Below are 55,712 nucleotides of genomic sequence, written 5' to 3'. Positions count from 1 at the left end.
GCTCGAGCAGGGTGGGGCGCGGTCCGATGCGGGCGGTCAGCCGCTCCAGCAGGGCCCAGACCAGCGCCGCCACCGGCGCGTCGTGGCTGTCGATCAGCAGACCGGTCGACGGATCCGCGTCGGGGCGGTGGCCGGCGACATGGATCTCCATCACCGCGTCGCCGTCGATCGCGTCGATCCATGCCACGGCGTCCAGGCCGAGGTTGCTGGCCGACACGAACACGTTGTTGACGTCGACCAGCAGGCCGCAGCCGCTGCGTCGGACCAGCTCGTGCAGGAAGTCGACCTCGCCCCACGCATGCTCCAGGCGCAGGTAGTGCGAGGGGTTCTCGATGGCGACCGGGCGCCGCAGCGCATCCTGCAGCCGCGACACGTTGGCCACGACGCGCCGCAGCGCTTCGGTCGTGCGTGGCACCGGCAGCAGGTCCGGCGCGTAGGCGCCGCCGGCGCGGCTCCAGGCCAGGTGCTCGGACACCAGCGCCGGCGCCACCCGGTCGACCAGCGCCGCCAGTCGCCGCAGGTGATCNCGGCGCCGCCCAGCGAGGCCGAGACGCCATGCAGCGACAGCGGGTGCGTGGCCCGCAAGGCCTCGAGCAGGGCCAGGCGCGGGCCGCCGGCGACGAGGTAGTTCTCGGGATGGACCTCGAACCAGAGCCCCGGATCGCGCGCGGCCAGCGCGTCCTCCGCGAACTCGGGCTTGAAGCCCAGGCCGGCGCCCAGCGCGCACGTCATGGCCGCCCGATCAGGACTTGGTGGTGGTCAGCGAGCCCATGCCCTTGGGCGTCTTGATCGTCGTGCAGGTGCCGGCGGGCACGTACTTCCAGGCATTGGCCTGGTAGTCCATCTTGGCGGTGCCGGCGCAGGTGGTGCCGGGGCCGGCGGCGCAGTCGTTCTTGCCGGCCATCGCCACGCCGTAGCAGCGCTCCTTCTCGGCGGCGGCGGGCTTGGCGTCTTGCGCCATCGCGGAAGCGGACAGGGTGGTCAGCGTGACCAGGGCGAGGCTCAGGGTGGTCGACTTCATGGGGGCACTCCTTGTGCGGTGGATCGGGGTTGTGGGTCGGACGCGGCGGCGATTCCGTCGCGTTCCGGCAGCTAGTTCGCGATGGAAGTGCTCCGGGTTACAGCGCCACGGGAAATTTCCCGGATTCTTTTTTTCGAGCGGTCTGTAACCTTCCAGGCCCATGACGCGAATAGACCCCGTGATCGCGACCGAGCATGAGCTGCACGAGCTGTTCCTGGCCGGGCTGGACGGGGACGCGGCGGCCTACCGCCACTTCCTCGAACGCCTGGGTGCCTTGCTGCGCGGGTACTTCCGGCGTCGGCTGCAGCAGCTGCCGGACGAGGTCGAGGACCTGGTCCAGGACACCTTGATGGCCGTGCATGCGCAGCGCCAGACCTATCGCCGCGGCGAGCCGCTGACCGCCTGGGTGCACGCGGTGGCCCGCTACAAGCTGGTGGACCTCTGGCGCCGGCGCGCGCGGCAGGAGGCCTTGAACGATCCGCTGGACGAGGACCTGGCCGTGTTCGCGACCGCCGACCACGAGGCCGGCGACACCCGTCGCGACCTCGGCCGGCTGCTGGATCGGCTGCCGACCAGCCAGCGCCTGCCCATCCTGCACACCAAGCTGGAAGGCCTGTCGGTGGAGGAGACCGCGCGCCTCACCGGCATGAGCGAATCGGCGGTGAAGGTCGGCGTGCATCGCGGCTTGAAGGCGCTGGCGCGCCTGTGGAAGGACATGACATGAAGACCGACGAGCTCATCGCGCTGCTGGCCCGGGATGCCGGCCCGGTGCCCACGGGCGTGGGGGAGCGGCGCTTCGCCGCGGCGCTGGCGCTGGGCATCCTGGCGTCCCTGGCCTGGGTGCAGGCCGCCTTCGGCCTGCGGGCCGACCTGCCGCTGCTGATGACGACCGCCGACTTCTGGCAGAAGGTCGCGATGCCGCTGGCGGTGGCGGTCACCGGGCTGGTCGTGGTCTTCCGGCTGGGCCATCCGGGCGCGCGGGTGCGCGGCTGGTGGCTGGGCGTGTGGCTGCCGGTGTCGCTGCTGTGGATCTGGGCTGCGGCCGTGCTGTGGATGGCCGAGCCGGCCGCGCGCATGCCGCTGGTGCTGGGCACCACCTGGCGCAGTTGCGTGTTCAACGTGACGGCGACCGCGCTGCCGATCGGCATCGCGCTGCTGTGGGCGCTGCGCGGCCTGGCGCCGACGCGGCCCACGTTGACGGGCGCGGCGGCTGGCTGGCTGGCCGGCGCGGTGGGCGCGTGCGTCTATTCGCTGCACTGCCCGGAGATGGCCGCGCCCTTCGTCGCCGTCTGGTACGTGCTGGGCATGGGGCTGTCGGCGGCGCTGGGGGCGCTCGCCGGGCGGCACTGGTTGAGATGGTGAGCCCGCACGCGGGCGCTCGGCGCGATGGCCGCCCGGTCGTCGCGTGGGCATCCCAAGCCGCAGTCGCGGCTATTCGTCGCGCCCGAACCGCGATTGCACGCGCCGATCGAGCGCGCCGGACGCGGCGGCCTTGAGCAGGCCGCGGAAGGTCGCGCAGGCGGCGTGGCTCTTGGCGGGGCAGACGGCCGCGTGCTTCAGCCCGCGGCTGATGGCGCGCAGCTGGCGGATCGTCGCGTCGATCTCGTCGGCCTTGGCGGCCAATAACTGACGGTCGATCACCGGGCCGGTGGGCGTCAGCATCGACTGGATCTCGTCCAGCGACAGCCCGCCCGCCTGACCGAGCGCGATCAGCGCCAGGTCGTCCAGCACCTTCGCCGGGAACTGGCGCCGCGCGCCGGCCGGTCCGAGCGACCGGATCAGCCCGCGCTGCTCGTAGTAGCGCAGCGTCGAGGACGCAATGCCGGTCCGTTTCGCGACCTGCGCGATGTCCATCGGACCGGGTGGGGATTGGCTCATGAGCGCTTGACTTGAAGTTGACTTCAACTTCTATCGTGCCGCCCATCGACGCCACACGTCAACCCGCCACCCCAACTGCCCGCGACTGCCCACGAGGCCCACGATGACAAGCCCGCCGCTGCCCCTCCTCCTTTCCCTGCCGCCGGGTGCCCTCGGCCACATCGCGCTGATCGGCATCGGTGCGACCGCCATCCTCGACCTCTGGCTGATGGCGCTGCGACGCGCCGGCGTGCCCACGCAGCCGATGGCCTGGATCGGACGCTGGGTCGGGCACATGGCGCGGGGGCGATTCGCTCACGCCTCGATCGGACAGGCGCCGGCCGTGCCGGGCGAAGCGGTCCTCGGATGGCTGGTGCACTACGCCGTCGGCATCGCCTTCGCGGCCTTGCTCGTGGTGATCGCCGGACCCGGCTGGCTCCTCGCGCCGAGCTGGGAGCCGGCGCTGGGCGTTGGCGTCGCCACGGTGCTGATGCCCTGGTTCGTCATGCAGCCCGCGATGGGCGCCGGTATCGCGGCGAGCCGCACCGCCGCGCCCTTCCAGAACCGGCTGCGCAGCCTGGCCAACCACCTCGTGTTCGGCATCGGCCTGCTGGTCAGCGCGCTGGCGCTGCAAGCGCTGCGATGAGCGGGCGTGGCCGCGCCGCTGCCCCGATGTCTGCCTGTCCGCCGTTTCTTCCCTCGAAAGGACTCCCATGAAAGCCACTGCCATCCCCACCGACCGACCGGTCCGGACGCCACGCCGCCTTGCGATCGTCTATCACAGCGCCCACGGGCACACGGAGCACATCGCGTCGCACATCCGGGCGGGCGCTCGCGACGTGCCCGACGTCGTGGCCGACCTGCTGAAGGCCGAGGACCTCACCGCGACGCCGGCCGACCTGATCGCCTACGACGGACTGGTGCTGGGCTCGCCGACCTCTCTGGGCGGCGTGGAGGCCGACAGCCTGGTCGCCGCGTCCGCCACGGCGGGCGTTTCCGCATGACGCCCGAGCGCCGCGCCGGCCTGCTGTTCGGCTTCATCCTGTCGGGGCTGATGTCGCTGCTCGTCTCGGCGGTGACCACGCTGCGCGCGGTGGGGCTGGTCGAGGGCGTCGGCGGTCTGTGGATGACGGGGTGGCTCAGCGCCTGGGTGATCGCGTTTCCCACCGTGCTGGTCGTCGCGCCGCTGACGAGGCGGCTGGTGGCACGGCTGATGGGGCGACGAATGGGATGAGGACTTCTCCTCCCCGCGCGCGGGAGGTCCGAGTCCGCTGCCGCGGTCCCGGCCGCGGTTCCCGCTACCTCACGGGATATACGACAACGGCAGCGCCGTCGTGAACTTCAGCTCCTCCATCGCGAAGCTGGAGCTGACGTCCGAGAGCTGCGTGTTGGCGATCAGCCGCTTGTAGACCTGGTCGTAGGCCGCGATGTCCGGCACGACCACGCGCAGCAGGTAATCGACGTCGCCGCTCATCCGGTAGAACTCGACGACCTCCGGGATCGCCTCGACCGCGGCGCGGAACTGCTCGAACCAGCCTTGCGAATGCATGCTGGTCCGCACCGACACGAACACCGTCACTCCGACGTTGACCTTCTTCGGATCGACCAGCATCACGTTGCGGGTGATCACGCCCGACTCCTTGAGCCGCTGCACCCGGCGCCAGCAGGGCGTCGTGGACAAGCCCACCTCCGCCGCCAGGTCGCTGACCTGGACCGTGGCGTCCCGCTGCAGCACATGCAGGATCTTGCGGTCAATGGAATCCAGTTTTGTCATTTCCGGCCGCCTTGGAATGCATTTGCTGAAAGCGATGAAGAACAGGTGGATTTTGCATGCGGATTCCACGGTGGCCTTCTGACAATCGTCGGCCATGGAAATCTATCTCGACGCCAACGCCACCACCCCCGTCCTGCCGCAGGCCCGCGAGGCCGCGCTCTCCGTGATGGCGGACGCGTTCGGGAACCCCAGCAGCATCCACGGCAGCGGCCTCAAGGCCCGCGCCCGGCTCGACGAGGTCCGCGCCACCGCGCGTCGGGTGCTGGGCGCGCCGGGCGGACGGCTGGTCTTCACCAGCGGCGCGACCGAAGGCATCCAGACCGCCGTCCTCTCCGCGCTGACCGCGCTGCGCCAGCGCCGCGACGCCGGCCAGGCGATCCCGCCGCAGCTGCTGTACGGCGCCACCGAGCACAAGGCCGTCCCCGAGGCGCTCAAGCACTGGAACGCGCTGCTCGGCCTGGGGTTGGAGGTCGTCGCGATCCCGGTGGGTCTGGACGGCCGCCATGACCTCGTCTGGCTGCGCGAGCAGGTGTCCGCCGCCGGCCTGGTCTGCACGATGGCGGCCAACAACGAGACCGGCGTCATCAGCGACCTCGACGGCATCGCCGAGGTGTTGCGCGGCAGCGGCGCGCTGTGGCTGGTCGACGGCGTGCAGGCGCTGGGCAAGCTGCCGCTGCAGCTCGGCGAGCGCGCCATCGACTACGCGCCGTTCTCCGGCCACAAGCTCTACGCGCCCAAGGGCATCGGCATGCTCTACGTCCGCGAAGGCGCGCCGTTCACGCCGCTGATGGCGGGCGGCGGCCAGGAGGGCGCGCTGCGCTCCGGCACCGAGAACATGGCCGGCATCGCCGCGCTGGGTGCGGTGCTGGACGCGCTCGAGCAGGGCGGCACCTTCGCCTCGCTCAGCCAGCTGATCGACCGCCGCCAGCGCCTGGCCGACGCGCTGCGCGACGCCTTCCCCGGCGTGGTGTTCAACGCGCCGTTCGACATCAGCCTGCCCACCACGCTGAACGTCTCCGTCCCGGGCCTGGGCGCGAAGCTGCTGCTCGACCTCTTCGACGCCGCCGGCCTGCGCGTCAGCGGCGGATCGGCCTGCGGCGCGTCCAAGGCCGCGCCGAGCTACGTGCTCCAGGCCATGGGCCTGCCGGCATGGCGCGCCGCGTCGGCGGTGCGCCTGTCCTTCGGCGCGGCCGATACCGACGCCACGCTGGAGGAAGCCTGCCGCCGCGTGCGCGCCTGCGGCGAGTCGCTGCGCGCCACCTGTCAGACGCCGTCGCCGAACGACAGCCCGCAGGCGCCGGACCTGCTGACGCGCTTCACCGTCGACGGCGCCTGCTGCTACGTCGTCGCCGATGTCGCCAGCCGCCGCTGCGTCGTCGTCGATCCGCTGCCGGAGCTGACCGGCACGCTGGCGCAATGGCTGCGATGTCGCGGCCTGTCGCTGGCGGCGGTGCTCGACACCCACAGCCATGGCGATCACGCCTCCTCGGCGCAGGCGCTGCGCGACGCGGTGCCGGAGTTGCTGTCCGAGGAGGCCTGGCCGGGCCGGGTCGATGCCCTGGGCTGGCCCGCGGGCGCCGAGGTGATCGCCCTGGGCGCCTACCGCCTGTCGCGCCTGGCGACCCCCGGCCACACCGAGGACTCGACCGCCTACCTCCTGCATGCCGGCGGCGACCTGGTCGCGACCTTCGTCGGCGACACGGTGATGCCGGGCGCGCTCGGCCGCAGCGATTTCGCGCAGAGCGCGCCGGCCGCCTTCGGGCCGTCGCTGAAGACGCTGGAGCGCAATGTCGGCCTGGACGGCCTGCTGCTGCCCGGCCATGACTACGACGACCGCTTCGCCACGACGCTGGCGGTCGAATGCGAGGCGCAGCCGCTGCTCGATGGCGTGCTCAAGGGCCGGCTCAGCGCCGAGGCCTTCGCGATCGGCAAGGGCGTGCTGGAGCACGACCTCGCGCCGACCCAGTACCAGACCATGGCGTGCGGCGCGCGCGTGGCCTGCGCGCGGTCGACGGAACGCGTCGAGCTGGACGTGGCCGGCCTGCAGGCGCTGCTGGGCGAGGGCGCTCATCCGAAGCCGGTGCTGGTCGACGTGCGCGAGGCCTACGAGGCGCGGCTGAGCCCGAACGAGGCGCTCGCGCCCGAGGCGGTGCCGCTGTCCGCGCTGATCAATGCGTTGCCGCGCTGGCGCGCCTTGCCGGCCGACACGCCGGTGGTCTTCTTCTGCCGCAGCGGCAATCGCAGCGCGCAGGCGGCGCGGGCGCTGCGCCGCCTCGGCCATGCGCAGTCCTGGAGCCTGGCCGGCGGCCTCGCCCTGTGGCCGGAAGCCGGTGCCTCGCTCGCGACCGGCGCGCGCGGCAATCCCAATGCCGGCACCACCAGCGGCGTCCCGATCGCCTTCGACGCGATCGCGATCTGAGCGGCCTCGCGCGCTCGCCCTCCTTGGGGCCATCCCTGGATTGACCGTCGGACGGAGTGCCTCTATGCTTGGTGCTTGAAAGCGCTTTCATAAGCGCGCAGCAAAAGGGCATTCCCATGACGGAGACAACGACGGGGCGCGCCAGCGCCTCGCTGCGATGGACGCTGTCCGCCAAAGGCGCGGACCTGGCGAGTTCGACGCGCCTGGCCGCGCAGCCCGACCTGGCGCTGCAGCCGGCGGCGCAGCTGATGGCCGATGCTGCGATCGCCGGCATGCCCAAGCTGGTGGTGAACAGCGCCAGGCGCTTCCAGCGCATCGAGGGCTTCGGCGGCGCGTTCACCGAAGCCGCCGCGACCACCTGGCAACAGCTGCCGCCCGCCGAGGCCAACGCGCTGCTGCAGGCCTACTTCGACGTCGGCGCCGGCCACGGCTACACCTTCAACCGGGTGCACATGAACAGCTGCGACTTCTCGCTGGGCAACTACGCCCATGCGGAGGTCCCCGGCGACGAGGCGCTGGCCCACTTCAGCATCGATCGCGACCGCCGCGCGCTGCTGCCGATGATCAAGGCCGCGATGAAGGTCGCCGCCCGGCCGATGAAGCTGCTGGTCTCGCCCTGGAGTCCGCCGGCGTGGATGAAGACCAATGGCGAGATGAACAACGGCGGCAAGCTGCTGGCCCGATACGCCCGGGCCTGGGCGCAGTGCTACGTGAAGTTCATCCAGGCCTACGAGGCCGAGGGCGTGCCCATCTGGGGCGTCTCGGTGCAGAACGAACCCGACGCGGTGCAGCGCTGGGATTCCTGCGTCTACAGCGCCGAGGAGGAACGCGACTTCGTCCGCGACCACCTCGGTCCGGCGTTGCACGCGGCCGGCCTGGCGCGCATCCGCATCGTGATCTGGGACCACAACCGCGACCAGATGGTGCAGCGCGCCGACGTCGTCTACTCGGACCCCGAGGCGGCGAAGTACGTCTGGGGCTGCGGTTTCCACTGGTATGTCGAGGACCACTTCGACCACGTCGGCCTGCTGCATGACGCCTATCCGGACAAGCAGCTGCTGTTCACCGAGGGCTGCCAGGAAGGCGGCCCGCACATCGGCTCCTGGGCGACCGGCGAGCGCTACGGGCGCAGCATCATCAACGACCTCAATCGCTGGACCGTGGGCTGGATCGACTGGAACCTGCTGCTGGACGAAACCGGCGGGCCCAACCACGTCGGCAACCTGTGCAGCGCGCCGATGCTGGCGGACCGGGAGCAGAACCGGCTGATGCCGCAGAGCGCCTACGACTATCTCGGCCACTTCAGCCGCTTCATCCGGCCCGGCGCGCATCGGGTGCTGTGCTCGGCCAGCAGCCAGGACCTGGAATGCACCGCCGCGCTCAACGAGGACGGCAGCATCGCCGTCGTCGTGATGAACCGCAGCGAGCGCGCGCACCAATTCACGCTGCGCATCGACGGCCAGGCCGGCGTCGCGGCGCTGCCGGCGCGCTGCATCGCGACCTACCTGCTGCCGCGCTGAGGCGGGGACGACCGCATGACCGTCGCCGATGTCACCGCCTCCGCCCGCGTCGAGGCGCTCTACCTGTACCCGGTGAAGTCCTGCGCCGGCGCGCGCGTGTCCGAGCTCCGCTTCGATGCCGACGGCCGCATCGAGGGCGATCGCGAATGGATCGTGGTCGACGCGCGTGGCGAGCTGGCCTGGCTGGGCTCGCATCCGAAGCTGGCGCTGCTCCAGCCGAGCCTGCTGCCGGATGCGCTGCTGCTGCGCGGCGGCGGGCAGCAGCCGCTGCGGCTGTCGCGCGAGCCCGAGGGCGACGCGACGCAGGCACTGATCTGGCATCCCGGCGAGCGACGCATGCTGGGCCACGCCGGACGCGACGCCGGCGCGCTCGCGGCCCAGTTCCTGCGCGACCTGACCGGCGAGGAGCTGCGGCTGGTGAAACTAGAGCGCGACGCGATGCTCGCCACCGCGCCGCATCCGCTGCATGCGGTGTCGACGGCCTCGGTGGTGGAGCTCAACGCGCATCTGGCGACGTTGGGACTGGGACCGGTGGACGTGCGCCGGCTGCGGCCCAACCTGGTGCTGGGCAACGGACCGGACGGGGGGATGCCCTTCATCGAGGAGCACCTCACGCAGATGGTCTGGCGCGACGGGGAGGGCGCCTGGCGACGCCTGGTCCATCGGATGCCGTGCGAGCGCTGCGTTGTGCCCAACGTCGATCCCGACACCGGCCAGGCGCAGGCCGGCATCGACACGGCGATCGCGGCGCTGAGCGCGCAGCGTTGGCCGGGACAGGCCTCGCGCTTCGGCGTCTACCTGCAGCCGCCGTCGGGCGGCTCGCTGGCAGAAGGCGCCAGCCTGACGATGGAGCTCGACTTTTGAGCGCCGGCCGCGGACTTTCCCGCCGCGGGCTGCTGGCGGCGATGACGGCGCCCGCCTGGACCGGCGTGCTGGTCGTGCCGGCGCGGGCGCAGCCGCGCGAGGTGCTGACAGTCGCCGCCTTTCCGCTGATGGACGAGATCGCCAGGGCGGCGATCCCGGCCTGGCAGGCGCTGCATCCGGACGTCGAGCTGCGCATCCTGATGCGGCAGTACAGCGACCACCACACGGCGATGACGACCGCCCTGTCGACCGCGGTCGGGCTACCCGACGTGATGGCGTTGGAGGCCAGCTTCGTCGGCCGCTTCGCCCAGGGCGGCGGCCTGGAGGACCTGCGGCAGCCGCCCTTCGGCATCGAGTCGGTGCGCGCGCGGCTGGTGCCGTATGCCTACGACCAGGCGATCGCGCGCAGCGGCGCGGTGGTGGCGATGCCGGCGGACATCGGCCCCGGGACCCTGCTGTATCGCAAGGACATCCTGGACCGCGCGGGACTGGCGCCGGAGGACCTCACGCGCAGCTGGGACGCCTACGTCGCTGCCGGCGAGCGCATCAAGGCGCGCACCGGCGCCTACCTGGTCGCCAACGTGCAGGAGATCAAGGACATCCTGGTGGCCGACGGCCTGCGGCCGGGCGAGGGCGTCTACTTCGACACCGAGTCGCGGGTGCTGGTGAACACGCCGCGCTTCGAGCGCGCCTTCGAGGTGTCCCTGCGCGCCCGCCAGAAGGGACTGGATGCGAAGGTGCAGGCCTGGTCCAACGACTGGGGGGCGGGCTTCAAGCAGGGGCGGCTGGCGACGGAGCTCTCGGGCGCGTGGCTGGTGGGGCAGCTCAATGCCTTCGTCGCGCCGGAGACCAAGGGCCTGTGGCGGGCGGCCTCCTTGCCGGGCGGCTCGCAGGTGCCCTACGGCGGCACGTTCTATGCAATCGCGCGCCGGTCGGCGCCGGCGCGCAAGCGCCTGGCCTGGCAGTTCATCCAGCTGATGACGCTGGACCCGGCGCGGCAGCTGCAGGCCTTCAAGGACTATGACGCCTTCCCCGCGCTGCGCGACGTGCACGACGATCCCTTCTTCAGCGAGCCGGTGGACTTCCTCGGCGGGCAGCGGGCGCGCCTGCTGTGGCGCGACGATGCCCTGCGCATCACCGCCTTGCCGGTCCACAAGCAGAACAAGTTCGCCGAGGAAGTGGTGCAGACCGAGCTGGACAAGGTGCTGCGCGGGCACAAGACGATCAAGGCGGCGCTCGCGGATGCCGAGCAGCTGCTGCTGCGGCGCGCGAAGCGCTGAAGGAAAGGGAGCTCTTTCATGAAGCAACGATTGACGCGGCGCTGGGCCGCCGTGCCGCTGTTGGCGGCCCTGACGATCGACGGCGGCGCGGCGTTGGCGCAGACCGCGACCGGCAAGGGCGGCGCGGCCTCCGGGCCGATCGCCCTGCCGGCCGGCTACACGCTGGTGTGGTCGGACGAGTTCGACCGGGACGGGCTGCCCGACCCGTCGAAGTGGGCCCACGACACCGGCATGAACCAGCAGGGCTGGCACAACCGCGAGCAGCAGTACTACGCCGGTCCGCGCCTGGAGAACGCGGCGGTGCGCGACGGCCGGCTGGTCATCACCGCGCGCAAGGAGGCGCTGTCGTCGCGGCCCGACTGGGGCGGCCAGCAATACAGCTCGACGCGGCTGATCACGAAAGGCAAGGCCGAGTGGACCTACGGCTTCTTCGAGATCCGCGCCCGGCTGCCCTGCGGCCGCGGCACCTGGCCGGCGATCTGGACCCTGGGTAGCCAGGGCGACTGGCCGGCCGCCGGGGAGCTCGACATCCTCGAGCACATGGGCCAGAAGCCGGACTGGGTCTTCAGCACGGTCCACACGAGCTCCGGGCACGGCGGGCATGGCGTCGGCGACGGCCGCAAGCTCGCGACCGCCTGCGGCCAGTTCCACGATTACCAGATGCTGTGGACGCCCCGGGAGATCCGCTTCGGCATTGACGGCCAGGTGCATGCCGCCTATCTCAACCTCGGCCAGGGCCCGGCGCAATGGCCGTTCGACAAGCCGCAGTTCCTGATCCTCAACCTCGCCATCGGCGGCGACCTGGGCGGGGAGATCGACGACGCGATCTTCCCGGTCAGCTACGAGGTGGCCCACGTGCGGGTGTATCAGCAGGCGCGCTGAACGCAGGCCGCCGCCGGCGGTCGCGGGACCAGGCGCGGATCGATGGTCTACTTCCGGCTTGGCCGGAGACCGCAAGACGGTCTTCATGACCTGGTCCGTCGACACGTCCGTCGACCGCCCATCGACCTGCTTCGAGAGCCCCACTTGTCCCGCAGTACCCAAGGCGCCACGCTGCTCGGCCTGATCGCCATCCTGTTCTGGAGCACCTCCGTCGGCGTCACGCGCAGCACGATCGAGTTCCTCGGCCGGACCGGCGCGCCGGCGGTGATGTTCACCCTGTCCGCCTTGCTCCTGCTGCCCACGCGCAGCNGCGCTGCGCGAGTTGCCGCGGCGCTACCTGTGGCTGGGCGCCGCGCTGTTCGTCGGTTATGAGCTGTGCTTCGTGCTCGCGCTCGGTTTCGCGCGGACGCGGCACGAGGCCATCGAGGTCGGCATGGTGAATTACCTCTGGCCCAGCCTCACCGTGCTGTGTTCCGCGATCGCCGGCGGGCAGCGGCTGAATGCGCTGATGCTGGGCGGCCTGGCGCTGGCCTTCACCGGGGTCGTCACCGCGTCCTCGCCGCCCGAGGGGCTGTCGCTGGCGCGCTTCTTCCACAACGCCGCGTCGAATCCGCTGGCCTATGGCCTGGCCTTCGTCGGCGCGATCGTGTGGGCGCTCTACAGCACCTGCACCCGCTACATGGCCGAGGGCCGGAACGCGCTGTGGTTCTTCATGGCGCTGAGCGCCGCCGGCTTCTGGGTGGTGCACGCGCTCAACCCGGAGCGAGCGCCGATGCAGGCGTCGATGCATGTCGTCATCCAGGTCGCGCTGGCCAGCACCGCGGTGACGCTGGCCTATACCTTCTGGAACCTCGGCGTGCTGCGCGGCAACATCCACCTGCTGGGGCTGGCGGCGAACGGCACGCCGGTGATGTCGGCGCTGTTCGCGTCGCTGTTGCTGAGCGCGCACCTGCCGCCGATCTTCTGGGGCGGCGCGGCGCTGGTGGCGCTCGGCTCGCTGGTGGCGGGGATCGGGGCGCGACGCGCCGCCCGGCGCGCCGATTGAACGATTGAAGCAACGGCGATGATCCGCCCGATCAAGACATCGCGATCACGCATGCCCAGGGAGGGGCTTGGATGAACGAGAACGAAGAGGCGCCGACCGCCGCCGAGCCGGCCCGCGTCGACCTGGCCGCCTGGTGCCTGGCGGCGTGCCGGGTGGCGACCTTCCGCGCACCGCCGTGGGAACGGCTCGTCACCGGCCCGACCTGGATCGCCGCGCTGCTGCTGGGGCATCTGCTGCTGGCCTTCGGCGTCCAGCGCCTGGCCATCGACGGACCCGCGCGGCTGTACTGGCCGGCGGTGCTGAACGGCTGGGCGGCCACGGTCCTGTGGATCTGGATCAGCTGGATCGCCGTCCGCGCCGCGCGTCAGCGGCCGGGGGCCGCCCCGGTGCCCGACACGTCGGTGGTGCTGACCCTGGTGATGGCCAACAGCGCGCTGATCTCCGTCGCGGTCAGCCTGCTCCTCGTGCCGCTGCTGCAACTGCTTGGCCCGCTGGAAAGCTGGCCGCTCGGCGCCCGTTGGGGCGTCTGGCTGTTGCCGATGATGTGGATGCTGGCGACCGCCACCGGCCTGCTCTGGCGAGTCATCCCTTCCGCCGCGCCCCGCGCGTTCGCGGGCCTGGTGGCGCTCGCGGCCGTCGCCATCGCGGGCTGGTTGCAGCCGGCGATGTTCTGGTGGCCCGATCTGTCAGCAAAGACCACCGGCACCGCTACGGCCGATGAAGACGCCGCCACCGACCCGGGCCTGAAGCTCACCGAGGCCGTGCTGGCCGCGCAGCCGCGCCTGATCGCCGAGGCCCTGGACGCCTTGCCGCGCTCGGAGCCGGATCGGATCAAGGTCTACGCGGTCACCTACGCGCCCTACGCGATCGAGGACGTCTTCAAGCGCGAGAGCGCCGTCGTCGCCCAGGCGATGGCGGAGCGCTTCGGCGCCGGCGACAGGACGGTCCAGCTGGTGATGAATCCGTCCACGACCGAGTCGCTGCCCTGGGCGACGCAGGCCAACCTGCGCCGGACGCTGGACCGCATGGGGCAGGTGATGGATCGCGACAAGGACGTGCTCTTCCTCCATCTCACCTCGCACGGCGGCCGCGACGGGCAGTTGGCCGCCGAGGCCTGGCCGCTCGAATCCGAGCCGGTGACGCCGGCGCTGCTGAAGCAGTGGCTGGACGAGGTCGGCATCCGCTGGCGCGTGATCTCGATCTCGGCCTGCTACTCGGGCAGCTGGATCGAGCCGCTCGCGGGCGACGACACCCTGGTGATGACGGCGGCCGACGCGACCCACACCTCGTATGGCTGCGGGTCGCGCTCGCCGCTGACCTTCTTCGGGCAGGCGCTCTACGTCGACGCGCTGAAGGACACCTGGTCCTTCGCGCAGGCCCATGCGCGGGCGCGCCAGCTCATCGAGGTCCGCGAGCGCGAGGCCGGCAAGACCGACGGTTATTCGAATCCGCAGATCCGCGAAGGCGCGGCGATCGGCGAGGTGCTGCGGCGCCTGGAGCGGCAGCAGCAGGGGCAGTGAGGACAACACCCTCACGCGTATGAGCGGTCGTGGCTATCATCGCCCCCGCAGACAAGGAGTCGAGATGGCATCACGCTTCTGGTTGGCGCTCCAGGTGGGCGCGCTCTTCAGCCTGTCGGCCGCGGCCCAGGACCTCACCCTGACGCGGCTGGACTGCGGCAGCGGCAGCAACGACCCGCGTCGCTTCAGCGACACCTACGCCTACACCGAGACCACCAAGCCCTTCACCTTCAGCTGCTACGTCATCCGGCATGGCAACGACGTGATGGTCTGGGACACCGGCTACCTGCCGGGCTCGGTGCCCAACGCCACCAACAAGCCGCTGGCCGACCTGCTGCGGCAGATCAAGGTCGAGCCCGGCGAGGTGAAGTACGTCGGCATCAGCCACTACCACGCCGACCACACCGGCCAGCTCGCCCCGCTCAGGAATGCGACCTTGCTGATCGGCAAGGGCGACTGGGAAGGCGTCACCGCCACGCCGCCGATGAGCGGCGCCAACGTCAAGGGCTTCGCCGAATGGATCGCCGAGAAGCGCAAGGTCGAGACGCTGAGCGCCGACAAGGACGTGTTCGGCGACGGCAGCGTCATGATCCTGCGCGCGCCGGGGCACACGCCGGGCCACTCGATGCTGCTGGTGCGGCTCAAGGAGATGGGGCCGGTGCTGCTGAGCGGCGACGCGGTCCACTTCCATGAGAACTACGAGCACGACGGCGTGCCCGGCTTCAACGACGACCGCGCGCAGACGCTCGCGTCGATCCAGCGCATGAAAGAGATCGAGAAGAACCTGAAGGCGACGGTCATCATCCAGCACGACCCGCGCGACATCGGCAAGCTGCCGGCCTTCCCCAACGCGGCGAAGTAGCCGGCGCGGCCGCGTCCCGCGAACCGGGCGCGATTACACGCGGGTACGGCCCTAGCATCGCGCGCATGACGCAAATTCCTTCCCGACGCCTGGTGCTGAGCGCGGCACTGGCGGCGCCGGCCGTGGTGGCCGCCGCTCCCGCACCCTCCGCCAGCGCCAGCGCGGCCGTCCTGCGCCTGGCGCCGGGCGCCCCCGGCTCGACACTCTCACCGCGGCGCATCGACCAGACGCTGCGCCGCATGGTGGCCGACGGCCGCGCGGCGGGCGTGTCGGCCCTGGTCTGGCAAGCGGGCGTGGAGCGCTACTTCGGCGCCCACGGCCTGGCCGACGTGGAAGCGAAGCGGCCGATGGCGCGCGACACGCTCGCGCGCATCTGGTCGATGACCAAGCCGGTGGCGTCGGTCGCGCTCATGCGGCTGTGGGACGTGGGCCGGTTCCGGCTGGACGATCCGCTGGCAATCTACCTGCCGGAGTTCAGCTCGATGCGGGTCCATGCCGACGATGGCCGCGGCGAGCGGCCGGCCGAGCGGCCGATCCTCGTGCGCGACGTGCTGCTGCACACCGCTGGGCTGACCTATGCGATGGAGGACGGCGCCGCTGATCGGGCCTTCCGCGCCGCGAGTCCGTTCGAGCGCTCACCCGACCTGGCCGCCTTCAGCCGCGCGGTGGCCGCGCTGCCGCTGCGGCATGAACCGGGCACGGCCTGGCACTACGGCACCTCGACCGACATCCTCGCCCGGCTGGTGGAGGCGCTGGCGGAAGAGCCCTTCGATGCGCATGTGCGTCGACACGTGCTGCAGCCGCTGGGCCTGCGGGAGACCGACTGGACCGCGCCGGCCGCGCTGCAGGACCGCATGGCCGCGACCTACCGCCTGTCCGCCGACGGCAAGCCGGAGCGCGAGCCCGATCAGGCCTTCACCTTCGCCAGCGGCGGCGCCGGCCTGATTGGTCCCATCGACGACTACCTGCGCTTCGCCCGGATGCTGCTCGGCGAAGGCGAGCTCGACGGCGTGCGGGTGCTGCGCCCGGCGACGGTGCGCTTGATGCTGGTCGACCACTTGGACCCGGCGATCACGCAGCGGCATTTCCTGTCGAGCCCGGGGCTGGGCTTCGGCTTCGGCGGCTCGGTGCGCATCGCGCCGCCGCTGCGGGACGAGCCGCCCGGCGCGGTGGGCGAGTTCTCATGGGGCGGTGCCGCGTCGACGCTGTTCTGGATAGACCCGGCCAATCAGCTCGCGGTGGTGTTCTTCGCCCAGAAGCTGCCCTTCGACGACGCCCTGCATCGCGACCTGCGACGCGCGGTGTACGGCTAGGCCGCTCAGGGCGCGAGCTTCGTGAACACATCGTCGCGCGCCTTCACGAGCGCGTTGTGGCAGGCGAAGCAGGTCTGGTGCTGGGCCGCGTCGACGGGCTTGCCGTCGATGAAGCGGCCGTAGCCCCAGCCGCCGCTGTCGGCGTAGCGCTTCGAATCCTTGACCATCACCTGCACCGTCGTCGGCGCGCCCGGCACCGTCGCGGCGGGGAACTCGGTGGAGCGCTGCCGCTTCCACGCCAGCTTGACCAGCATGGCGCCGTCAGGGAACGGCAGCTGGCCCAGGCGATAGGCCTTCATCGCGATCGGATTGCCGACCACGGCGCGCAATTCGTCGAGCGGTGCGTCCTCCGTGGCGACGCCCACCATCTCCCATTGGCGATAACCGTCGGGCAGCACCACGCCGTAGATCGGCGAAGCGGGTTTCGATGGCTTTCCCTGGGCCAAGGCGGGGAGCGCGCTGGCAGTGAGCGAAGCCAGGAGAAGCATCGAGGCGAGACGGAGGGCATGCATGTGGGTCTTCCAGGCAAGTGGGGCAGTGCCACGGATCAGACCAAATTCATCGCTGCCTGGGCATTGAACCTTGGTATGGGCAGAGCCTCGTAGTGATCGAGGCTTCGGGCGGTTGCATTCAAAAACCCGTTCGTTGTGAAAGCGCTTTCAGAATCCACCAATATTGCCTAGGATGCGTCCCGCCGGAGAGAAGTCGCGACCCTGGACCCGCGCCGCAGAGCGCTGGCCGGATCGCGCCGATCGGTGCCCTCCAGCACACCATCGACACCTCTTGGAGACATGAATGGGATTTCCGAACCGCATGGGCGCGCCGATGCTGCGCGCCGTCGCCCTGGGCTTGTGCGCGACTGCCGCCGCGCCGGCGTTTGCCAGCGTCACCAATCCGACCATCGGCCGCCTGCTGTGGTCCGAGGAATTCAACGGCGCCTCGTTGAACACCAGTGTCTGGACGCCCTATGACGGCAATGGCTGCCAGATCAACCTGTGCGGCTACGGCAATGCCGAGCTCGAGTACTACAGCCCCAACAACCTCTCGATCGCCGACGTGCCCTTCGAAGCAGGCACGCGCGCCCTGGCGATCCGCGCGCTGCGGCAGACCATCGGCAGCAATGAGTTCACCTCCGGAAAGGTCGATTCCTACGGCAAGGTGCAGGTGCAGTACGGAATGATCGAGATCCGCATGGCCACGCCGCAGGTCACCACCGGGCTGTGGCCGGCCGCGTGGCTGCTGGGGACCAGCCCGCAGGTCTGGCCGCGCAAGGGCGAGATCGACATCGCCGAGCTGGGCCATCGCGCCTCGGCCTGGGCCGCGGCGGGTGCGCCTTCGCCCGACCATTTCGTCGGCGCCAACGTGATCACCTGGTCGCAGGCGGCCTGCGTGCCGGGCAACGAGTCCTGCGCCGCCTCCACCTCCTGGCAGACCAAGAACTGGTACAAGCCGCAGGCCTCATTGGCGAATCGCTTCGTCAAATACCGCTTCTACTGGACCGAAAGCCAGATGCGATTCACCGTCGTCGACAACGACGGCGAACACGACATGTACGACGCGCCGCTGCCGGTGAACTCGACGGCCTTGCAGGCGCCGTTCTACCTGCTGCTGAACATGGCGGTGGGGGGCAACTTCACCGACGCGGCGACGCCCTCGCAGGTGAACGCGCCACTGCCCGCCACGATGTACGTCGACTACATCCGGGTGTATGAACTCGACGGCAAGGGCGAGGTGAAGCTGGGCAATCAGGTGGTGCCGGAAGTCGCCGGGAAATTCGGCGTGTTCACCGACAACACGGTGGTCAACAACAAGCTGGTCGCCGGCAGCACGTCCGACATCTTCCTGTGGAACGGCGCGTCGACCGCGGCCGGCAACACGCTGCCGTATGAAGGCGGCAATGTGATCGCGTGGAGCTACAACACGCCGGGGCAGTGGTTCGGCGGCGGCATCCAGTCCCGCCAGATCCGCGACCTCACCAACTACCGCAATGGCCAGCTGAAGTTCCGGATCAAGATTCCGGCCAATGTGTCCTTCAACATCGGCATTGGCGACACCTACACCAATCAGAATTGGGTGAACTTCCCGGCCAACACCACGGCATTCGGCCTGGTGCGCAATGGCGAATGGGCGACGGCGACCGTTCCGGTGTCGACGCTCATCGGACCGAAGGTCGCGCTGCAATCGATCGCCGACATCTTCATGTTCTCGGGCGACAACAACCGGCTGCCGACCTCGGCCTTCCAGTTCGCGATCGATGACGTGGTGTGGGAGTCCGGCACGACGACGCAGGAGCCGCCGACGCCGGCCGGCATCACCCAGCCATCGGCGAGCACGGTCAAGTTCACGGAGCCAACCGGGACCTGGGCCGACGTGCATTACACGATCAATGGCGGCGGCCAGATGAATGTGCGGATGCTGAAGGAAGGCAGTGGCAATGCCTACACGGTCACCGGGCTGAAGCAGGGCGATGTCGTGCGATTCAACTTCACCTACTGGGACCCGGCCCGCAATGGCGCCTACGACACGGCGCTGCAGAGCTACACGGTGAAGTGAACGCGCGGGATGAGGCGCCAGGGGATTGACGACGACTCGTCAGTCGACGATCTCCGCGCCCCATCCGTCGTAGACCACGCCATGCGTTTCCGCGAGCGCCTCGAATTGCGCCGACAACGCCATGAGCGCATCCAGGTCCGGAATCATGCGGCGGGCGGCGACCACCTGCCAGGTCGGCGCATCGTCCTCCGGACCGAAGATCCGCACATCGAAATCCAATTCGGCCAAGGCGTGCGCGATCGACATCGCGGCGGCTTCTTCGGCGGCGTCGAAGGCGAATTCGGGGACGTGTGGCAAGGACAGATCCGCGCCGAGTTCAACCATCTGCGCCAACACCTTGGCGTCCGGATCGTCGTTGTTGACCAGGCGATCGAGGAGTTCGGGAGAAGTCGGCATGAGTGCGGCGGATGAGGGAGTGAGGAATGGCCTGCCGCCGTCGGTCACGGCGGTGCGGGATCATCCCACGGCGCAACGAGTCGATGCCCTCCGCCCCTGACGTCTTCGCTCGCGCGGCCGGGAGACCCGCGGATCGGGGCGGCCGCATTCGGCGCCCCGACTAACATCGCGCGATGGATCGAAGTATCAAATGGTTCGCTTGGTTGGCGATCGCCGCCGGCATCGCGCTCATGGGCTTTGCCGTCCGTGATTTCACGACGAGCGGCGATTACCCGCCGTCGGGTCTGTCTTGCCGGGCACTCTGCGGCCTGTCTCTCATTGCGGCTGAGTTGCTGGGCAATGAGATCGGCCAACGCGTGCTCGCGGGACTGCAGCTGGCACTCGGCTTGTGCAGCGCGATCCTCGGCGTCAAGCTGATCAAGCGGCGATGAGCGGCGCGCTCGACGTCTCCATGCTCGTCTGGGCCGAGCTGGCAGTCGGTCTCCTTCATTGAGAGCTGCGGCGACCGCTGTCGCCGCCATGACCGTCAGGCCGCCGGGCCGTCCGGCAACTTCGCGATGACCTTGATCTCGAACTGGAACCCGGACAGCCAGGTCACGCCGATGGCGGTGGCGGTCGGATAGGGCGCCTCGCCCCAGAACTCGGCGGCGACGGCCCAGGCGCGCTCGAAGTGGGTGTGGGGATCCACCATGAAGACGGTCACGTCGATGACGTCGCGGAAGCTGCAGCCCGCCGCCGCCAGGATGGCGTTGAGGTTCTTGAACGCGAGGCGGACCTGCTCGTCCCGGTCCGGCTCGGGCGATCCATCGGCGCGGCTGCCGACCTGGCCGGATACGAACAGCAGTCCATTGGCGCGAATGGCGGGGGAGTAGCGGTGCAGCTCATAGAGCGCGTGGCGATCGGGCGGGGAGACGACATCTCGAGTGAACATGACCGGCATTCCTTTGAAGCACGAATTGCGATGTGCTCACTGTAGGAATTCGCCGCACGCCGATAAACCAGCGACTCGCACAATCACTGTTTGGGGTCGCCAAACAGTGAGAGGAAACGGCCGCCGGCTACTCCTCCAACCGGAACGCCCCCGCCTCGAAATCGGCGATCGTCGCGCGCGCGGCGGCGAGCTGCGAGCCCGGCACCAGCACGCGCACGCCGCCGACGGCCGGCGAGAGCAGCGAGTAGTTCTGCACCATGTGCTCGTCCGCCAGGTGCGGCGTGAGCGCGGCGGACCGGAGCACGCCCATCAGCAGGTGGGCCTCGATGGGCGAGTCGCGCGTGGCGACACAGACGAAGTCATCGGAGCTGGCGTCGGCGCGGTCGGGCATGGGTCCTCCTGGGTTCCTCCCAAGGGCCGCAGCTTAGACCGCTTCCCGCGTGGGCGCATCCGTCGTCCGGAGCGCGCCGCGCGCTCAGGCCGTCACCGGCGCCTGCGGCACCTGCGGCATCTGCCACTGCGTCCCCGGCGCATAACGCGCGATGTACTGCTGATGCCCCGGCATCTGCTGCACCGTCTGGTCGATGCGCGCCTTGATCCCGCCCAGGAAGCCGGCCAGCTCGCGGTCGCTCATCAGGTCGGCCGTCGGGTGATGCTGCTCGGGCATCAGGCCCTGGCCCAGCATCACCTGGATCCACGAGTTCTCGGTGAACAGCTCATTCGGCCCGCGGCACACCCGGCCGCTCTCGCGGAACAGGTCCAGCCGGTGCTGCAGCGACGCCGGCACCGACATCTCGCGCAGGTCGCGCCACATCGGCGAATCGGTCCGCTGCTGCAGGTGGTAATGCAGCACGATGAAGTCGCGGATGTGCTGCAGCTCATGCCGCATCTGGGCGTTGTACTCGTCGACGTCGGACTGCCGGATCCCGTCCTTCGGGAACATCTGCAGCAGCCGGATCGCGCTGCGCTGGATCAGGTGGATGCTGGTGGACTCCAGCGGCTCCAGGAAGCCGCTGGCCAGGCCCACGGCGACGCAGTTGCGCTGCCACACCACGTCGCGCTGGCCCGGCTTGAAGCGGATCACGCGATGCGGCGTCAGCACCTCGCCCTCGATGTTTCCCAGCAGCGCCGCGCGCGCGGTCTCGTCGTCGGTGTAGCGGCTGCTGAAGACCACGCCGTTGCCGACGCGGTGCTGCAGCGGGATCTGCCACTGCCAGCCCCAGGGATGCGCGATCGCGCGCGTGTAAGGCACCGCGTCCCGCACCGACGCGGTCTGCAGCGCGATCGCGCTGTCGCAGGGCAGCCAGTGCGACCAGTCCTGGTAGCCGACGCCCAGCGTCTGCCCCAGCAGCACCGAGCGCATGCCGGTGCAGTCGATGAAGAGATCCCCTTCGACCTCGGACCCATCCTGCAGCTTCAGCGCGCGCAGGTCGCCATCGGGCCGCAGCAGCACCTCGGCGATACGGCCCTCGATGCGGCGCACGCCGAAACCCTCGCTGAAGCGGCGCAGGAAGGCGCCATACAGCGACGCGTCCAGATGGAACGCGTAGTTGATGCCGTCGCCCGGCAGATGCGCGAACCGGTGCTGCTGCGCCGCGCGCAGCTCGAGGCAGTAGTCGCCGTAGTCCGACGCCATGCCGCGCTCGCGGCCCTTCATCCAGAAGTGCTGGAAGCCGGCGGTCCAGTGGTCGATGCCGGTGCTGCCGAACGCGTGGATGTAGCGCGTGTCGGGGTCGCGCCAGCCCTCGAACTGGATGCCCAGCTTGATGGTGGCCTGCGTCGCGGCCATGAACTCCCGCTCATCCAGTCCGAGCAACTGGTGGAAGGTCAGCATCGTCGGGATCGTCGCCTCGCCGACACCGACCGTGCCGATCTCGTCCGACTCGACCAGCCGGATGTCCAGCTGCTTGCCCAGGTGCTTGGCGATGCAGGCGGCCATCATCCAGCCGGCCGTGCCGCCGCCGGCGATGACGACGCGTCGCACCGGCGAGCGGGGAACGGACGGGGTGGGGGGCGTGAAGCTCATGGCGTCTCCTCCATGTCGTGGGTCGGGCGGCTTCCGGCGCGACGATGCGGGCGTCCGCAAGGACGCGTCGCTCAACGCTGCCGGAGCCGCTGGATCAGGTGGGCGCGCAGATGGCCGGCGCCCTCGGCGGTGATCGGGGCCAGCGCATGGCGGGCATGCGCGGGGATGTGGGCCGAGGTCTGGCCGTCGGCATTGAACACGTAATGGTCGAAGATCCCCTGCCAGGCGCGGCGTTGCGGCGCCGGCAGATCGCGCAGCGACAGCAGCGCCAGCATCAGCGCGAAGACCGGCGGATCCATGTGGGCCGGCGACTGCCGCCACCAGTAATTGACCAGCACGTTGAACGCGTCCAGCGCCTCCACCTGGTGCCACCACATGCTGGGGATGTAGAGCGCGTCGCCCGGCTCGAGCTCGGCGACCTGCGCGTGCTCGAGCGCCGTCGCGAAGCGCGGGAAGCGCTCGAAGTCCGGCTGCTTCAGGTCGACCAGGCTGACCGGCTGGCCGGCCGGCGTGAAGTCGATCGGCCCGACATACAGGTTGGGCAACTGCTCCGGCGGGAACAGCGTGAAGCGGCGATGGCCGGCCGCCACGCAGGCGATGTTGTCGGGCAGGTCGTAGTGCGGCGCGATGCGGCTGCGATTGCCCAGCCAGATGCTGGCCAGCGCCTCCGGCGCCGCCGTGCCGCCGGTCGCCAGCGAGGCCAGGTCCAGGTCGTTGTGCGCGCGGAAGCCGGGCAGGCATTCGTCGACCGTCGTCGAGCCGACGTAGTAGCAGGGCGGACGCTCGACGTCGGCGAGCTGGAGCAGCTCCTCCATCAGCGCCGGCAGCGGCGCGTCGGCCCGGCCGAAGTTCATGCCGGTGAGGTCGTCGTTGTAGAAGATGCGGCCGTCGATCTCCGGCGGGCCGGTCATGATCGCCACCGGCGCGCCGCGCCAGCAGCCCTGCAGGTAGTCGACCGCGGCGCGGTCGGAGCGCCGCGCCTCCCGCACCATCGGCCAATGCGACACGAGGCCGCGCAGCACCACCGGCTGCGCGGCCTCGATCAAGTGGGAAGGAAGCCGACCCGGCACCAGGTCGTGGAGTTCTCGGATCGGCTTCATGCGGGCATCGCCCCCGGCGGGGTCAGAACTTGTAGCGGAGGCCCAGCATATAGCGGCGTCCCGTCTGCGTGACCGCGTACACCTCCTCCTTGGTCCGGCCATGCTGGCGCAGGACCGAATCGCCGAGGTTGATGACTTCGGCCTGCAGGCTCAGGCGTTCGCTGAAGTTGTAGCCCAGGCTGACGTCCACCTGCGAGTAGGGCTCGGTGAAGATCGGCGCCGAGCGGCCCAGCGTGTTGCCGTCGTTGACCGCGGCGAGGAACTTGTCGCGCCAGTTGTAGGCCACGCGCACGCTGAACTTCGCGTCCTCGTAGAAGCCCACCAGGTTGGCGGAGTCGCTCAGGCCCACCAGCGCGTACTGCTGCGCGAAGCTCATGTTGTCGTACTTGAGCCCCGACTTCACCTTGGTGTAGTTGGCCGCGACGCCGAAGCCCGAGTTCCCGAACGCATGCTGCACGTTCAGCTCGAAGCCCTTGAGGCTGTTGGACTGCGTGTTGGCCGGCACCGTGATCTGGAAGTTGGCGACCGGGTCGCCGGGCTGGCCGGCGATCGTGCCCAGCGCATTGCCGTTGGTGTCGAAGCCGGTCCGGGTCACGCCCTGCTGGCCGTTGTAGTTGTTGAGGATGTAGTTCCGGATGCAGGTCAGATCGGTGCCGCAGGCGCCGGTGGTCGAGGCCTCGTTGTAGAGCTTCCCGCCGATCGGCGTGTTCAGGTTGAACGGGGTCGCGTTCTCCAGCGTCGAGCCGATGTAGTTCGAGATGTTCTTGCGGAAGAAGCCCGCCGCCACGTAGCTCGACTTGGCGTAATAGAACTCCAGCGACAGGTCGAAGTTCTTGGCCTTCAGCGGCTTCAAGCCGGGGTTGCCCTGCGAGCCGGTGCCGCCGTTGACCCGCGCCAGGTCGTTGAGCGTCTGCCCGCCCTGGATCGCGTCCCAGCCGGGGCGGCCGATCGTCGTGCCATAGCTGGCGCGCAGCTTGAGCTTGTCGGTCAGGTCGGCGTCCCAGTCGATGCTCGGCAGCCAGTAGCTGTACTTGCCGTCCAGCGTGGTGAAGCCGGGATCGCCCTTGAGCACCGTCAGCTCGTTGTTGGAGCCCCAGGTGATGCCGGTGGCGATCGGCACCAGCGCGCTGGAGCTCACCTTGGTGCGCTCATAACGCATGCCCAGCGTGGCGCTCATCGGCACGCCCAGTTCCCATTCGCGGGTGTACTCGGCGTAGGCGCTGCTGGACTTCTCCGTCGTGCGGCGGTCGGTCGAGAACACCGGCGAGGCCTGGTACTTCGACGGGTCGCTCCAGGCCTTGGCGGCCAGGTCGCGCACGGTGGCGAAGTCGAAGGTGTAGAACTGGGTGAACAGGCGCGGATCGCCGACGCCGCCGATCTTGCCGAAGAAGTCGCGCAGGTTCTGCGGCAGCCAGACGGTGTCCGGATAGTCGGCCGGATTGGTCGCGCCGCCCCAGGTGTCGAGCTGGACATTCGAATAGGCCGAGCGGTTCTTCACCTTGGTCAGGCCGACGCCGAAGTCCAGCTTGGACTCGTCGCTGAGCTGGTAGCTGCCGCGCAGCTGCTGCTGGTCGACTTCCGACTTCATGTAGCTGTTGCGGAAGGACGAGCCGGTGACCAGCTGCCGGGAGGCGTCGCGCGTGGTCGTGGGCATGATCAGCACCGGCAGCTCGTTGCTGAAGTCCACGCTGGTCTGGCCGCGGTTGAAGCTGGCCGTGCCGATCACGTTGTTGCTGCCCCAGGGGCTGTCCGCGCCCGAGGTCGCCGTCGAGCGGTGGGCGTCGAACTCGACGCGCAGCCGGTCGGTGGCCTTCCAGTCGGCATTGAAGCCCAGGGACTTGTTGTCGTTCTTGGTCGCGAAGTTGGCGCCGCCCATCGACAGGTCGGCATTGCCGGCCGCGATCAGCTCGGTGTAGTTCAGCGGCGCCGCGACCGGGCCGCTGGTCCACGAGCTCGACGACGGGCCGAAGCTGAACCAGGCCGACAGGTCGTTGCGGCGCGTGTGCACCTTGTTCTGCGACAGCGTGTAGTCCAGCGTCGTCGTCAGCGACTTCGTCGGCGCGAACTGGAAGGTCACCTGGCCGTTCGTCCGCTCGCGGCTGACGCCGTTCATGTTGTAGTTGACGTTCTGCGGCAGCGAGTAGACGTCGCTGGCGCCCGGACGGTTGGTGATGCGGTCCGCGCCCGGCTGGCCCGGCAGCGGGATCGCGCCGTTGCCGACCTCGTCGCCCTTGAACGGCAGCCAGCCGTTGGGCACGCCGGCGCTGTTGTAGCCCAGGTCGCGCTTCTGGTAGCTGCCCGAGACGGCCACGCCGAACACGCCCTCGCCGAAGGTGGTGCTGTAGATGCCGGAGACCTCCGGCGTCACGCTGTCGCCCTTGAGGTTGTCGGGCAGGCGCGAGTTGCCGCCGTCATGCACCGCCTTGACGCCGATGCTGGCGATGGTCTTCTTCGTGTCCAGCGGGCGCGCGGTCTTGATGTTGATCGTCGCGCCGATGCCGCCGGTGGGCGAGCTGGCGCGGCTGGTCTTGTAGACCTCCAGCGCGGCGATCGATTCGGACGCCAGGTTGGCGAAGTCGAAGGCGCGCGAGTTGGACGCGGAGGTGTCCGCGATCGACGAGGCCGGCATCTGGCGGCCGTTGAGCAGCACCAGGTTGAAGTCGGGGCCGACGCCGCGCACGGTGACCTTGGAGCCTTCGCCCATCGAGCGGTCGATCGACACGCCCGAGATGCGCTGCATCGACTCGGCCAGGTTGGTGTCGGGGAACTTGCCGATGTCCTCGGCGACGATGCCGTCGACCACGCCGCGCTGCTGGCGCTTGAGGTTCAGCGAGGTGTCCAGCGACTGCCGGATGCCGGTCACGACGACGGTGTCGATCTGCGCGTCGGCCGTCTTGCGCTGGGCCTCGGACGCGGCCGCCTCGGGGGCCGCGGGCGCCTGCTGGGCATGCGCCGCGGCGGCCAGGAACAGCATCGCGCAGGCCGCCGCCACCGGTTGGGGTTGCGGTCCGCGGCCCTGCCGCTGTCGGGTGGGGTGGACGTGTTTCATGTGTCTCCTTGTTGTCTCTCAGTCTTGGCCATGACCCACGTGCGACGGCGGGCCCGAGGGATGCAGGGCAAGCTGGATCCGGATCTCGTCGGGGCACGGCTTCGTTGGCCGTCGCCCCGTCTGTCCTTCGCTGCCAGGACGCTCCTTCCCTCGCCCCGGAGGGCGCGTGGCGGATCATCTTGAAAGCGCTTTCAGAATTTAACTGCTTCGGCTCCGGGTCCTCTACTGACTTTCCCTAGCGAGGGGTCCGCGCCACACCGGGCGCGGGGGTACTGCGAAGTGGGGCCGCCGCGGCGNGGTGGTGTGGCGCTTTCAGGCCGCCACGGGGACGGCGGGGCGCGCGTCCAGCGCGCGGGACTCGGCGTCGAAAGCCAGCGCGTGCCCGGTGCTAGCGACCAGGCGGACGCTGTCGCCGTCGTGCAGCGCGGCCGCGCCGGCGGGCAGCTTGGCGGTGAGCAGCTCGGGGATGCCGTCCACGCGCAGGTGCAGGATGGACACGTCGCCCAGGTGCTCCGCCAGCACGACGGTCGCCGGCACCGCAGCCTCATCGTGGCCGGCGGCGAGCTGCAGGTGCTCGGGCCGCAGGCCCAGGCGGGCCGCCGCCGGACGCGCGGCGCCGCCGAGCGCGTCCCACAGCCGCCGCGCCGCGCCGGGCGCGTGCGCGGCCGGTCGTTCGATGAAGTTGATCCGCGGCGCGCCGAGGAAGCCCGCGACGAAGGCATTGGCCGGATGGCGGTAGAGGTCCATCGGCGCGCCGAGCTGCTCGATGCGGCCCTTGTTGAACACCGCGATGCGGTCGCCCATCGTCATCGCCTCGACCTGGTCATGGGTGACGTAGATCATGGTCGTGCCCAGCTGCTGATGCAGCCGCGTGAGCTCGATGCGCATGTCCACGCGCAGCGCGGCATCCAGGTTGGACAGCGGCTCGTCGAACAGGAAGACCTTGGGCTTGCGCACGATGGCGCGGCCGATGGCCACGCGCTGGCGCTGGCCGCCGGACAACTGCCTGGGCGTGCGCTGCAGCAGGTCGGAGATGCGCAGCACCTCGGCGGCGCGGCGCACCTGCTCGTCGCGCTCGGCACGGCCGACGCCGGCCATCTTCAGCGCGAAGCCCATGTTCTCGGCCACCGTCATGTGCGGGTAGAGCGCGTAGCTCTGGAACACCATGGCCGCGCCACGGTCGGCGGGACGCAGGTCGTTGGCGCGCCGGCCGTCGATCAGCAGGTCGCCGCCGCTGATCTCCTCCAGGCCCGCGATCATGCGCAGCGTCGTGCTCTTGCCGCAGCCCGACGGCCCGACGAAGACCATGAACTCGCCGTCCCGCACGTCCAGGTCGATGCCCTGGATCACCTCGTGATCGCCGTAGCGCTTGCGGATGCCGCGCAGCGTGACTTGTCCCATGACGGTGCTCCCGATCAAACCTGGCGCGCCGCGCGCCGAGCCAATACGAAGTCGCGGTAGGCGAGCGCGCTGTCCTTGGGCGTGCGCCGCTGCGTCGCGTAATCCACATGCACGATGCCGAAGCGCTTCTCGTAGCCCGAGGCCCACTCGAAGTTGTCCATCAGGCTCCACACCATGTAGCCGCCCATGGGCACGCCCTGCGCGATCGCGTCGCCGACGGCGGCGATGTGCGTGTCCAGGTAGCGGGTGCGGTCCTCGTCGTGCACGCGGCCGTCGGCGCCCACCGGATCGGGGAAGGCGCCGCCGTTCTCGGTCACGTACAGGCGCTTGGCCGCCGGGTAGTCGCGGTGCACCGAGACCAGCAGGTCGGTCAGGCCCTGCGGGTAGACCTCCCAGCCCATGTCGGTGAGCTCCAGGCCGCCGGTCTTCGGGTCGAAGCTGTTGTCCGCGCTGGCCATGCCGCGCGAGTAGTAGTTGATGCCGACGAAATCGATGGGCACGCGGATGCGGTCCATGTCGCCGGCCTCGACGTACGGCGCGTCATCGCCCAGGTGCTCGATCACGTCCTGGGGATAGTGACCGTTGAACAGCGGGTCCATGTACCAGCGGCGCAGCTTGCCGTCCTCAAGCCGCGCCTTGGCGCGGTCGGCGTCGGAGTCGGTGGCGGGATACATCGGCGCCATGTTCAGCACGATGCCCAGCGAGGCCTTCAGCTGCAACTCGCGCATCGCGGTCACCGCGAGGCCGTGGCTGAGCAGCAGGTGGTGCGAGACCTGCGCGGCCAGGCGGCGGTCCTTGAGGCCGGGTGCGAAGACGCCGGTCTCGTGGCCGAGCTGCGCGACCACCCAGGGCTCGTTGTGCGTGGCGATCGAGACCACCTTGTGGCCCAGCCGCTTCGCGATGCCCACGGCGTACTCGACGAAGCGCTCGACGGTGGCGCGGTTGCCCCAGCCGCCGATGTCCTGCAGCGCCTGCGGCAGGTCCCAGTGGTTCAGCGTCAGATAGGGCTTGAGGCCGCGCGCCAGCAGGCCGTCGACGAGCCGCTCGTAGAAGGCCAGGCCGGCTTCGTTCCACTCGCCGTCGCCGGTGGGGCGCACGCGCGGCCAGGACACCGAGAAGCGATAAGCCTCGACGCCCAGGTCCCGGATCATGTCCAGGTCCTGCTCCCAGCGCGCGTAGTGCTCGCAGGCGACGTCGCCGCTGCTGCCGTCGGCGATCACGCCGGGCTGGCGGCAGAAGCTGTCCCAGATGGACGGGCCCTTGCCGTCGGCGTCATGCGCGCCCTCGATCTGGAAGGCACTGGTGGCCACGCCCCAGACGAAGTCGTCGGGGAAGCGCTTGGCGGAGGCGGTCGGCAGGGTGGAGGATGACATCGGAGCAGGCGTGCTTATGGTTGTTGGAGGGCGGAAGGCGAGAGGCTGAAGGCGCGTGCGATGCGAGGTGTGGCGCGTCACTTCACCGCGCCGACGGTCAGGCCCGAGATGAGCTGCCGCGAGCACAGGACGAAGAGCACGATCAGCGGCAGCGTCGCGATGGCGGAGCCGGCCATCAGCGCCCCCCATTCGGTGTCGACGGGGCTCTGCAGCGAGCGCAGCGCCAGCGGCAGCGTGTACATGTCGGGCGAGCGCATGACGACCAGCGGCCCGATGAAGTTGTTCCAGGACGAGATGAAGGTGATCAGGCCGAGCGTCCCGAGCGCCGGCTTGAGCAGCGGCAGCACGATGCGGGCGTAGATGCCGAGTTCGCCGCAGCCGTCCATACGCGCGGCCTCGACGAGCTCGCGCGGCACGGCCGAGGTGATGAACTGGCGCATCAGGAAGATGCCGAAGGCGCTGGCCGCGCCGGGGATGTAGAGCGCGCGCGGCTGATCGATCCAGCCCAGCAGGTCCATGATCATGAAGCTGGGGATCATGTTCATGAAGCTGGGCAGCAGCATGGTGCCCATGACGAGGCCGAAGAGCGCCTTCTTGAAGCGGAACTCGTACATCGCGAAGGCGTAGCCGCCCATCGAGCAGAACAGCAGCGTCAGGCCGGTGTTGCACAGGCCCACGTAGAGGCTCAGGCCGAGGTTGCGCCAGAAGGGCAGGCGCTGGGTGAGGATGTCGACGTTGTTCAGGAAGTCGTTGCCGAACCACATCGGCGGCGGCAGGCTGAAGATCTCGGTGCGCGAGTGCGTCGCGAAGACGAACATGAAATAGAAGGGCGCCAGCATGATCAGGGCCCCGGCGCCCACCAGCAGGTAGGCGGCCCAGGCGGTCATGCGCGGCGGCTGCGCGGCGCGCGGCGCGGTGGCGTCGAGGGAGGCAGGCATCGTGGTGCTCATGGCGCGGCGTCCTCAGTCGTCCTTGCGCCGGAAGGCGCGGTTCGTCAGCCACGTCAGCGCGGCCACGATGAAGAACAGCAGCCAGGACATCGCGCTGGCGGCGCCGAAATCGTTGAAGTCGAAGGCGTTGCGGTAGAGGTAGACCGCGGCGCTCATGCCGGCCTGGTCGGAGCCGCCCTTGCCGCCGGTGAGGATGAAGGGTTCCTCGAAGAGCTGCAGGCCGCCGATGACGCTCAGCGTCACGCCGAAGAAGATCATCGGCCGCAGGCTGGGCAGCGTGATGTGGAAGAACTGCTGCACGCGGCTGGCGCCGTCCATGGTCGCGGCCTCGTAGAGATCGGGCGGGATGGTCTGCAGCGCGGCCAGGTAGAGCACGACGTTGAAGCCGACGTAGCGCCAGAAGACGATGGTCGAGATGGCGGGCTTGAGGGCGTCGGGATCGTTGAGCCAGTCCACCGCGGCCTGCGGCATCAGCTGGCCCAGCAGCGGGATCTCGCGCAGCGTGGCGATGGCGAGGTTGATCAGGCCGTAGTCGGTCGAGAACAGCGAGCTGAACAGGATCGCGATCGCGACCGAGGAGGTGATGTAGGGCAGGAAGTAGGCCCCGACCATCGGATTGCGCCAGCGCTTGAAGGCGATGTGCAGGAAGGTGGCGAGCGGGATCGCGACCAGGTGCTGCGGCACGCCGGAGGCGATCGCCAGCCAGGCGGTGTTGCGCATGGACTTCCAGAACCACTCGTCCTGCAGCGCGAAGGCGAAGTTGTCCAGCCCGACCCAGTGCATCGCGCCCAGGCCGCTGGTCGGCTCCCAGCTGTGGAAGGCCAGGTAGAGCGAGAACAGCAGCGGGAACAGCCCGAAGACCACGAACAGCAGCAGGAAGGGCGCCAGCAGCGCGTAGGGCGCGTAGCGGGGTGAGAGGCGCAGGGCCGGCGGGAGTCGGAAGTGCATCGTCGTCGTTCCGTGTCAGCGTCGCGCGCGTTGCTGGAGCAGCCGCTGCGCATCGGCGAGCGCGGTGGCGATGTCCTTGCCGCGGTCCAGGACCTTGTCGAGCTCGGTGTCGATGACCTCGCGGGCGAAGGCGTCCTGCTTGTGGACCGGGAAGGCGCGGATGTGGCTGGCGGCATCGCGCCAGTCGCGGCGGGCGACCTGGCCGCCGAGGAAAGGCAGCGGCTGGTCGTAGAAGGCGTCCTGCTGCGCATCGACCAGCGCGGGGAAGGCGTCCTGCGCCTTGAAGGCCGCGAGCTGCTGCGCGCGGTTCATCGTCATGAAGCGGATGAAGGCGTAGGCCATCGGCTTGCGGGCGGCGTCGCCATGGCGGGCCATCGCGAAGAAGGTGCCGCCGTAGGCGGCGAAGGCGCCCTCGGGCAGCTGCGCCGCGCGCCACTTGCCGCGCGTGCCGGGCGCGAGCCAGGTGTTCAGGTGCCCGGCCAGCCAGGCGCCGGACATCTGCGTGGCGATGCCGCCGCGCTTGAAGCCCTCGGTCCAGTCGGAGGACCAGGCGGTGACCTTGGCGTCGAGCTGCTGGCGGCGCACGGCGCGCGCCAGCTCGAAGGCGCGGACGAAGCGCGGCGAGGTCACCAGCGGCCGCGAGTCCTTGTCGAAGTAGAGGCCCTCGCCCGCTTGCAGGCCGGTGCGGATGAGGATGTCCTTCATGTCGCGCGCATGCGCCATCAGGTAGGCGCCGGTCGAGGCCTTGATCTTCACGCCGGCGGCGACGTAGCCCTCCCAGCTCCGCGTCAGGTCCGCCTCCTTGAGGCCGGCGCGGGCCAGCAGGTCGGCGCGGTAGAGCAGGGTGCCGGGGCCGATGTCGGTGGGGACGGCCAGCACGGCGCCGGCCGGGGTCGTCGCCTGATCGAAGGCGTAGCCGACGAAGCGCGCGCGCTCGCGACCGAGCTCATAGGGCGGACGGGACAGGTCCTCGAGCCCGGTGCCCTGCGCGAATCGGCCCAGGTAGCCGATCTCCAGCGCCATCACGTCCGGCAGGCCCTTCGCGGTCGAGAGCGCCGTCGTCATCGCGGTGTGGTGGTCGTTGAGCTCGCGGCTCACGATCTTCACCTCGACGTCGGGATGCAGTTGCTTCCATGCGGGCAGGGCGGACCGAACGATCTCGTCGATGGCGGGGAACGCGGCGACGGTGAGCGTGGTTGTGGTCGTAGGTGCAGGCGCGGGCGCGGGCGTGGCGGTCGCGCTGGCCGGCTGCGCGGCAACGCCTGACCCCGCCTGGATCAGGGCCAGGGTCAATGTCGCCGTGGATAGCCATCGGGCCCACTGCCGCATGCTTTGTGTCTCCGTCGTGGTGTCGTTATGAAAGCGCTTTCATGGTATCGGTCGTCAGAGCGGGAACGTACCAGGGTTATCGCTAGTGAGTCGGCTTCGCCTCGTCCCTGCCCGCAAGCGGGAGGGCGTAGGAAGGGCATGAGCATGACTCCCTCTCCCGCTTGCGGGAGAGGGCAGGGGTGAGGGCCAGCGTCCTCACGCAGTCCGCTCAGACCGCCCGCGTGGACGATCGAATGATCAACCGCGGCTCCGGAAGCTGCGTCGTCGGCGTCTTGTCGGCCAGCAGCTCCAGCAGCGCCTGCGCCGCGCAGCGTCCGAGCTCGAGGCCGGCCTGGTGGATGGTCGTCAGCGGCGGGATGCAGTGCGCGGCCCCTGCCAGGTCGTCGAAGCCGACGATGGAGATGTCCTCCGGCACCCGCAGCCCGCGGCGGTACAACGCCAGCGAGGCGCCGAAGGCCATCTGGTCGTTGGCCGCGAAGATCGCGGTGAAGGGCTCGCGGCTGTCGATCAGGCGCTCGGCGGCCATCACGCCGCTGTCCTCGTGGAACAGGCCGGGCAGCACCAGTGCCGGCTTGTACTTCACGCCCGCCGCCTCGAGCGCCGCGCGATAGCCCCTCAGTCGCTCCTGCGCGTCGGGGTGGACCGGGTCGCCGGCGATGAACGCGATCTTGCGATGGCCCAGCGACAGCAGATGGTGCGTTGCCAGGCGCGCGCCCTCGAAGTCATTGAAGTTCAGCGCATGCAGGCTGGGCGCCTTCAGGCTGCGGCCGGTCACGACGACCGGCAGCTCCTTGGCCAGCTTGCGCAGCGACTCGTCGCTGAGGCGGCCGGTGAGCACGATGATCCCGTCGACGCGGCGCGAGCGCAGGGTATCGATGCAGCGCTGCTCCTCCTTGGCATTCCAGTGACCGCTGGCGAAGAGCGGCACGAAGCCGGCGGCATCGAGCACTTCCTCGATGCCGCGCAGCGCGACGCCGTAGTAGGGGCTGTCGATCGCCTGCGTGACGACGCCGACGCTGAGCGAGCGCCCGCCGGCCAGCACCCGCGCGATGGGATTGGGGACGAAGCCGAGTTCCGCGATGGCGCGGTCGACGGCGTCCTTCTTTTCCTGGCTGACGACGGCGGTGCCGTTGAGGATGCGCGAGACGGTGCTCGGCGAGACCCCGCTGGCTTCGGCCACCATGCCCAGCGTCACCTTCGATGACGGGCGGGCGGACTTGGAGCTCTTCATGGGCGGGATGGCGTTGTCGTGGGCGCGGGCGAGTTTAAGTGACGGGCGACGGGCGGGAGCGGCGGCGTGATAACTCGGTGGCAAGCGACCAAGCGAGGCATCGGGGGGCGTCCGCATCGACAAATGGGCAGCATCCGCGTGGCGTGATCGAGCGAGGTCGACGACGACCACGACCATGAAGCAGTTCGGATTGGGTCTAAGCCTGTCGACCAAGAAGACGCGCAAGCGCGAGTTCTTGCAGGAAATCGAGCGCGTGGTGCCTTGGCGCGTGCTGGTGCAACTCATCGAGCTGTACTACCGCAAGGCGAGGATGGGTCGTCCGTCGTTCGGCGTCGAGACGATGCTGCGCATTCACCACGGGCCGCGCACTGGGATGGATGAAAAGCCTCTCCCGCGCTCGCGACCGCCGAGGAGATGTCGGCGAAGCCCTTTGATGTCGCCATGGGATCAGCGGACCAAGCAAGCGTGATTCGAGCAGTCTGCAGCGATCGAACGAGCGACGCGACCTCAGCCAATCGGCCATTCGTGTTGAGGCAGAGCTTCCGCAACGCTTTCTCACGAGGCGATTGGCCAGGAGGCAGCCTGCAGATGGCGACCAGTGTCGTCTTCAGGCTTTCGTCAACAACGTTCCTGAGCTGCCCCTTTCCACCTCACAGATGCCCTTTACAAGGCCTCACTCCTGTTCAGTTATACCCCTCAGCCATTGCAGTACCCATGGGTGACTATGCAGCTCGGGCGCCAGGGCAGCCAAGGTGCACATAAACGCCTCCCTCGCTGTCAACAGCATTTCTTCAAGTTCTTCGCCAGGCATCTCTTCGACCGTAGGACTTGGCTGCCAGCGAGTTCGACTCGTACAGGTAGCTAGATACTTTCCATCCGCCGGTTCTAGCGCGATCACTCGTTCGATACCTTGCTCGTAGAAGTCGATCTCTGTCGTCACACCCTCGTGGACAGCGTGAAGTGCTGACGGAAGCTGCTTCAAGAAGACCGGCAGATCGGTCTCTACGTCCACCGGCCAACGTTCCTGGCCAAACCCAGAGACCACAAATTCACTCTGCGCTGCAATTGCGCGGCAAACGTCCATCAAGATGGAACGGATGTCGTCGTCGTTGGGGTCGTACGCACGGATCGCAAAGTCCTGCGCTGACTTGAGGCGTAATTCGATCTGCATATCTACCTTCCTATGGTCCTACGATGGGGTAGGCAGTGTGCAGAGCGTCGCCCCGAGGTACGACCTTAGCCTATTCGGGCTTCACAATCGTACCGTCAGGTTTGATGACTTGGCCAACTACAACTTGTTCAGCCTTACCTCTCTAATGCGTCCATCTCGTCGATCAACGCTCCAACTTCGTTGAGTAACGCAGCTACGCGCTCTCGATCAGCGCCGATGCGGGTCTCGAATTCAAAGATCTTGATCCCATTGCATACCTCATTTAAGGCTGCATTGAGGATCAGTAGTTCTTCTCGGCTAATGCCGACTCGCGATTGCTCGCCAGTTCTGTCAATCACTTTCATAGTCGTCACTTCAAGTTGTCATAGTAAGCGCGGCCGCCAACTGGCTGGAAGGCAGTACCGCCATCAGCCGCTTTAGGATTTCGAATAACAACTGTCCGGCTTGCTTCGTCCCAGTAGGCCGTCCGCCCACCATTCAGCTGTCGAGAAGCCGTCGGATTCGCAACGACGCTTTCGATGTGGCTGGCGAACTGGTCCCGCGTACGAATTCCCAGGCCCCTGAATTCACCTTGCATGATGACATGCTTCTCAAACGCGTGTCCGCCCGCGATCTCTTGCCCTACAAGTTGGGCCTTGAGTCGTGCAGCGTTTGCAAGGCTTTCCGCCCCACTGTTGCTCTTCGCCGCCGCTATAGTCCCCTCATGCCCTGGGTTTCTAGTTCCCAATACCTCCACCACACCCATGGCCAACATAGCGGCCAACATGGGATGCATCTTCCCTGCGGCGACTTGCTGACTCCGCCATTCATTGACATCCGTCTCGACCCGCTCTTCCGGCGTCTCCCACCCGCCCGACGGCTCCAACCCTAGAGGGGTCTGCGCACGCTCCGAGATCAGCGACTCGCGCGCACGCTGCAGGAACGAAACTCCGGCCTTCTGCGCCGCTTCTCTGGCCTTGCGCTCGATCTCGAGTTGCTTGGCCTTTTCCATCATCTCGGCATCGGAGAGCGGCTTGTCCGTCGGCGAACTGGTGCTCGCCGTCGTCAGCTTCAGTCCGTTCGTTCCTCCGCTCCGGTCGAACGCCGGACCGTCGGCCTTCGAGTTGTAGACGACCTGCCAATCGCCGCGTCCCATAGCCGTCAACCCGGCGAAGCCGCTGGGATCCACGAAAGTCAACGCGTTGTTTGAAACATAGGTGTAGCGGTTGAGGTGCTGGGTATCGGACGGATCGGGAATCGTCGGATCCGCGCTGATCATCCGCGAGGTGATGGGGTCGTAGATCCGACCGTTCAGGTGTACGAGCGCCAGATGGTCCAACTGTTCCTGCCCTGTATAGCCAGCATGGTTATGCAGGTTGGACAGGGTGCCGAGCGACGTGTCTATGTCGTCCGACCCATCCGTGTTCCGGCGCCTTCCCCACGGGTCGTAGCTCATGCGCTGGAGTACCACGCGATTCTGATCCAGCACCGCAACGGCGCTGCCGAGGTGATCACCCAGCAGGTAGCGCAAACTACGCGGCCCGGAAGCCGCAGCGTCTACTGTCGTACCGGCAAACCGCTCTTCAAGGTAACCCAGTCCCTCGCCCAGCGGGATGCGGATCGTCGTGACATTCGCGGCGACGTCAACTTCCTTCTCGATCGATCCGGCATAGTGAATCACCCGGCCAGCCGCCTGCGGACTTCCTCCGTTCATCGCGTGCACGCTCTGCCTGACGCGCTGCTGCTCTGTGTCGAAGGTGAACGCTGTCCGCTGGATGGCCACTCCCCCCTGAAGGCGGTCGATCGTCGCGGCTTGGTTGAAACTGGTCCAGCCGTATCGCCGGTCCAGCCCCTCTTCCAAATTGCCGTTCGAGTCGTAGCTGAAAGCAGGGTTGCTCTTGCCTGCGACCAGTCTGGGACTCTCGATGCCACCCAGCGCATGAGGACGAACGCTGCCGGCGCCTGACACAGGGTAGCTGTAGCGCGTTGTGGCATCGTCCTTCGTGCGGAGGTTACCGAGCGAGTCATAGGTATGACTCTTGAAGAGCTGTCCGGCGACTTGGCTGCTGGTGAGCCGATTCAGACTGTCGTAGTCGAAGCCCTCGGACAAGGTGCCTCCCCCTGTAGTGACGAGCTGCGATCTCCCGATGAGATTTCCCAGGCTGTCATAGACATAGCCGTCGTTCTGGATACTGGCGTCCGAGGCGTCGACACCCGCCTGTATTCCTATAAGCCGGCCGGTCCAGGAGTTGTAGCTCTTGCGCCGAATCAGTCCGTTGCCGAGCTGCTCCTGGGTCACCCGGCCCAGAGCATCGACCTGCAAGGCGGTTCTGGCCATGGTGGTCACGCCGCTGCTATCGACCTGGACCCCGGCTGGGTAGCCCTGCGCGTTGTAGACGGTGTTGATCGTTGTGGGTCCCGACGCCGCTCCACCGCCTCTGGCGGTGTGCCAAAAGCGTCCTGCGTAGGGGCGTCCCACGCTGTCGTATAACGACTCTTGTACGTAATCCCAGTCCAACCCAAAGGTGACCCGCGCGATCCGCCCCACCGTGTCGTAGGTATAGACGCGCCGGAAGTCCTTGGCGCCTCCCGCCCACGTGTACGCCTCGGCCAGTTGTCCCTTGCCCATGACCGCCGAGTCGTACTCCCACCGGCTGTCCTGATCCGGCGCCAAGCGTCGCACCATCCGGCCCATGGCGTCGAAACTGAAGATCGTGGTCTGTCCCTTGGCATCCGTCTGGCTGTAGGTCTGCCCCAGCGGGTTCACCAAGTAGTTCCAGGTTCCCAGATCCGGGTCGACCATCCGAGTCTTACGTCCCAGGTTGTCGTAGAAGACTTGGATCTGATTGCCCTTCGGATCGGTGGTTCGCACGAGACCGCCATACCCGTCATAGGCAAAGCTGGTAGTAAAGCCCAGGTCGTCGGTCACCCGCTTGAGCTTACCCAGACCATTGGTCACCTCCACGCGCCTCTGTCCCTTGACATTGATGTGAGTCTGCACCGGCCCGTCATACTGCAACAGACTGGCCTCCTCCTGTCCTGTGGCGTTGGGTGCACGGACCTCCGTGACGCGCCCGAGATCGTCATGCCTCAGCCAAATCCAGATCGGTGTGTCTGATTGGAAGTACGGCTGGGCGACGTGGTCCAGGCGACCTGCAGCGTCAAACACTCGCTGGGTCTGGATGGGCCGCCCGTCATATCCCCAGCTGAGGGTCGCGACCTTGCGCCCCAGGGCATCGGAGAGCGTCTCGGTCGGCACCTTGACCTGCCGCGTGCCGAACCAGTGCTGCTCGACCAGCACACTGGTCGCCTGGTTGAGGCATCCTTCGACGCACTGCCGATAGGCCCAGGTCGTGGACGAGCCGTCGGGACGACGCTCCATGGTCCGCCGTCCCCACCCGTCGTAGGACCACGTGGTGGTCAGCTGGTTGGAGTCCGTCAGGCTGAGCGCGTTGCCGGTCGTCTCGTCAAAGATGCGCGTTTGGCTCAGTTGGCTGGCATTGGTGACCACCAGCGGGAAACGGCGACGCGAGTCGTAACTGCTCGTCTCCACATCCCTCAGGACGTCAGCACCGGTTTGCGGGTCACGAAACTCCAGTTGTTTCAGCGTCACGACTCCGGAGGCCGGATCACGCGAGTAGATCATCGTCAGACGCGTAACACCGACCGCGCCCTCAGGTTCCGTGGTTTCCTTCGTCAACTGGCCGAAGCTGTCGTACTCGAAGCTTGTTTTGCGCGTCACCGATTGCGCGCCAGCGACACACGGCATCGCCACGGCAAGCGCCAATAGCATAGTTCTCATAATTCCTCCCGTTCCCGCGAATGGATGCGCAAGCTCAGCGTCATGGGCAGGGCTTTCCAAGCGGCGGACTGGTGGACTTCACCGTTACCAGAACGTCTTGCGCCGCCGTGCGTCCGATGGCATCGGTGACCGTCACGCGATACACGGCTTGCGTGTTCGTGCACGCCGTGTTGGCTCGGGTCGTCAGCGTGGCGGTCGCCGAGGATGGATTCCCGATCGAAGGCGATGCGCCATTCATCGTGACTACGGTCCAGGCGTACGTGAAGGGAGCAGTGCCGTTGGCGACGTTCGCCGTGACGTCGACGGTATAGGAGCCCAGACCGGAGACAGACCGGAACAGCGGCGGCGGCGGCGTGGTCGTCACGACCGGTGGCGGCGCATGAACCGTGAGGCTGACCCCAACCGAGCTGCTGATCCCGCTCGAGGGTGTGGCCGTCAGGGTGCCAGCGTAGACGCCGGGGCTACCGCCGGTGCTAACACTCACAGCACCGCAGGCGGATCCCGCTGCGCAACTAGTGGGTCCCGAAACAACGGCTCCCGCAATCGACGAGTACTGGATAGAAGCGGCCGCGGTTTGACCGGTGTTGCTCAGTTGACAGGTCATCGATGCCGCGCTTGGCGACACGGTCGGCGAAGTCTGCGAACACCCATTGAGGAGCAGCGTCGGCGGCGTGAGGACGCTCAGACTCACGGTGGTGCTCGCCGCACCTCCTCCGGAGGCCGGCGCGGCGGTGAACGTGCCGGCATAGTTGCTCGCGCTAGTACCGGTACTGACGGTGACAGAGCCGCAGTCGGAGGTTTCGGCCGCGCAGCTGGCGGGGCCTCCGCTAATGCTCAGGCCGCCCGAGGCCGCATAGGTAATGCCGTTTGCTGCTACCTGACCGCCATTGCCGACACGGTAGGTTGCCGTGGCCACGGTCGGAGAGACGGTCGTGCCGGAGCTGCCGATGAGGCTCAGCACGAGGTTGGCGGGAGCCAGCACGCGCAGCTTGACCGTGATCGGACCCGGCACCGAGCCGCCCGCGCTCGACGTCACCGTCAATTGGCCGTTGTAGCTACCTGGCGATGCCGGCGACGTGACCGTCAATGATGGCGAGCAGGCCGCGTTTGCGGGACAGCTGATCGATGTCGTCGACAGCGTGGCACCGCCGCTGATCGAGACCGTCAATGACGTGGCGGTCTGCCCGTTGTTCGTGAAGGTCACGACGCCCGTGGCCGCTGTCGGAGCCACGCTGAGGGCGTCGATGGTGCCACTGGCGACGATGGCGGCAGGCGTCGCCTGGACCGTGAGGCTGATCGGTAGCGACGCGCCGCCGCCGCTGCCCGCCGAGGCGGAGACCGTACCCGCGTACACCCCCGGCGAGGTGCCGCTCAGAATCTGAACCGAGCCGCAGTCTGGGGTTTCGGCCGCGCAGCTGGTGGGACCTCCGCTGACGCTCAGGCCGCCCGAGGCCGCATAGGTGATGCCGCTTGCCGTTGCCTGACCGCTATTGCCGACACGGTAGGTTGCCGTGGCCGCGGTCGGAGAGACGGTCGTGCCCGAGCCGCCGATGAGGCTCAGCACGAGGTTGGCGGGAGCCAGCACGCGCAGCTTGACCGCGATCGGAGCCGGCACCGAGCCGCCCGCGCTCGACGTCACCGTCAATTGGCCGCTATAGCTGCCAGGTGATGCCGGCGAGGTGACCGTCAATGATGGCGAGCAGGCCGCGCTTGCGGGACAACTGATCGATGTCGTCGACAGCGAGGCGCCGCCGGTGATCGAGACCGTCAACGACGTGGCGGTCTGCCCATCGTTGGTGAAGGTCACGACGCCCGTGGCCGCTGCCGGAGCCACGCTGAGGGCGTCGATGGCGCCACTGGCGACGATGGCGGCAGGCGTCGGCAGAACCGTAAGGCTGATCGGTAGGGACGCGCCGCCACCGCTGCCCGCCGAGGCCGAGACCGTGCCCGTGTACGCCCCGGGCGAGGTGCCGCTCAGGACCTGCACCGAGCCGCAATCGTCGGTGCCAGCCGGGCATGCGGCGGGACCGCTTACGGACACGCCGGGCGGAGCGCCGTAGGTGACCGACGTCGTTCCGGTCTGACCCGTGTTGCCCAAGATGCAGCTCAACGCGGCCCGTGTCGGCGACTGTGTGCTCGCCCCTCCGACACAGCGCCTCAGCGTCAGCATCGGTGGCGTCAAGCCCGTGCCGCTTGTCGCGACGCCCTTGGTCACCGTGCGCGACGTGAGCAGTCCAAGCAACCAATCGTTCACGCGGTTCTCGTAGACGTTGGCGGTCGAGGACGTATAGACATCACCCTCCGGCTCGGTGATGGTTTCCGTACTGGCGGTGACGTTGCCGAAGGCATCGATGCCGTTCGATTCGCTCACCACGCTCGTGGTGGTGGAGATAGGAGCCCCCGACAGATCGCGCGTGGTCACGCTACTCGCCTTGACATACGGGTAGGTCGCGCCGCCCGAGGTGGACAGGGACCCCAGCGAATTCGTCACCGCCGTGAGAACCACGCCGTTACGATGCACCGACCTCGACTCGAGCGTCATGCCCACGTATGGATGCTGCTGCGCGAGGGTCACCGTCGTCGAGATGCCGCTCACCTGGTCGATGCTCGTGAACTTGCCGAAGCCGAGCGATCCCCGCCCCTGCGCGTCGGTCTTCAGGCCTTCGTAGCGATAGTCCGTCGTCAGCCATCTGCCGAGGCCGTTTGACTGCCTGAACTGGGAGACCAGAGGAATGCCACGCGTGACCAGACGCGCGGGGAACGGCGGGCGAGCGCCGAGCTGATGGACGGTTCGGTCTTCCGCGCCCACATGGGAAAACTGCACGACATGCCCCACACCATCCGTCACTTGGGTCAGCAGGTTCTGAATCGCGCCCGTGCCCGTCAGGCGCACGGTCCATTGCCCTGTCGACTGCAGGTAGTACGCATGGTCGAGAAGACCGTCGCCGTTGAAGTCGCCCAGCAGCACGCCAGTCGCGGGGGGCGGCTCAGCCGATGCCAGGGTCGTACACGGTCCCGCCTGCGTGTCGGTGAGCTGGCAGATCGACCCACCGCTCAAGAAATCGATCTTTCCGTCCCGGTCGAAATCGCCGAACGATTCGACGTAGCGCGCCGGGTCGTTCGGCCGGGTGCTGCAAAGCAGCGAGACTCCTGTCGACTGACAGACTTCGAACACGGCCGTGTTCAGACCAGTGCCAATCGCCGCGGCGACGTCGCCATAACCGTTGGCGGGGTCCGCGTTGTAGTCGATGGCGATCGTCGCTCCCGGCGTCGGCGTTGCGATGGCGATGCCCGCGGATACCGACTGCGGACCCAGGACGAAACCGGTGTCCGTTGCCAGATAGGTTTCCCAGCGTCCTGAGGCGGGCGTGCCGGTTCTCATCACATACTTGACGAAGTCAATGCGCCCGTCGCCGTTCAGGTCCGTCGCGCGCCGGGCGGTACGAACTCTGATTTCCGGATCGTTGCCGGTGCCCAGTGCGCCGGCCACATTGGCGTACGGAACGCAGGCGTCGAAACCCGAGCCGTTGGAGCGGCAGAGAAAGCTGGCGTTCGTCTGGTCGTACATCAACAGGTCGTCCCGGCCGTCGCCGTCCATGTCGGACAGTTGATACCGCTGGGGACTCTTTCCCGCCGTCCGTCCCGACCACGCGCTGCAGGAGAAGCCACTGCTCGTGGAGAGGCAGACGTTCCAGTTGGCGGTGCCGGAAAGCGCGGCCGGCGGAATGGCGATATCCGTCAGCCCGTCGCCATTGAGGTCGCCGGAGATAGTCTCTTCCGACCGGGCGACGACCGCGGTCCAAGCTTGGCAATTGAATGCCGACCCGGAGGACAGACAGATGCGCCACTGGTTGCTGGTGCCATCCGAATAGAACAGGTCCGAGAGACCGTCTCCGTTGAAATCGCCGACGACCGCCTTGGACTGGACCTGCTGCGAAGGAATACCGACGAGTGGATTACCTACCGCCTCGTCGATCGTGATGGTGGGGCCGCCCCAATTGCCGCTGCCGGGAGCGTTGAGCGAGTTGGACTCGGCTGCGCGTGTCGACCAGCTGAAGGTCGTCGGGGTGAGGCAGTCGCCGTCCCCGGTGCAGTCGATGATCAGCTTGAGGAAGAGGCGCCCAGTGACGGGGTGGACGTCTAAATTCAGATGGAATTCGCGCACCACCGTGCCACCCGAGCCGTCAGCGGCCGTGTTGACCAGGGTCTTGATCATGTACAGGGCCGCCCTTCGCTGCACCAGGGACCCCATCACATAACCCCGCCAGGTATCGGGCCGCCCTGAAAGGAAGAACTCGATGGCGTTATAGGTCGGCGCACCGGTGCGCGTATTGCCGGTATAGCGGATGCGTTTGAGGTAATGCTCCCCCTCTGCGTTGTTCTCTTCGTAGTCGTAGTCGTAATAGTTGCCGCGCCGATCCTCGACGCGCGCGAGCGCCCAGGACAACACCACCGACTTTCCCTGCGCCTCGACACGCGAATCCGCGCGCGACCCATAGGTGTAGATCAGGCCGTTCTTTGCCCGGACGATCCAACGATCGACACCGGAGGCGTCCCCAACGCTCAAGACCTGCCCGAAGTTGTCGACCTCGACGCGGTACTCCGCTGATCCACCGTGGACGCCCGAAACAAGCTTCAAACGTCTGCCGTCCAGGCAAAACTGATCGTCACTAGTGAGCGTCACGCCAGTGCGCACGCCGTCCTGCGCGTAGGTCTTCCCACACCGTGTGATGGAGGACAAGCCGGCGACGGACCAACCGGGGCCTAGCAAGCCGTCGCCGGTCTGACTTGAATAGTTCAGGGCCAAGGTCGGTTGCAAACCCGCCGTCCCAGGCGGAATCGGCAGCGGCAGGCTGTAGATGGCGGCCCCGGTCTGCGTCACGCCGGCTTGGCCGGCAAGCGCGCCCGCCGGTTCGTTGCCGAGGTTAGGTGGGGTTATGTTGACGTCCTGGGCCGAGGCTGCCAGGGGCCCGAAAGCGCACACTGCAATCAACGCGACGGGAACGCTTCGGATCAGAAGTTTCGCAGCACGCAACACCGCATGGACATTGACCGGAGTCCGCCAGCGATGCGCGCTGAACTCGTTCGATTGTTCTCCCCGAATGCGCGAAAACGCCGCACCGAGGCCGCCACGGCCTAGTTGCATGATCCCTCCCTGCATACCTCGTTTTCGCCCAATTAGACGTGATGCAGTCTGCTGAGGGGAGCACGCAGAACCCGTAATGGAAAGATCCGTTGCCGCGGCCGATTGGAGGATGCACTCGCGGGCGCGTTCGCGAGCACGCGCACTTACTACTGACCGGCGTCTTATGCATAACGTCCCCCTTAAGGGGTGATCTTCGTGACAGCGATAACGCCTCTTCTGGCAGCCTCCTTCATGCAAATGGCCGCGCCGACGCAGGCCGCGCTGCTTGCCGAGCATGGATGGGTTCATTCGGTGCATGCATTTGTGGCGAAATGCATCGCTTGCGTGACGTCTTCGTTAGAACTTGGGCCGAGAGGCCTCATTCCGTACGCGTTGCACCGTTGTTGTTCTGCAGCACACGGGATTTCACCAACCCCCTGAATACGGACGGATCGACGCCTTCGCAGGCCGACCGGTTAGAGTTTCTGCTTGGCCGCAAACAAAAGCAGAGGCCATGCGGCGCATCCGGTGCTGCAGATCACGGGAGGGTTTCATGAAGTTGTATGTCGAACGCGCGCTAAGCGCGCAGGGGCGCATTGCGCGAAAGGCGACCTCGCGTCGCCAGTCCATTCCATCCTTCGCGCGCTGATCGCCTTTCGCTCATGCCTTCGGCAGCAGTTCCCGCCGGATCCCCGCGTCCCGCCTCCCGTCCTTTCCAGCGATGCGCCTGACCTCCATCGATTGGCGTGCGCTGGCGGACCTTCCCACGCTGCAGCGGCGCCTTGTCCAGGCGCCGACTTTCGTCTGGGCCATCGCTGTCCTCGTGCCTCCGCTCGTTGCTGGCGGCTTCCTTGTGGCCGCGCGGCACGCCGAGCGCCTCGCGCTCTCACACGATCAAGCCACCCGCGCCGAACTCGCCCAGTTGCGCGCCAGAGTCGCCGCCGCGCCTCCCGCCGACTCATCGCCTTTTGCTCTTCGCCTGCCGCTGTCACAGCCCTCCGCCCGCGCCGTCGCCCATCTGCGCGAAGCCGCCGAGGCGCAGTCGGTCCTGGTCACCGCGATCTCCACTTCGCATCAGGCGCCGACCGGCACCACCCTCGGCCGCATGAGCCTCGATGTCCAACTCCGCGGCAGCTACGTCGCCATCAAGACCGTGCTGGCCGACGTCCTCACCCGGGACGCCCAGCAGGCCGTCTTGCAGCAGCTCTCGCTGCGCCGCGCCAACCCTGCAGCGCCTGCGGGCATGGCCCCGATGGGCGCCATGAACCCGATGAACGCCGCACGGCCGATGACCGGCACGACGACGCCTTCGGGCGGCGATCTGGAAGCGCGCGTCGTTGCGACCTGGCTGAGCCGCCCGCTCGCTGAGCCCGCCTCGACCTCCGCGCCGCAGCCACTGCCAGCGGCGAAGCCCGCCGCGCAGACCGCGTCCGTCGCGTCGGTTCCCGCCACTGCCGCTCCGGCATCGGGGCCCGCGCCCGCGCTCGCACCGTCGGCCGCCTCCGCGGCTTATGCGGCCTCCGCGGCCCGCCGCTGAAAGCGCCCTGATGTTCAAGCGCGCTTCGACCCCGCCCGCCACCTCGGCCGCCCCTGCGCCCGGTCTTCGTCCCGGCTTGCGCTGGGCGCTCGGCATGAGCGCCGCGGCCAGCGCCTGGGCACTGCTGTCGCCCGCTGACCCGCCCGTGGTCGCAGCCACCACGTCCCCGCCGTCCGGACAAAGCGGCCCTAGCACCCCCGCACCGCGTCCGCCCACCTCCGTCTCGACGGCGCCGACCCGTCCCGGCCTCGCGGCGCAGCCCCTGGCCGCGCTCCCCGCCCGCCTGCCCGAGCACCCGCTCGAAGCCGCCGATCGCGACCCGTTCTCCATTCCCCAGCCGCCGGCGCCTCCACCGCCTCCGCCCCCGCCGCCCCCACCGCCGCCGCCACCTCCGCAGGCGCCGCCGCTGAACTATCGCTACCTCGGCCAGCTCATCGACCCGCAGGGCCAGCGCAAGGTCTACCTCGCCCGAGCCGACAAGGACCTGCTCGTCGAAGCCGGCACCCGCCTGGACGAGGGCTATCGCGTCGAGGCGATCACCGACGACGAAGTCCGCCTCATCTACGACTCCCTGCAGCAGCGCGCCGTGATCCGCATTCCGCCGGCCGCGCCGTCGCCCTGATCCGCCTGTTCCGATGCTCTTCCGCACCCGACTCTTCCCTTCCCCTGTGCGCCCGGCCAGCGGCACTGCCGTCGCCATCGCGGCGCTGCTGCTCGTCGCCGGTTGCGCCGAGAACCGCATCCGCGAGGAGTCGCGCAAGGCAATGGCCGGCGGTCAGTACCAGCAGGCGATGTCGACGCTCGAGAACGGGCTCAGGGACTACCCAGAGAGCACGTCCCTGCGGACCTCCCTGCTGCAGGCTCGCGCCGACGCGCAGATGCGGCTGATCTCGCAAGCCCTCTCCCAGCGCGCCGCCGGCCAGTACGACGACGCCACCGCCACGCTGCGTCAGGCGCTGGAGCTCGACCCATCGAACGCCCGCGTCCAGGCGCTGCTGTCGGACATGGAGCTCGAGCGCAAGGGCGCCGCCGACCTTGCCGTCGCGCAGAAGTGGGTGGAGGCCAGACAACCCGACCGCGCGCTGCGCACGCTCGAGCAGGCGCTGAAGGACAACCCCCGCCACGGCGGCCTGCTGGACCTGCAGCGCCGATTGCTCAGCGAGCAGCGCGCCGCCCAGGTCCAGGCGCTCAATGGCGTGCTGACCGAGTCCCGCCCGATCTCGCTCGACTTCCGCGACGCGAGCCTGCGCACCGTGCTCGACGTCGTCACCCGACACAGCGGCATCAACTTCGTGCTCGACCGCGACGTGCGCGCCGACGTCCGCGTCACCGTGCTGCTGCGCCAGGCCAAGGTCGAGGACGCGCTGGACCTGATCACCTCCAGCAACCAGCTGGCCAAGAAGGTCATCGACTCCCGCACCATCGTCATCTACCCCAACACCGCCGAGAAGCACCGCGAGTACCAGGAGCAACTGGTGCGCGTGTTCAACCTCTCCAACAGCGATCCCAAGGGGGCCGCCGCCTTCCTCAAGGCGATGCTCAAGATCCGCGAGCCCTTCGTGGACGAGCGCAGCAACCTGCTCGCGCTGCGCGACTCGCCCGAGAACATCCAGCTCGCCGAACGGCTGCTCGCGGTCTTCGACAGCGCCGAGCCCGAGGTGCTGCTCGAAGTCGAAGTCCTCGAGGTCGCGGCCTCGCGCCTCAATGAGCTCGGCGTCAAGTTCCCGAGTTCGTTCTCGCTCACGCCGCTACCGCCCGTCGGCAGCGACTCGCTGACGCTCGGCAACCTCGACGGCATCGGCCGCGACCGCATCGGCGTCGGCTTCAATCCCAACAACCTGCTGGTCAACCTCCGCCGCGAGGTCGGGGATACGTCCACGCTGGCCAATCCCAAGCTGCGCGTGCGCAACAAGGAGAAAGCCAAGATCCTGATCGGCGACAAGATCCCCATCGTGTCGACCACCACCGGCACCGGCGGCTTCGTCTCGGAGAACATCAGCTACCTCGACGTCGGCCTGAAGCTCGATGTCGAGCCCACCGTCTTCGCCGACGACGAGGTGGCCATCAAGATCGGCCTGGAGGTCAGCTCGCTCGGCACCGCGACCAAGACGTCCGCCGGGTCGATCGCGTATCAGATCGGGACGCGCAACGCCAACACGCTGCTGCGCCTGCGCGATGGCGAGACGCAGTTGCTGGCGGGCCTGATCAGCCGCGATGAACGCTCCACCTCCAGCCGCGTGCCGGGCCTGGGGGACCTGCCGGTGCTCGGCCGGCTGTTCTCCAGTCAGCTCGACGACGGCAAGCGCTCGGAATTGCTGCTCGCCATCACGCCGCGCGTGCTGCGCAACGTCAAGCGCCTCAACGCGAGCGAAGCCGAGATGTGGGTCGGCACGGAGGCCTCGCCGAAGCTGCGCCAGGTCGGCGGCCTGCAGTTCAACACGCCACAGCCGGAGAGCAAGCCGGGCGCCGCAGGCGCTGCAGGCTCGCCGGCGGCACCAGGCGTCGCGTCGCCGCCGGGGGCCGGCCAACCGTCCGCGCCGCCGGCACCGGTCGCGCCGAATCTGCCGTCGCATCAGGCGGCCCTGTCGCTCGCGGCGCCGGGGCAGGCCAAGGTCGGCGACACCGTCGAAGTCCGCCTGGACCTTCGCGATGCCCGTCTGCGGGGGCTCATGACCGAGCTGCAGTTCAGCGCCGACAAGCTCACGCTGGTCGATGCCGATGAGGACGACTACTTCCGCAAGGGCGGCGCGGTGACCAGCTTCAGCAAGCGGGTGGACGCGGGCCGGGTCAACCTCAGCGTGCTGCGCAACCAGGCCACTGCCGCCGAGGGCGCTGGGGGCGTCTTCAAGCTGCGCTTCAAGGCGACGGCGCCCGGCCGCGCCGAGGTGCGGGTCGGCACCGCGCAGCCGGTGTCGCTGGAACCGAATGCCGACCGCCCGGCGCTGCCCGCACCGGCCGTCATCGAGGTGAAGTGAGATGACGCCTAGCCGCGCGATCGCAGCCGCCGACCGCCGCCTTCGCGGCCGGGTCGGCACGCGTTCGCGCGGTGCGATCGAGCGCGGCTTCACGCTGATCGAGTTGCTGGTGTGCCTGGCCATCCTGGGCTTCCTGGCGTCGCTGGCGCTGCCGATGGCCGAGATGACCGTGCAGCGCGAAAAGGAGCGCGAACTCAAGCGGGCGCTCTGGGAGATCCGGGACGCGCTCGACGCGTACCGTGCGGCCCGCGAGGCCGGTGCGGTCTTGGGCCCCGGCGACCGGCCGCCGTATCCGGCCACGCTGCAGGATCTGACGCAGGAAGTCGTGGACGCGCGCGCGGATCGGCAAGGGCAGACGATGCGCTTCCTGCGCCGGGTGCCGCGCGATCCGTTCGCGGAGCCTGGCCTGCCCGCCGAGCAGACCTGGGGCTTGCGCGGCTATCAGTCCGATGCGGACAACCCGCAGCCCGGCCCCGAGGTCTACGACGTCTATTCGAAATCCACCGCGGTCGGCCTGAACGGCGTGCCGCTGAAGCAATGGTGAGGACGGGGATGTCGAGGCCGCTCCACCGCTGCACCCGCTCACGTGGCTTCACCGTCATCGAGTTGCTGGTGGTGCTGGCCGCGCTGGCGCTGCTGCTGAGCGTGGCCGCGCCACGCTATGTGCAGCACGTGGACCGCGCGCGTGACACGGCGCTGCGCCACAACCTGCACGCGATGCGCGATGCGATCGACAAGTTCTACAGCGACCAGGGGCGCTATCCGAAGGAGCTGGCGGAGCTCGTCGAGCGTCGTTATCTGCGATCCATTCCTCTGGATCCGGTGACGCAGCGCGCCGATACCTGGGTCGCCGTGCCGCCCCGGGCGGGCAACGTCGATGGGGAGGGCGTGTCCGACGTCCGCAGCGGCGCGCGCGAGGTGTCCGCCGATGGAAGCAGCTATGCGTCGTGGTGAGCGCTCCGGCGCGCTCGGGCGAAGCGGCGGCTACGGTCTGGTGGCCGTGCTGGTGCTGGTGGCGCTGACATCGATGGCGCTGTCCGTGGCGGCGCAGTCGTGGGCCGACGCCGCGCGGCGCGACAAGGAACAGCAACTGCTGCGCATCGGCCTGCTCTACGTGCAGGCGCTGGAGCGCTACCGGCGGAGCTCGCCCGGCACCGACAAGCGACTCCCCCAGGAGCTCGACGAACTGCTGACGGACCAACGCTTCGTCGGCACCGTGCGGCACCTGCGCCGGCTCTATCCCGACCCGGTTGGCGCCACCGGCCAGTGGGGCCTGGTGCGCGGCGATGACGGGCGCATCCGCGGCGTCTACAGCCTCAGCGAGGATCAGCCCTTGATCGCCGGTGCCGTGCGCCGGCCCGGGCTGCGACTGGAGCCGGCGCGCCGCTACGCTGATTGGAAATTCGTCGTGGACACCGACGTCTGAGCGTCCACAGACCCGAGCACCCGAAGACCAAGATCCCAAGACATGAAGCACACCGAATCCATGGACTCCCGCGTCGGCCGGCGCTCGCGCGGCTTCACGCTGCTGGAACTGCTGGTGGTCATCCTGATCATCGGGTTGCTGACCGGCATCGTCGGCCCTCGTTTCCTGAGCCAGATCTCGCGCTCCGAGGTCACGACCGCGAAGGCGCAGCTCGATGCGATCGACAAGGCCCTGCAGGGCTATCGCATCGACCTCGGCCGTTATCCCGACACCGGCGAAGGCCTGGCCGCGCTGGTGCGCAACGACGCCAACGATCCGCGGTGGCGCGGCCCCTATCTCAAGGGCGAGCTGCCCAACGATCCGTGGGGCATGCCCTATCAGTACCGCATCCCGTCGCAGCAGCCGGGCAAGGACTACGAGCTGTTCAGCTTCGGCCACGATCGCGTGGCCGGTGGCAGTGGCGACGATGCCGACATCCAGCTCTGACCAGGAGCGCTGAGGCGCCTTGTGCCTTCTCTTTCCCATTGACGATCTCCTCACCGGCATGAAGCTCCGCGTCCGCTTGCTCGATCCCGTGCGCATGACCGTCAGCGAAGAGCTGATGGACGCGCCGTCGCGCGAGTCGCTCGGCCAACGTCTGCCCGATGGCCGCAAGGTGCTGACCGCCGAGCCGGTCCGCGATCCGGTGGCCGTGCGCGTGGCCTCGCATGAAGGGCCGACCGGCGCCCGGGCGCGTGCGCTGGACATCGCCTGGTGGTGCCAGGAGCTGCGCACGCTGCTGGTCGCCGGCATGACCGTCGTGGAGGCGATCGAGACGCTGCAGGCGCAGTCCGGCGCCGATGGCGCGCGTGCGGAACTGCAAGCGGCGTTGCTGGCGCAGCTGCACCAGGGCAAGTCCTTGTCCGTCGCGATGCAGGCGCTGGACCGCTTCCCGATGGTGCTGGTCGCTAGCGTGCGCGCCAGTGAGCGCAGCAGCTCGCTGGCCGAGGCGCTCTCCGATTACCTGCGCTATCACGAGATGGTGGAAGCGCTGCGCAAGAAGGTCGTCAGCGCCGCCATCTATCCCAGCCTGGTGCTGGGGCTGGGCCTGCTGGTCAGCGGCTTCCTGATCGTGGTCGTGCTGCCGCGTTTCGCGTCGATGTATGCGGACCTGCGCGGCGAGATGAGCTGGTCGACCCACCTGCTGACGCTGTCGAGCGTGTTCGTGCGAGAGCATCGGCTCAGCCTTCTGGCGGGTGCGGCGGCGCTTGGCGCGCTGGCCGTCGTGGCTTGGCGACAAGGCGCGATCCAGCGCGCCGCGATGCGCGCGGCGGGGTGGATCCCGCCGGTGAAACGCGCGCTGCGGGAGTTCCGGCTTGCCAAGCTGTACCACTCGATGACGGTGATGTTCCGTGGTGGCTACACGCTCGACGAGACGCTGCTGCGCTGCGAGGGCCTGGCGCTCGGCGAGCAGATGGACGATGCGATGCGCGGTGCCCGGACCGCGTTGACGCGCGGGGTGCGGGTGTCCAGCGCGTTCTCCGATGCCGGCCTGACCGACACCGTGACCCAGCGGCTGCTGGCCGTCGGCGAGCGCTCCGGCAACTTCGAGCGCGTGCTGCAGACCATCGCCGAACGCCACGCCGGCAACTTCGCCGCCTTCATGGACCGCGCGACGCGGATCGTCGAGCCGCTGATGCTGCTGCTGGTCTCGCTGCTCGTCGGCAGCATCGTCGTGCTGATGTACCTGCCGATCTTCGACATCGCGAGCAGCATCCGATGAACGCGCGCTGCCTCCCACGACCCGTGACGAAAGAGCTTGCCCCATGAGCGCCGATATGAGGGCCGACATGAGCGCCGACACCCGCGCGGGCTTCCGCGCCGCCCTGCAGGCCGCGCGCCGGCACACCGCGCAGGCGGGCGCCGAGACCGTGCTCGACCAGCTGCTGCGTGGCAGCTGGCTTGACGTGCTGCCCGCGCTACTGCGCGAGACCGGCGGCATGGACATGGTGGACGGCGACAGCGGCCAGCGCGCCGTGCCTGACCCGGCGCTGTTCGGGACGCCGGGGTTGGCGCTCGCGCGATCCCTGCGCGCCGTGCCGGTGCGGCTGGACGGCGATCCTGGCCTGCTTCGCCTGGCGATGGCCGATCCCTGGGACGACGCAACGCTGCGCCGTGCAGCGCAGGCGATGGGCCGCCGTGTGCCGCCGATCGCCGCGACCGCGGCGCAACTCGACGGCTGGCTGGGCTCGGCGCCCTCCGCCTCGTCGGACGCCAGCTCGTCCGTCAGCGCGGTCGGGAGTTCGACCGGGGGCGCCTTGCCGGAGGGGCCGGTCGTCGCGTTCGTCGACCAGGCGCTGCGGCGTGCCTATGAGGTCGGCGCGAGCGACATCCACTTCGAATGCGACCGGCACGGCGTCACCGTGCGGCTGCGTCGCGATGGCGTGCTGACGCCCCATGAGCGGATGGAGGGCGCGCGTCAGGCGGAGGAGGCGATCTCCCGGATCAAGGTCCTGGCCCAGTTGGACATCACCGAGCGCCGCCTGCCGCAGGACGGTCGCTTCCGGATCGCGCTGGGTGGCGGGGAACTGGACCTGCGGGTGTCCATCATCCCCAGCGTGTTCGGCGAGGACGCGGTGCTGCGGCTGCTGGACAAGGCTCAGCTGCGCGATCCGGCGGACCAGGTGTCGCTCGACCTGCTGGGCTTCGACGCATCGGGCGCCGCGATGATCCGTGAGTTGGCGGGGCTGCCGCACGGCATGCTGCTCGTGACGGGACCGACCGGCAGCGGCAAGACGACTACGGTGTATGCGGCGCTGTCCGAGGTCAACAACGGCATCGAGAAGATCATCACGATCGAGGATCCGGTCGAGTACGAGCTGGCCGGCGTGCTGCAGGTGCCGGTGAACGAGCGCAAGGGCCTGACCTTCGCGAAGGGCCTGCGGTCCATCCTTCGGCATGACCCGGATCGCATCCTTGTCGGCGAGATCCGCGATGCGGAGACTGCCGAGATCGCGGTGCAGTCGGCGCTCACCGGCCACCAGGTGCTGACGACGGTGCACGCGAACAGCGTGTTCGACGTGACCGGGCGCTTCAAGCACTTCGACCTGGACATGTTCGGGTTCATGGCCGCGCTCAACGGCGTGATCGTGCAGCGGCTGGTGCGCTGCCTGTGTCCGCACTGCGTGGCCGACCGGCCAGCAACGGCGCGCGAGCAGCAGTGGCTGGTCGACATGGGGCTGCCCAGGCCGGAGACAGTGCCACGCCCAGTCGGTTGCGAGCGCTGCGGCGGCACGGGCTACAAGGGCCGTCGAGTCATCGCGGAGGTCCACACGATCGACGACGGTTTCCGCGATCTCGTGACCACCGGGGCGCCGGTGTCGGCGTTGCGCGAGCACGTGTATCGAAAAGGCGTGAGGACGTTGTCGCAGCTGGGCGCCGACATGGTGAGCCGGCGTGAGAGCAGCGCGGAGGAGATCAAGCGTGTGGTGGGCTGGTAAGCGGTCGGCGTCGCGGACGGCCGTCGCCTATGTGGGCGAAGAGGCAGTGCGTGTGGCTGCGGGAGGAACGGTGCTGGCGGCGGCGAAGGTCGAGGGCCGCGATGCTGCCCTGGCAGCGCTCGCGGCCGCGGTGCGCGAGTTGCCGCGCGGCACGCGTTTGCAGGTGGCGGTGAGCGGCACGGTTTGCCGGCCCTTCCTGCTGCCCGCCGTCGAAGGCGTCGCCAGCGAGGCGGAGTGGCAGGCGATCGCTGCATCAATGGTCGAGGAATCGACGGGCCTGCCGGCGGACAGCCCAGTGTGGTTGGATGAAGGGCAAGCGTCACCCCGGCTGGCTGTGGCGATGGACCCGGCGTGGCGACAAGGCATCGAGGCGGTCGGGGGGCGATCGCTGTGCAGCGTGCGGCCGTGGTGGGCCCTGGCGATCGAGTCGCTGGGTTCGACACGCGCCAACGGCGGGAGCGCAGGGCTCGCCGTTGCGGACAGCGAGTCTCTGGTGCTGCTGATCGCCGAGGGCGACACCTATCGAGTGGCGCAGTCGTATGCGGTGGAGGATGAGGCGCCTGCGGCTGTGCTGAATCGGGCGCTGGTCTCGCATGACGGGCCGGCAGACGGGGTTCCGCTCATCGAGTTCGATGGGGCCGCGTTGCCGGGGCAGCGGGTCGACGAGCATCTCGCCTTCCGCAAGGGGGGAGCGGCATGAGGCCGTTGAAGGTGGACTTCGCAGCGGCGCGGCGGCCGATTGCAGCGTTGGTGGTCTGGGGCGCGCTCTGTGCGGTCGCGACGATCGGTCTGGGCGTGGGCGCATGGCAGGCCTGGGAGCGACGCACGGACCTGGTGGCGCGAGCCGCCGCCGATGCGGCGGAGATCGCGCGCCTGCGCGAGAGCCTGCGCGTGCAAGCCGATCGCGCCGCGGAAGCGGCCGTCCCACCGGCCTACGCGCGTGACGCGCTGGCGGTGGCGCGCACGGCGGCCTTTCCGCTGCAGCCGGTGCTGCGATCGCTCGAGACGGTGGCCGTCGAAGGCGTCCGCGTTTCTGCGATCGAGCTCAACGCCACTCGCGGCGGCGCCGACGTGACGCTGGAGTTCGACGATTACAAGGCGTTGCTGGCCTACCTGGAGCTGCTGAACGAAGGCGAGGCAACGCCTCGCTGGACGCTAGTGCGGGCCGAGGCGTCGGGAACGAGGCGGCAGGCAGTGATCCGCTCGGTCTGGTCGTAGCGTCCTCGAGGGTCAAGAAGGAGGACGGAAGGCCGCTACGCTCAGGCCCGGTCGCTCCAGAACGCACTGCACCAAACTGAGTGGCTAGTGCATCAGCCCCGCTTCTGGACGTCGTCTTAGCCCTCGTCGACGATCCATTGCGCGGTGATGGACGCCTGCGCAGGCGCGCACCATCTCGCGCACACGCTCGCTTCTCGTGGCCGCACAAGGTGAACGGCTCAGATCAGCTTCGGATGGTCCACCAACGGCAATGCAAATCAGGCTCCAAGGTCACAACTGCCTCTGATGTTCCGCCATAAACGTCAAACACCACATGCATTCCTGAGCCGGATTGATCGTCCCGAAGCTCGATGAGCCGCACATTCTCCGACGACGCCGCCATTATCTCCCTACCGTCAAATCGCAGCACCACCTGGAACGATTTGGCAACTGCGCTGAAGGAGATATCCAACTCCTGAAGCCCATCCATTGACTGCTTTACATAGCGGCAGTATGCCGTGCTTGAATCTTCTTCGACTGGCTCGATGCCAAACGCCTCCAAGAAGTCTGCCGTGCTGGGAAAGTCCATCTTTCTGCCTCTCAATGAAACGGGATCACCGTGCTGAGACGTCGCGTGCCGTCATCGAGAACTTGGAAGGTGCTCTCGAACTTCGCCGCTTTGCCTGAAGGCCCCATGAATAAGGATTCGCGCACCTCGAAGTTTCCATACTGATTTGAAAACGTCCGCGACAAGTTCCCTTCGGCTCTCGCCGACAACGCCAAGTGCTCCGAGAGCATCCGCCTTCCCACCGCAGTATCCGGCACGCCCAGTCGCTTCATTTCAAGCGCCAGCTGATTTGAACGAGCCGCGTTATGTGCATTGCTGGAGACTCGCCCAAACAGGTAGTCGAACTTGCCCGGCGCTATCTCAAGCCCCCTTGCCGCGGAAGCGGCTGCGCTTTCCGCAGCTCCGCCCCCAATGCTGAAGGCGCGCCCCACCGGGAAAATTACTCCGAGAAGGTCGACGTCAAAGGTTTCTAACGCCTGACGTTTTTCAAGGTACTTCGAGTAAATTTGCCACAGAACTTCGTTCCGTTCTGAACACTCTATTGTTGGCGACTTGCAACCTCGGCCCTGCCAGACGTCTTGCGCCTCACGCAATATATCCTCGGCAGACTTGACAGCCTGCTTTGGCTTGTTGGGTAGCCGTATGTCACCTTTTTCGTCTTGCTCCAGATCTCCAGGCCATATGCAAACCCACATGGCAGGACACTTCCGTTCGTCCTTCTTGGTAGCAGCCTCGTTCGCTTGAGATGCGAACGCCCAGAACGGATTGCTGAGCGTCGTGAAGACCGCCTCTGGCCCTAGCCCCGTCGG

49 protein-coding genes and 2 pseudogenes (1 of these 51 running past the window's edge) are annotated in these 55,712 nt (G+C 68.4%); 28 read left to right on the top strand and 23 right to left on the bottom strand.

Translation table 11 applies throughout. The features are described 5' to 3' along the window. Together bufB and ACTJKJ_RS05270 are read right to left on the bottom strand one after the other, a co-directional pair. Positions 1 to 732, bottom strand: a pseudogene (gene bufB, locus ACTJKJ_RS05275) (MNIO family bufferin maturase) (it extends 104 nt beyond the left edge of the window). A 10-nt stretch (positions 733 to 742) separates the two neighbouring features. Next, on the bottom strand, positions 743 to 1,021 hold the full coding sequence (locus ACTJKJ_RS05270) for a BufA1 family periplasmic bufferin-type metallophore (RefSeq protein ID WP_440819797.1): 279 nt from the start codon (positions 1,019 to 1,021) through the stop codon (positions 743 to 745). Positions 1,022 to 1,181: 160 nt separating this feature from the next. Here ACTJKJ_RS05270 and ACTJKJ_RS05265 point away from each other — a divergent pair, with 160 nt between their 5' ends. Continuing rightward, positions 1,182 to 1,745, top strand: a complete 564-nt coding sequence (locus tag ACTJKJ_RS05265; RefSeq protein ID WP_147240964.1) for a sigma-70 family RNA polymerase sigma factor — start codon at positions 1,182 to 1,184, stop codon at positions 1,743 to 1,745. Continuing rightward, complete coding sequence (locus ACTJKJ_RS05260; protein ID WP_440819796.1) at positions 1,742 to 2,383, top strand: NrsF family protein; 642 nt, start codon at positions 1,742 to 1,744, stop codon at positions 2,381 to 2,383. The genes ACTJKJ_RS05265 and ACTJKJ_RS05260 overlap by 4 nt, the downstream gene beginning before the upstream one ends. A gap of 69 nt (positions 2,384 to 2,452) precedes the next feature. Here the strand turns inward: ACTJKJ_RS05260 and ACTJKJ_RS05255 are convergent, their stop codons facing one another. Continuing rightward, positions 2,453 to 2,875, bottom strand: coding sequence for a helix-turn-helix domain-containing protein (locus tag ACTJKJ_RS05255; protein ID WP_440819966.1), 423 nt, complete (start codon positions 2,873 to 2,875; stop codon positions 2,453 to 2,455). Positions 2,876 to 3,002: 127 nt separating this feature from the next. Between ACTJKJ_RS05255 and ACTJKJ_RS05250 the strand changes: the two genes are divergently transcribed. The 3 genes from ACTJKJ_RS05250 to ACTJKJ_RS05240 all read left to right on the top strand — a co-directional run bounded on the left by ACTJKJ_RS05250 (position 3,003) and on the right by ACTJKJ_RS05240 (position 4,112). Further along, complete coding sequence (locus ACTJKJ_RS05250) at positions 3,003 to 3,524, top strand: DUF2938 family protein (RefSeq protein WP_440819795.1); 522 nt, start codon at positions 3,003 to 3,005, stop codon at positions 3,522 to 3,524. 67 nt (positions 3,525 to 3,591) lie between these two features. Next, a complete protein-coding gene (locus ACTJKJ_RS05245) occupies positions 3,592 to 3,882 on the top strand; it encodes a flavodoxin family protein (protein ID WP_440819794.1) in 291 nt (96 codons plus the stop codon). Next, positions 3,879 to 4,112 carry a DUF2798 domain-containing protein gene (locus ACTJKJ_RS05240; RefSeq protein WP_183484826.1) on the top strand — a complete coding sequence of 78 codons (234 nt, stop codon included), beginning with the start codon at positions 3,879 to 3,881 and terminating at the stop codon, positions 4,110 to 4,112. Before ACTJKJ_RS05245 ends, ACTJKJ_RS05240 begins: the two co-directional genes overlap by 4 nt. Before the next feature lie 69 nt (positions 4,113 to 4,181). Here the strand turns inward: ACTJKJ_RS05240 and ACTJKJ_RS05235 are convergent, their stop codons facing one another. After that, positions 4,182 to 4,643, bottom strand: coding sequence for an Lrp/AsnC family transcriptional regulator (locus ACTJKJ_RS05235; RefSeq protein WP_440819965.1), 462 nt, complete (start codon positions 4,641 to 4,643; stop codon positions 4,182 to 4,184). A 103-nt stretch (positions 4,644 to 4,746) separates the two neighbouring features. Between ACTJKJ_RS05235 and ACTJKJ_RS05230 the strand changes: the two genes are divergently transcribed. From ACTJKJ_RS05230 to ACTJKJ_RS05190, 9 genes are all read left to right on the top strand, one after another. Next, a complete protein-coding gene (locus ACTJKJ_RS05230; protein WP_440819793.1) occupies positions 4,747 to 7,071 on the top strand; it encodes an aminotransferase class V-fold PLP-dependent enzyme in 2,325 nt (774 codons plus the stop codon). A 116-nt stretch (positions 7,072 to 7,187) separates the two neighbouring features. After that, on the top strand, positions 7,188 to 8,591 hold the full coding sequence (locus ACTJKJ_RS05225; protein ID WP_440819792.1) for a glycoside hydrolase family 30 protein: 1,404 nt from the start codon (positions 7,188 to 7,190) through the stop codon (positions 8,589 to 8,591). Between the two features lie 15 nt (positions 8,592 to 8,606). Then, a complete protein-coding gene (locus tag ACTJKJ_RS05220; RefSeq protein ID WP_440819791.1) occupies positions 8,607 to 9,455 on the top strand; it encodes an MOSC domain-containing protein in 849 nt (282 codons plus the stop codon). Next, positions 9,452 to 10,735 carry an extracellular solute-binding protein gene (locus tag ACTJKJ_RS05215; RefSeq protein WP_440819790.1) on the top strand — a complete coding sequence of 428 codons (1,284 nt, stop codon included), beginning with the start codon at positions 9,452 to 9,454 and terminating at the stop codon, positions 10,733 to 10,735. Before ACTJKJ_RS05220 ends, ACTJKJ_RS05215 begins: the two co-directional genes overlap by 4 nt. 18 nt (positions 10,736 to 10,753) lie before the next feature. Continuing rightward, entirely contained in the window at positions 10,754 to 11,617 is an 864-nt protein-coding gene (locus ACTJKJ_RS05210) for a glycoside hydrolase family 16 protein (protein ID WP_440819789.1), read from the top strand. Positions 11,618 to 11,939: 322 nt separating this feature from the next. Then, positions 11,940 to 12,662: an aromatic amino acid DMT transporter YddG gene (yddG, locus tag ACTJKJ_RS05205; RefSeq protein ID WP_440819788.1), complete on the top strand. Its 723-nt coding sequence runs from the start codon at positions 11,940 to 11,942 to the stop codon at positions 12,660 to 12,662. Between the two features lie 71 nt (positions 12,663 to 12,733). Further along, positions 12,734 to 14,182 (top strand): C13 family peptidase, encoded by a 1,449-nt coding sequence (locus tag ACTJKJ_RS05200; protein WP_440819787.1) that lies wholly within the window; start codon positions 12,734 to 12,736, stop codon positions 14,180 to 14,182. Between the two features lie 64 nt (positions 14,183 to 14,246). Next, complete coding sequence (locus ACTJKJ_RS05195; RefSeq protein ID WP_440819786.1) at positions 14,247 to 15,044, top strand: N-acyl homoserine lactonase family protein; 798 nt, start codon at positions 14,247 to 14,249, stop codon at positions 15,042 to 15,044. Positions 15,045 to 15,109: 65 nt separating this feature from the next. Then, positions 15,110 to 16,357, top strand: a complete 1,248-nt coding sequence (locus tag ACTJKJ_RS05190; protein ID WP_440819785.1) for a serine hydrolase domain-containing protein — start codon at positions 15,110 to 15,112, stop codon at positions 16,355 to 16,357. A 5-nt stretch (positions 16,358 to 16,362) separates the two neighbouring features. On the opposite strand, the gene ACTJKJ_RS05185 is transcribed toward ACTJKJ_RS05190, so the two are convergent. After that, positions 16,363 to 16,845 carry a cytochrome P460 family protein gene (locus tag ACTJKJ_RS05185; RefSeq protein WP_440819964.1) on the bottom strand — a complete coding sequence of 161 codons (483 nt, stop codon included), beginning with the start codon at positions 16,843 to 16,845 and terminating at the stop codon, positions 16,363 to 16,365. A 307-nt stretch (positions 16,846 to 17,152) separates the two neighbouring features. Here ACTJKJ_RS05185 and ACTJKJ_RS05180 point away from each other — a divergent pair, with 307 nt between their 5' ends. Continuing rightward, positions 17,153 to 18,910: a glycoside hydrolase family 16 protein gene (locus ACTJKJ_RS05180; RefSeq protein ID WP_440819784.1), complete on the top strand. Its 1,758-nt coding sequence runs from the start codon at positions 17,153 to 17,155 to the stop codon at positions 18,908 to 18,910. A gap of 39 nt (positions 18,911 to 18,949) precedes the next feature. Here ACTJKJ_RS05180 and ACTJKJ_RS05175 read toward each other — a convergent pair whose 3' ends face one another. Then, the gene (locus ACTJKJ_RS05175) at positions 18,950 to 19,306 is read right to left on the bottom strand and encodes a ribonuclease E inhibitor RraB (RefSeq protein ID WP_440819783.1); all 357 of its coding nucleotides are present in this window, start codon (positions 19,304 to 19,306) and stop codon (positions 18,950 to 18,952) included. A 203-nt stretch (positions 19,307 to 19,509) separates the two neighbouring features. On the opposite strand from ACTJKJ_RS05175, the gene ACTJKJ_RS05170 reads away from it, so the two are divergent. Beyond that, complete coding sequence (locus ACTJKJ_RS05170; RefSeq protein WP_440819782.1) at positions 19,510 to 19,737, top strand: hypothetical protein; 228 nt, start codon at positions 19,510 to 19,512, stop codon at positions 19,735 to 19,737. Positions 19,738 to 19,832: 95 nt separating this feature from the next. On the opposite strand, the gene ACTJKJ_RS05165 is transcribed toward ACTJKJ_RS05170, so the two are convergent. The 11 genes from ACTJKJ_RS05165 to ACTJKJ_RS05115 all read right to left on the bottom strand — a co-directional run bounded on the left by ACTJKJ_RS05165 (position 19,833) and on the right by ACTJKJ_RS05115 (position 33,644). Continuing rightward, on the bottom strand, positions 19,833 to 20,237 hold the full coding sequence (locus ACTJKJ_RS05165) for a RidA family protein (RefSeq protein WP_440819781.1): 405 nt from the start codon (positions 20,235 to 20,237) through the stop codon (positions 19,833 to 19,835). A 127-nt stretch (positions 20,238 to 20,364) separates the two neighbouring features. Next, positions 20,365 to 20,628: a putative signal transducing protein gene (locus tag ACTJKJ_RS05160; RefSeq protein ID WP_343602681.1), complete on the bottom strand. Its 264-nt coding sequence runs from the start codon at positions 20,626 to 20,628 to the stop codon at positions 20,365 to 20,367. Positions 20,629 to 20,712: 84 nt separating this feature from the next. Then, positions 20,713 to 22,263 carry a tryptophan halogenase family protein gene (locus ACTJKJ_RS05155; RefSeq protein WP_440819780.1) on the bottom strand — a complete coding sequence of 517 codons (1,551 nt, stop codon included), beginning with the start codon at positions 22,261 to 22,263 and terminating at the stop codon, positions 20,713 to 20,715. 71 nt (positions 22,264 to 22,334) lie between these two features. Next, complete coding sequence (locus ACTJKJ_RS05150) at positions 22,335 to 23,363, bottom strand: cupin-like domain-containing protein (RefSeq protein WP_440819779.1); 1,029 nt, start codon at positions 23,361 to 23,363, stop codon at positions 22,335 to 22,337. Between the two features lie 22 nt (positions 23,364 to 23,385). Continuing rightward, the gene (locus ACTJKJ_RS05145) at positions 23,386 to 26,412 is read right to left on the bottom strand and encodes a TonB-dependent receptor (protein WP_440819778.1); all 3,027 of its coding nucleotides are present in this window, start codon (positions 26,410 to 26,412) and stop codon (positions 23,386 to 23,388) included. A 312-nt stretch (positions 26,413 to 26,724) separates the two neighbouring features. Continuing rightward, the gene (locus tag ACTJKJ_RS05140) at positions 26,725 to 27,813 is read right to left on the bottom strand and encodes an ABC transporter ATP-binding protein (RefSeq protein WP_440819777.1); all 1,089 of its coding nucleotides are present in this window, start codon (positions 27,811 to 27,813) and stop codon (positions 26,725 to 26,727) included. 14 nt (positions 27,814 to 27,827) lie between these two features. Beyond that, a complete protein-coding gene (locus ACTJKJ_RS05135) occupies positions 27,828 to 29,186 on the bottom strand; it encodes a GH1 family beta-glucosidase (RefSeq protein WP_440819776.1) in 1,359 nt (452 codons plus the stop codon). A 77-nt stretch (positions 29,187 to 29,263) separates the two neighbouring features. Continuing rightward, complete coding sequence (locus ACTJKJ_RS05130) at positions 29,264 to 30,124, bottom strand: carbohydrate ABC transporter permease (RefSeq protein WP_440819775.1); 861 nt, start codon at positions 30,122 to 30,124, stop codon at positions 29,264 to 29,266. A gap of 24 nt (positions 30,125 to 30,148) precedes the next feature. Further along, the gene (locus ACTJKJ_RS05125) at positions 30,149 to 31,084 is read right to left on the bottom strand and encodes a carbohydrate ABC transporter permease (RefSeq protein ID WP_147240402.1); all 936 of its coding nucleotides are present in this window, start codon (positions 31,082 to 31,084) and stop codon (positions 30,149 to 30,151) included. A 15-nt stretch (positions 31,085 to 31,099) separates the two neighbouring features. Beyond that, positions 31,100 to 32,413, bottom strand: a complete 1,314-nt coding sequence (locus ACTJKJ_RS05120) for an ABC transporter substrate-binding protein (RefSeq protein WP_297385370.1) — start codon at positions 32,411 to 32,413, stop codon at positions 31,100 to 31,102. 208 nt (positions 32,414 to 32,621) lie between these two features. Then, positions 32,622 to 33,644: a LacI family DNA-binding transcriptional regulator gene (locus tag ACTJKJ_RS05115; RefSeq protein WP_297385368.1), complete on the bottom strand. Its 1,023-nt coding sequence runs from the start codon at positions 33,642 to 33,644 to the stop codon at positions 32,622 to 32,624. Positions 33,645 to 33,819: 175 nt separating this feature from the next. On the opposite strand from ACTJKJ_RS05115, the pseudogene ACTJKJ_RS05110 reads away from it, so the two are divergent. After that, positions 33,820 to 33,999 (top strand): annotated as a pseudogene (locus tag ACTJKJ_RS05110) (IS5/IS1182 family transposase); the annotation flags it as partial. Between the two features lie 318 nt (positions 34,000 to 34,317). Here the strand turns inward: ACTJKJ_RS05110 and ACTJKJ_RS05105 are convergent. The 4 genes from ACTJKJ_RS05105 to ACTJKJ_RS05090 all read right to left on the bottom strand — a co-directional run bounded on the left by ACTJKJ_RS05105 (position 34,318) and on the right by ACTJKJ_RS05090 (position 43,742). After that, positions 34,318 to 34,815: a hypothetical protein gene (locus tag ACTJKJ_RS05105; protein WP_297385366.1), complete on the bottom strand. Its 498-nt coding sequence runs from the start codon at positions 34,813 to 34,815 to the stop codon at positions 34,318 to 34,320. Between the two features lie 134 nt (positions 34,816 to 34,949). Next, positions 34,950 to 35,159 (bottom strand): hypothetical protein, encoded by a 210-nt coding sequence (locus ACTJKJ_RS05100; protein WP_297385364.1) that lies wholly within the window; start codon positions 35,157 to 35,159, stop codon positions 34,950 to 34,952. A gap of 5 nt (positions 35,160 to 35,164) precedes the next feature. Beyond that, positions 35,165 to 38,587, bottom strand: a complete 3,423-nt coding sequence (locus ACTJKJ_RS05095; RefSeq protein WP_297385362.1) for an RHS repeat domain-containing protein — start codon at positions 38,585 to 38,587, stop codon at positions 35,165 to 35,167. Positions 38,588 to 38,636: 49 nt separating this feature from the next. After that, the gene (locus tag ACTJKJ_RS05090; protein WP_297385361.1) at positions 38,637 to 43,742 is read right to left on the bottom strand and encodes a SpvB/TcaC N-terminal domain-containing protein; all 5,106 of its coding nucleotides are present in this window, start codon (positions 43,740 to 43,742) and stop codon (positions 38,637 to 38,639) included. 700 nt (positions 43,743 to 44,442) lie between these two features. Here ACTJKJ_RS05090 and ACTJKJ_RS05085 point away from each other — a divergent pair. From ACTJKJ_RS05085 to ACTJKJ_RS05035, 11 genes are all read left to right on the top strand, one after another. Next, complete coding sequence (locus ACTJKJ_RS05085; RefSeq protein WP_297385359.1) at positions 44,443 to 45,258, top strand: hypothetical protein; 816 nt, start codon at positions 44,443 to 44,445, stop codon at positions 45,256 to 45,258. A 10-nt stretch (positions 45,259 to 45,268) separates the two neighbouring features. Then, positions 45,269 to 45,880: a hypothetical protein gene (locus ACTJKJ_RS05080; RefSeq protein WP_297385357.1), complete on the top strand. Its 612-nt coding sequence runs from the start codon at positions 45,269 to 45,271 to the stop codon at positions 45,878 to 45,880. Positions 45,881 to 45,893: 13 nt separating this feature from the next. After that, the gene (locus ACTJKJ_RS05075) at positions 45,894 to 48,233 is read left to right on the top strand and encodes a secretin N-terminal domain-containing protein (protein WP_440819774.1); all 2,340 of its coding nucleotides are present in this window, start codon (positions 45,894 to 45,896) and stop codon (positions 48,231 to 48,233) included. A 1-nt stretch (position 48,234) separates the two neighbouring features. After that, positions 48,235 to 48,777, top strand: coding sequence for a type II secretion system protein (locus ACTJKJ_RS05070; protein ID WP_297385353.1), 543 nt, complete (start codon positions 48,235 to 48,237; stop codon positions 48,775 to 48,777). A gap of 8 nt (positions 48,778 to 48,785) precedes the next feature. Beyond that, a complete protein-coding gene (locus ACTJKJ_RS05065; protein WP_297385351.1) occupies positions 48,786 to 49,187 on the top strand; it encodes a type II secretion system protein in 402 nt (133 codons plus the stop codon). Beyond that, positions 49,162 to 49,659: a type II secretion system protein gene (locus ACTJKJ_RS05060; protein WP_297385349.1), complete on the top strand. Its 498-nt coding sequence runs from the start codon at positions 49,162 to 49,164 to the stop codon at positions 49,657 to 49,659. Before ACTJKJ_RS05065 ends, ACTJKJ_RS05060 begins: the two co-directional genes overlap by 26 nt. A gap of 42 nt (positions 49,660 to 49,701) precedes the next feature. Then, a complete protein-coding gene (gene gspG, locus ACTJKJ_RS05055; RefSeq protein WP_440819773.1) occupies positions 49,702 to 50,145 on the top strand; it encodes a type II secretion system major pseudopilin GspG in 444 nt (147 codons plus the stop codon). A gap of 58 nt (positions 50,146 to 50,203) precedes the next feature. After that, positions 50,204 to 51,421, top strand: coding sequence for a type II secretion system F family protein (locus tag ACTJKJ_RS05050; protein ID WP_440819772.1), 1,218 nt, complete (start codon positions 50,204 to 50,206; stop codon positions 51,419 to 51,421). Between the two features lie 67 nt (positions 51,422 to 51,488). Then, positions 51,489 to 53,138 (top strand): GspE/PulE family protein, encoded by a 1,650-nt coding sequence (locus tag ACTJKJ_RS05045; RefSeq protein WP_440819771.1) that lies wholly within the window; start codon positions 51,489 to 51,491, stop codon positions 53,136 to 53,138. After that, complete coding sequence (locus ACTJKJ_RS05040; protein WP_440819770.1) at positions 53,122 to 53,838, top strand: hypothetical protein; 717 nt, start codon at positions 53,122 to 53,124, stop codon at positions 53,836 to 53,838. Before ACTJKJ_RS05045 ends, ACTJKJ_RS05040 begins: the two co-directional genes overlap by 17 nt. Continuing rightward, entirely contained in the window at positions 53,835 to 54,356 is a 522-nt protein-coding gene (locus ACTJKJ_RS05035; protein ID WP_440819769.1) for a hypothetical protein, read from the top strand. Before ACTJKJ_RS05040 ends, ACTJKJ_RS05035 begins: the two co-directional genes overlap by 4 nt. A 223-nt stretch (positions 54,357 to 54,579) precedes the next feature. Here ACTJKJ_RS05035 and ACTJKJ_RS05030 read toward each other — a convergent pair whose 3' ends face one another. Together ACTJKJ_RS05030 and ACTJKJ_RS05025 are read right to left on the bottom strand one after the other, a co-directional pair. After that, positions 54,580 to 54,924 (bottom strand): hypothetical protein, encoded by a 345-nt coding sequence (locus tag ACTJKJ_RS05030; protein WP_440819768.1) that lies wholly within the window; start codon positions 54,922 to 54,924, stop codon positions 54,580 to 54,582. 11 nt (positions 54,925 to 54,935) lie between these two features. Further along, positions 54,936 to 55,712 (bottom strand): hypothetical protein (locus ACTJKJ_RS05025; RefSeq protein WP_440819767.1); only part of this gene is annotated, 777 nt, incomplete at its 5' end.

The sequence above is a fragment of the Roseateles sp. 22389 genome (assembly GCF_052044995.1).
Classification (GTDB): Bacteria; Pseudomonadota; Gammaproteobacteria; order Burkholderiales; family Burkholderiaceae_C; genus Roseateles.
This window is presented reverse-complemented; position numbering and strand designations above follow the sequence as displayed.

Excerpts from the sequence above, each read along its gene's own strand:
- ACTJKJ_RS05135 (WP_440819776.1), bottom strand. The coding sequence starts at position 29,186 with ATGTCATCCTCCACCCTGCCGACCGCCTCCGCCAAGCGCTTCCCCGAC.
- ACTJKJ_RS05070 (WP_297385353.1), top strand. The coding sequence starts at position 48,235 with ATGACGCCTAGCCGCGCGATCGCAGCCGCCGACCGCCGCCTTCGCGGC.
- ACTJKJ_RS05140 (WP_440819777.1), bottom strand. The coding sequence starts at position 27,813 with ATGGGACAAGTCACGCTGCGCGGCATCCGCAAGCGCTACGGCGATCAC.
- ACTJKJ_RS05190 (WP_440819785.1), top strand. The coding sequence starts at position 15,110 with ATGACGCAAATTCCTTCCCGACGCCTGGTGCTGAGCGCGGCACTGGCG.
- ACTJKJ_RS05185 (WP_440819964.1), bottom strand. The coding sequence starts at position 16,845 with ATGCTTCTCCTGGCTTCGCTCACTGCCAGCGCGCTCCCCGCCTTGGCC.
- gspG (WP_440819773.1), top strand. The coding sequence starts at position 49,702 with ATGAAGCACACCGAATCCATGGACTCCCGCGTCGGCCGGCGCTCGCGC.
- ACTJKJ_RS05200 (WP_440819787.1), top strand. The coding sequence starts at position 12,734 with ATGAACGAGAACGAAGAGGCGCCGACCGCCGCCGAGCCGGCCCGCGTC.
- ACTJKJ_RS05165 (WP_440819781.1), bottom strand. The coding sequence starts at position 20,237 with ATGTTCACTCGAGATGTCGTCTCCCCGCCCGATCGCCACGCGCTCTAT.
- ACTJKJ_RS05045 (WP_440819771.1), top strand. The coding sequence starts at position 51,489 with ATGAGCGCCGACACCCGCGCGGGCTTCCGCGCCGCCCTGCAGGCCGCG.
- ACTJKJ_RS05220 (WP_440819791.1), top strand. The coding sequence starts at position 8,607 with ATGACCGTCGCCGATGTCACCGCCTCCGCCCGCGTCGAGGCGCTCTAC.
- ACTJKJ_RS05075 (WP_440819774.1), top strand. The coding sequence starts at position 45,894 with ATGCTCTTCCGCACCCGACTCTTCCCTTCCCCTGTGCGCCCGGCCAGC.
- ACTJKJ_RS05160 (WP_343602681.1), bottom strand. The coding sequence starts at position 20,628 with ATGCCCGACCGCGCCGACGCCAGCTCCGATGACTTCGTCTGTGTCGCC.
- ACTJKJ_RS05050 (WP_440819772.1), top strand. The coding sequence starts at position 50,204 with ATGAAGCTCCGCGTCCGCTTGCTCGATCCCGTGCGCATGACCGTCAGC.
- ACTJKJ_RS05065 (WP_297385351.1), top strand. The coding sequence starts at position 48,786 with ATGTCGAGGCCGCTCCACCGCTGCACCCGCTCACGTGGCTTCACCGTC.
- ACTJKJ_RS05125 (WP_147240402.1), bottom strand. The coding sequence starts at position 31,084 with ATGCACTTCCGACTCCCGCCGGCCCTGCGCCTCTCACCCCGCTACGCG.
- ACTJKJ_RS05100 (WP_297385364.1), bottom strand. The coding sequence starts at position 35,159 with ATGAAAGTGATTGACAGAACTGGCGAGCAATCGCGAGTCGGCATTAGC.
- ACTJKJ_RS05095 (WP_297385362.1), bottom strand. The coding sequence starts at position 38,587 with ATGCTATTGGCGCTTGCCGTGGCGATGCCGTGTGTCGCTGGCGCGCAA.
- ACTJKJ_RS05130 (WP_440819775.1), bottom strand. The coding sequence starts at position 30,124 with ATGCCTGCCTCCCTCGACGCCACCGCGCCGCGCGCCGCGCAGCCGCCG.
- ACTJKJ_RS05085 (WP_297385359.1), top strand. The coding sequence starts at position 44,443 with ATGCGCCTGACCTCCATCGATTGGCGTGCGCTGGCGGACCTTCCCACG.
- ACTJKJ_RS05250 (WP_440819795.1), top strand. The coding sequence starts at position 3,003 with ATGACAAGCCCGCCGCTGCCCCTCCTCCTTTCCCTGCCGCCGGGTGCC.
- ACTJKJ_RS05265 (WP_147240964.1), top strand. The coding sequence starts at position 1,182 with ATGACGCGAATAGACCCCGTGATCGCGACCGAGCATGAGCTGCACGAG.
- ACTJKJ_RS05080 (WP_297385357.1), top strand. The coding sequence starts at position 45,269 with ATGTTCAAGCGCGCTTCGACCCCGCCCGCCACCTCGGCCGCCCCTGCG.
- ACTJKJ_RS05230 (WP_440819793.1), top strand. The coding sequence starts at position 4,747 with ATGGAAATCTATCTCGACGCCAACGCCACCACCCCCGTCCTGCCGCAG.
- ACTJKJ_RS05155 (WP_440819780.1), bottom strand. The coding sequence starts at position 22,263 with ATGAGCTTCACGCCCCCCACCCCGTCCGTTCCCCGCTCGCCGGTGCGA.
- ACTJKJ_RS05225 (WP_440819792.1), top strand. The coding sequence starts at position 7,188 with ATGACGGAGACAACGACGGGGCGCGCCAGCGCCTCGCTGCGATGGACG.
- ACTJKJ_RS05175 (WP_440819783.1), bottom strand. The coding sequence starts at position 19,306 with ATGCCGACTTCTCCCGAACTCCTCGATCGCCTGGTCAACAACGACGAT.
- ACTJKJ_RS05035 (WP_440819769.1), top strand. The coding sequence starts at position 53,835 with ATGAGGCCGTTGAAGGTGGACTTCGCAGCGGCGCGGCGGCCGATTGCA.
- ACTJKJ_RS05090 (WP_297385361.1), bottom strand. The coding sequence starts at position 43,742 with ATGCAACTAGGCCGTGGCGGCCTCGGTGCGGCGTTTTCGCGCATTCGG.
- ACTJKJ_RS05180 (WP_440819784.1), top strand. The coding sequence starts at position 17,153 with ATGGGATTTCCGAACCGCATGGGCGCGCCGATGCTGCGCGCCGTCGCC.
- ACTJKJ_RS05210 (WP_440819789.1), top strand. The coding sequence starts at position 10,754 with ATGAAGCAACGATTGACGCGGCGCTGGGCCGCCGTGCCGCTGTTGGCG.
- ACTJKJ_RS05150 (WP_440819779.1), bottom strand. The coding sequence starts at position 23,363 with ATGAAGCCGATCCGAGAACTCCACGACCTGGTGCCGGGTCGGCTTCCT.
- ACTJKJ_RS05270 (WP_440819797.1), bottom strand. The coding sequence starts at position 1,021 with ATGAAGTCGACCACCCTGAGCCTCGCCCTGGTCACGCTGACCACCCTG.
- ACTJKJ_RS05255 (WP_440819966.1), bottom strand. The coding sequence starts at position 2,875 with ATGGACATCGCGCAGGTCGCGAAACGGACCGGCATTGCGTCCTCGACG.
- ACTJKJ_RS05105 (WP_297385366.1), bottom strand. The coding sequence starts at position 34,815 with ATGCAGATCGAATTACGCCTCAAGTCAGCGCAGGACTTTGCGATCCGT.
- ACTJKJ_RS05195 (WP_440819786.1), top strand. The coding sequence starts at position 14,247 with ATGGCATCACGCTTCTGGTTGGCGCTCCAGGTGGGCGCGCTCTTCAGC.
- ACTJKJ_RS05030 (WP_440819768.1), bottom strand. The coding sequence starts at position 54,924 with ATGGACTTTCCCAGCACGGCAGACTTCTTGGAGGCGTTTGGCATCGAG.
- ACTJKJ_RS05240 (WP_183484826.1), top strand. The coding sequence starts at position 3,879 with ATGACGCCCGAGCGCCGCGCCGGCCTGCTGTTCGGCTTCATCCTGTCG.
- ACTJKJ_RS05145 (WP_440819778.1), bottom strand. The coding sequence starts at position 26,412 with ATGAAACACGTCCACCCCACCCGACAGCGGCAGGGCCGCGGACCGCAA.
- ACTJKJ_RS05115 (WP_297385368.1), bottom strand. The coding sequence starts at position 33,644 with ATGAAGAGCTCCAAGTCCGCCCGCCCGTCATCGAAGGTGACGCTGGGC.
- ACTJKJ_RS05245 (WP_440819794.1), top strand. The coding sequence starts at position 3,592 with ATGAAAGCCACTGCCATCCCCACCGACCGACCGGTCCGGACGCCACGC.
- ACTJKJ_RS05120 (WP_297385370.1), bottom strand. The coding sequence starts at position 32,413 with ATGCGGCAGTGGGCCCGATGGCTATCCACGGCGACATTGACCCTGGCC.
- ACTJKJ_RS05260 (WP_440819796.1), top strand. The coding sequence starts at position 1,742 with ATGAAGACCGACGAGCTCATCGCGCTGCTGGCCCGGGATGCCGGCCCG.
- ACTJKJ_RS05060 (WP_297385349.1), top strand. The coding sequence starts at position 49,162 with ATGGAAGCAGCTATGCGTCGTGGTGAGCGCTCCGGCGCGCTCGGGCGA.